The organism is Fibrobacter sp. UWB1 (assembly GCF_002210325.1).
Lineage (GTDB): Bacteria > Fibrobacterota > Fibrobacteria > Fibrobacterales > Fibrobacteraceae > Fibrobacter.
Genome location: NZ_MWQL01000011.1, coordinates 57,672 through 115,342 on the forward strand (window position 1 = coordinate 57,672; position 57,671 = coordinate 115,342).

At 51.0% G+C, this 57,671-nt stretch carries 31 protein-coding genes and 1 tRNA gene (2 of these 32 cut by a window edge); 14 read left to right on the top strand and 18 right to left on the bottom strand.

Features of this window, described 5'->3' with window-relative positions:
* A protein-coding gene (locus tag B7988_RS09665) for an LlaJI family restriction endonuclease (protein ID WP_088657727.1) crosses the window boundary here: on the top strand, positions 1 to 81 show its 3' portion. The gene continues 1,290 nt to the left of window position 1, outside the view; the window shows 81 of its 1,371 coding nt (coding positions 1,291-1,371); the start codon falls outside the window, past its left edge; its stop codon occupies positions 79 to 81.
* A 282-nt stretch (positions 82 to 363) separates the two neighbouring features.
* Here B7988_RS09665 and B7988_RS09670 read toward each other — a convergent pair whose 3' ends face one another.
* From B7988_RS09670 to B7988_RS09690, 5 genes are all read right to left on the bottom strand, one after another.
* Entirely contained in the window at positions 364 to 2,022 is a 1,659-nt protein-coding gene (locus tag B7988_RS09670; protein WP_088657728.1) for a family 43 glycosylhydrolase, read from the bottom strand.
* Positions 2,023 to 2,057: 35 nt separating this feature from the next.
* The gene (locus B7988_RS09675; protein ID WP_088657729.1) at positions 2,058 to 3,638 is read right to left on the bottom strand and encodes a glycoside hydrolase family 43 protein; all 1,581 of its coding nucleotides are present in this window, start codon (positions 3,636 to 3,638) and stop codon (positions 2,058 to 2,060) included.
* A 21-nt stretch (positions 3,639 to 3,659) separates the two neighbouring features.
* On the bottom strand, positions 3,660 to 5,759 hold the full coding sequence (locus tag B7988_RS09680) for a family 43 glycosylhydrolase (RefSeq protein ID WP_249268945.1): 2,100 nt from the start codon (positions 5,757 to 5,759) through the stop codon (positions 3,660 to 3,662).
* A gap of 185 nt (positions 5,760 to 5,944) precedes the next feature.
* Positions 5,945 to 7,294, bottom strand: a complete 1,350-nt coding sequence (locus B7988_RS09685; RefSeq protein ID WP_088657731.1) for a LamG-like jellyroll fold domain-containing protein — start codon at positions 7,292 to 7,294, stop codon at positions 5,945 to 5,947.
* Between the two features lie 10 nt (positions 7,295 to 7,304).
* Entirely contained in the window at positions 7,305 to 8,162 is an 858-nt protein-coding gene (locus B7988_RS09690) for a TIGR02147 family protein (protein ID WP_088627924.1), read from the bottom strand.
* A 313-nt stretch (positions 8,163 to 8,475) separates the two neighbouring features.
* On the opposite strand from B7988_RS09690, the gene B7988_RS09695 reads away from it, so the two are divergent.
* The 3 genes from B7988_RS09695 (at position 8,476) to B7988_RS09705 (ending at position 14,719) form a co-directional block, all read left to right on the top strand.
* Positions 8,476 to 11,058, top strand: coding sequence for a T9SS type A sorting domain-containing protein (locus B7988_RS09695; RefSeq protein WP_088657732.1), 2,583 nt, complete (start codon positions 8,476 to 8,478; stop codon positions 11,056 to 11,058).
* Positions 11,059 to 11,221: 163 nt separating this feature from the next.
* Complete coding sequence (locus B7988_RS09700) at positions 11,222 to 12,889, top strand: SGNH/GDSL hydrolase family protein (RefSeq protein ID WP_249268946.1); 1,668 nt, start codon at positions 11,222 to 11,224, stop codon at positions 12,887 to 12,889.
* A 297-nt stretch (positions 12,890 to 13,186) separates the two neighbouring features.
* Entirely contained in the window at positions 13,187 to 14,719 is a 1,533-nt protein-coding gene (locus tag B7988_RS09705; RefSeq protein WP_088657733.1) for a hypothetical protein, read from the top strand.
* Between the two features lie 91 nt (positions 14,720 to 14,810).
* Here B7988_RS09705 and B7988_RS09710 read toward each other — a convergent pair whose 3' ends face one another.
* Entirely contained in the window at positions 14,811 to 16,292 is a 1,482-nt protein-coding gene (locus B7988_RS09710) for a glycoside hydrolase family 5 protein (protein WP_088657734.1), read from the bottom strand.
* Between the two features lie 150 nt (positions 16,293 to 16,442).
* Positions 16,443 to 18,569, bottom strand: coding sequence for an immune inhibitor A domain-containing protein (locus tag B7988_RS09715; protein WP_088657735.1), 2,127 nt, complete (start codon positions 18,567 to 18,569; stop codon positions 16,443 to 16,445).
* A 236-nt stretch (positions 18,570 to 18,805) separates the two neighbouring features.
* On the opposite strand from B7988_RS09715, the gene B7988_RS09720 reads away from it, so the two are divergent.
* Positions 18,806 to 19,630: a TIGR02147 family protein gene (locus B7988_RS09720; protein ID WP_088657736.1), complete on the top strand. Its 825-nt coding sequence runs from the start codon at positions 18,806 to 18,808 to the stop codon at positions 19,628 to 19,630.
* A gap of 3 nt (positions 19,631 to 19,633) precedes the next feature.
* The gene (locus B7988_RS09725; protein WP_141225623.1) at positions 19,634 to 21,169 is read left to right on the top strand and encodes a LamG domain-containing protein; all 1,536 of its coding nucleotides are present in this window, start codon (positions 19,634 to 19,636) and stop codon (positions 21,167 to 21,169) included.
* 1 nt (position 21,170) lies between these two features.
* Here the strand turns inward: B7988_RS09725 and B7988_RS09730 are convergent, their stop codons facing one another.
* Entirely contained in the window at positions 21,171 to 22,061 is an 891-nt protein-coding gene (locus B7988_RS09730; RefSeq protein ID WP_088657738.1) for an A24 family peptidase, read from the bottom strand.
* Between the two features lie 99 nt (positions 22,062 to 22,160).
* Between B7988_RS09730 and B7988_RS09735 the strand changes: the two genes are divergently transcribed.
* Entirely contained in the window at positions 22,161 to 27,467 is a 5,307-nt protein-coding gene (locus B7988_RS09735) for a hypothetical protein (RefSeq protein ID WP_088657739.1), read from the top strand.
* Positions 27,467 to 27,925 (top strand): hypothetical protein, encoded by a 459-nt coding sequence (locus B7988_RS09740; protein ID WP_073319624.1) that lies wholly within the window; start codon positions 27,467 to 27,469, stop codon positions 27,923 to 27,925. The genes B7988_RS09735 and B7988_RS09740 overlap by 1 nt, the downstream gene beginning before the upstream one ends.
* 29 nt (positions 27,926 to 27,954) lie before the next feature.
* On the opposite strand, the gene B7988_RS09745 is transcribed toward B7988_RS09740, so the two are convergent.
* A complete protein-coding gene (locus B7988_RS09745) occupies positions 27,955 to 28,560 on the bottom strand; it encodes a 4'-phosphopantetheinyl transferase superfamily protein (protein WP_073319621.1) in 606 nt (201 codons plus the stop codon).
* 38 nt (positions 28,561 to 28,598) lie between these two features.
* Between B7988_RS09745 and B7988_RS09750 the strand changes: the two genes are divergently transcribed.
* Both B7988_RS09750 and B7988_RS09755 read left to right on the top strand, forming a co-directional pair.
* On the top strand, positions 28,599 to 29,147 hold the full coding sequence (locus B7988_RS09750; protein ID WP_088657740.1) for a hypothetical protein: 549 nt from the start codon (positions 28,599 to 28,601) through the stop codon (positions 29,145 to 29,147).
* A gap of 121 nt (positions 29,148 to 29,268) precedes the next feature.
* Positions 29,269 to 29,342: transfer RNA gene (locus B7988_RS09755), tRNA-Val, on the top strand.
* A 344-nt stretch (positions 29,343 to 29,686) separates the two neighbouring features.
* Here the strand turns inward: B7988_RS09755 and B7988_RS09760 are convergent.
* From B7988_RS09760 to B7988_RS09770, 3 genes are all read right to left on the bottom strand, one after another.
* Positions 29,687 to 31,345 (bottom strand): SLC13 family permease, encoded by a 1,659-nt coding sequence (locus B7988_RS09760; protein WP_088657741.1) that lies wholly within the window; start codon positions 31,343 to 31,345, stop codon positions 29,687 to 29,689.
* A 41-nt stretch (positions 31,346 to 31,386) separates the two neighbouring features.
* Positions 31,387 to 37,485, bottom strand: a complete 6,099-nt coding sequence (locus B7988_RS09765) for a hypothetical protein (RefSeq protein ID WP_212668309.1) — start codon at positions 37,483 to 37,485, stop codon at positions 31,387 to 31,389.
* A gap of 141 nt (positions 37,486 to 37,626) precedes the next feature.
* Positions 37,627 to 42,663 (bottom strand): InlB B-repeat-containing protein, encoded by a 5,037-nt coding sequence (locus tag B7988_RS09770; RefSeq protein ID WP_088657743.1) that lies wholly within the window; start codon positions 42,661 to 42,663, stop codon positions 37,627 to 37,629.
* A 279-nt stretch (positions 42,664 to 42,942) separates the two neighbouring features.
* On the opposite strand from B7988_RS09770, the gene B7988_RS09775 reads away from it, so the two are divergent.
* A complete protein-coding gene (locus tag B7988_RS09775; RefSeq protein WP_170930605.1) occupies positions 42,943 to 43,716 on the top strand; it encodes a transporter in 774 nt (257 codons plus the stop codon).
* Between the two features lie 119 nt (positions 43,717 to 43,835).
* Positions 43,836 to 44,654, top strand: coding sequence for a hypothetical protein (locus B7988_RS09780; RefSeq protein WP_073319607.1), 819 nt, complete (start codon positions 43,836 to 43,838; stop codon positions 44,652 to 44,654).
* Between the two features lie 203 nt (positions 44,655 to 44,857).
* Here the strand turns inward: B7988_RS09780 and B7988_RS09785 are convergent, their stop codons facing one another.
* Both B7988_RS09785 and B7988_RS09790 read right to left on the bottom strand, forming a co-directional pair.
* Complete coding sequence (locus B7988_RS09785; RefSeq protein ID WP_249268947.1) at positions 44,858 to 46,660, bottom strand: extracellular solute-binding protein; 1,803 nt, start codon at positions 46,658 to 46,660, stop codon at positions 44,858 to 44,860.
* Between the two features lie 92 nt (positions 46,661 to 46,752).
* Positions 46,753 to 47,304, bottom strand: a complete 552-nt coding sequence (locus B7988_RS09790) for a pseudouridine synthase (protein WP_088657745.1) — start codon at positions 47,302 to 47,304, stop codon at positions 46,753 to 46,755.
* Between the two features lie 195 nt (positions 47,305 to 47,499).
* Here B7988_RS09790 and B7988_RS09795 point away from each other — a divergent pair, with 195 nt between their 5' ends.
* Both B7988_RS09795 and B7988_RS09800 read left to right on the top strand, forming a co-directional pair.
* Positions 47,500 to 48,537 carry an NAD-dependent epimerase/dehydratase family protein gene (locus tag B7988_RS09795; protein WP_088657746.1) on the top strand — a complete coding sequence of 346 codons (1,038 nt, stop codon included), beginning with the start codon at positions 47,500 to 47,502 and terminating at the stop codon, positions 48,535 to 48,537.
* 20 nt (positions 48,538 to 48,557) lie between these two features.
* Entirely contained in the window at positions 48,558 to 49,154 is a 597-nt protein-coding gene (locus B7988_RS09800) for a porin family protein (RefSeq protein ID WP_088657747.1), read from the top strand.
* A gap of 39 nt (positions 49,155 to 49,193) precedes the next feature.
* On the opposite strand, the gene B7988_RS09805 is transcribed toward B7988_RS09800, so the two are convergent.
* From B7988_RS09805 to B7988_RS09820, 4 genes are all read right to left on the bottom strand, one after another.
* Positions 49,194 to 49,484 carry a hypothetical protein gene (locus B7988_RS09805; protein WP_073319595.1) on the bottom strand — a complete coding sequence of 97 codons (291 nt, stop codon included), beginning with the start codon at positions 49,482 to 49,484 and terminating at the stop codon, positions 49,194 to 49,196.
* A complete protein-coding gene (locus B7988_RS15175; protein WP_088657748.1) occupies positions 49,474 to 49,746 on the bottom strand; it encodes a hypothetical protein in 273 nt (90 codons plus the stop codon). The genes B7988_RS09805 and B7988_RS15175 overlap by 11 nt, the downstream gene beginning before the upstream one ends.
* A 349-nt stretch (positions 49,747 to 50,095) precedes the next feature.
* Positions 50,096 to 57,604, bottom strand: coding sequence for a pilus assembly PilX N-terminal domain-containing protein (locus B7988_RS09815; protein ID WP_088657749.1), 7,509 nt, complete (start codon positions 57,602 to 57,604; stop codon positions 50,096 to 50,098).
* A gap of 9 nt (positions 57,605 to 57,613) precedes the next feature.
* Positions 57,614 to 57,671 carry the 3' portion of a type II secretion system protein gene (locus tag B7988_RS09820; protein WP_088657750.1) on the bottom strand. The gene runs 1,373 nt beyond the window's last position, so 58 of the gene's 1,431 nt are visible here — the last part of the coding sequence; the start codon falls outside the window, past its right edge; the stop codon is at positions 57,614 to 57,616.

Below are 57,671 nucleotides of genomic sequence, written 5' to 3' on the forward strand. Positions count from 1 at the left end.
CTTGACATGAAATCTGTCATGCGGAACTACGCAAATAATCCTTCCGCGCAAAGAGAACTCACGGGGTTGACAGCATTGTGATTTTGAAATCCAATGCACGCGTCTCGTTATGTAAGATTTTCTCTGTGTTTTCAATTTGACAATCAGTGATTGTCAAATCTCCAATCCCCCAAATTTCACGCTAAGTTGAAATCATTATCAGGTTCTCATGCGCATCAGGAATGCCGGCGAGCGGCGCTTTTACGAAATTGAGGCAACATCCGAGAGCAGCACTCACCCGTAAACAAGCCCTAGCGCGATGGCGAGCAGGCTGAGCACCGCAATCTGCTTGACGATGGCAAAATTTTCACGACTGAACATGCTTTACCTCAGCTCGATTTTCTGGATGCGGCCGCCGAGCCATACCACGTATGCGCCGGGAGCAAAATCACTCACCGAAACTTGCGCGGCGTGCCCGCGGGCAACCACCATGCCGTGCAGGTTCATCAGGGCGTAATCCGCAGCCTGCGAGAACCGCAAACCATCCGCGCGAGAAACGCCGACAACCCGCGCACCGAGATTCCCAGGCGCTGCGACTAGCGACGTAATTTCTGCGGAACTGCTCGACACGTCCTCGGAGCTGGAACTTTCGGGCGCGACCTCTACGCTGGAAGAACTATATGCAGATTCGTCGCCCATGTATTCAAACTTGAACGACTGATTCTGCGTTCCGGTCTGTTTCCACACGACAAGCGGCATTCCCGCCTCCGTAGAGATGTTCAGGACATCGCCCAGGTATTCACTTGCGGTATCCGCGTACAGGCGGTAACCGTCATCCACGTTAAAGTTCTCGATGATAATCCTGTTTTCGGCATTGACGGTCCTTGCGGTATCCAGCAGGTTCCCCTTTCCGAACGAAAGGTACTTTCCCGTCTCGAGGTTCCTGAGCGTGTAGGTGTAACCGTCGATTCTTCTGAGCGCCCACAGCTGCGATTCGCTTTCTTCGGAATCCATCTGGATTACTGCGGAAGCCGCATCTTCGAGACTCAGGCCGCTGTGCCGCGCCTTGATGCGGTAAACGCCATCCCTGATCGGCGCATGGTCAACCTTCTTTACACCCGTATCGGTCATGGTGATGTTCGCGATGGTCGAGTCGTTTTCGTAGTAGGCGTAGTCCACACACAATGCACGGCGAAAACTGCCGCCAATCGCGCCCGTATGGTATATGTAATACCACTGGTTATGGAATTCGACGAACGCCTGATGGCTCGTATTGGAATTCTTGTTGTAACCGACAATAACCTTGGAATTGGATACGGGCCCTGTCGGGCTTTTCATGGTCGCCTGGCCAATGCGTTCTTCCCAGCCGTAGGCATACGTCAAGAAGTAGTAGCCGTTCCTTTTATGAACGTATGGCGCCTCGGTAAAGCTGGGCGGCGTCACGTTGAACATGCTGCCCTGCAGTTCGACCATATTTTCCTTGAGCCTGTAGCCCATCACGGCGCCGTTGCCCCAATAAATATAGGCCTGTCCGTCGTCATCGATAAAGACGGTCGGATCGATATCGTAATTCACGCCGCTATTTGCCGGAGTCATGTCGCTGGTAATGAGCGCCTTGCCGATGGCATCCTTGTACGGACCTGCCGGATGGTCCGCAACCGCGACGCCAACTGCAAAGTCCCTGCCGTCGTGCACAGTCACATACCAGTAGAACTTGCCGTTCCGTTCGATACTCTGGCTCGCCCAGGCACTGCCACGCGCCCAATTGAAAGACCTGATAGAAAGCGCGGCCCCGCGATCCACCCAGGTATCCATATCTCCCGAAGAGAATATGTGCCAGTCGTTCATTATGTAACCTTCGTGACCGACGGGCGCCTCGTCATGCCCCGTGAAGATATACATGGTATCGTTGTAAACGAGCCCTGCGGGGTCTGCCGTGAACATATTCGTGACAATGGGATTGCTTGCGGCAAATGCAGCAACGGCAAGCGACAAGCCGACACCCACAAAGCCGCCCCGTAGGGCGTTTCCCAATCCATACATCCAAACACTCCTGTTTTTAGAATAAGTTAATTCCGCTAGAACATCACCCGATACGGAATCCGCCTGTCAAAACTGCGGCCCTTGAGGTCACGGTAACCCTTGCGAGCAGGCACCTGCATTCCCTGGCGAGCTGCGCGCGGAGCAATCGCGGTAGTTCCGCTGCTAGAACTTTCGGGCGCGACTTCGGAACTCGAAGAATTTTCGGCAACAACGGAGCTGGAAGATTCCTCGATGCTAGAAGACGATTCCGGTTCAACAGACGGCGGGGTCGCCTTCGCGAGTTTCACCTTCTGGTTGTCGGCGCCGGTGCGCACCCAGGTAATCACGGGCATGCCCGCGTCCTTCGAGACATTCAGCACGTCGCCCACAAAGTCGCTGTCGTAATCGCCATACAGGTAGTAGCCCTTCGCGGCAGAGGCATTCTCGATGCGGATTTCGCAGGCAGTCGCCGACGTCTTGACGGTATCGAGCAGCGTCTTGGGCGGGCAATAGTAGCGGCCGGTACCATAATTCTTGAGTGTGTAATGGCGGGCATTTTTCGCACTGCGTTCCACCGTCCAGAACTGATTTGCATCTGTTTCGCTTTCAGGGCGCTGCACCACGATTCCGTTCTCTTCAACAAACGACAGGTTGCTGTGCGAAACGGTCAGGCGGTACGTGCCGTTTTCCACGAGCGCGTTATTTACTTTGTCTACACCCGTGGTGGTACGCTTGATTTTCTGAATATTCGCATTCTCGTCGTAGTACAGGTAATCGATATTCACGGAACGGCGGTAAGTCCAGCCACCTGGCGCGTTTGCGCCGTGATACATGAAATACCAATGCCCGAGATACTTGAAAATCGCCTGGTGGTTCGTCTCGGAATTGTCGAGCTTGTCATTCAGCACGCCCTTCTGCGTCCACGGGCCATTCAGGCTCGTGGCCATAGAATAGTTTGTCGTAGAAGGGTAACCCGAGGCGTAACTGAAGTAGTAGTTGCCGCGGTACTTGTGCATCCAGGGAGCCTCGAAAAAGTCCTTGATCTTGATGTCTTCGGGCGTACTCGCGAGCTCAATCATGTTTTCCTTGAGTTTCACGCGACGACCCGCGTTCCACGAGCCCCAATACATCCAGATGTCGTTCCCATCGTAGAAAATTGCGGGGTCGATATTCAGCGCGACATCGTTCGGGGTGTCGTCGGTCACGAGCGCCTTGCCGATAGCATCCTTCCATGGGCCCGAGGGGTGATCGGCCACCGCGACGCCAATCGCGAAGCCTTCATCACGCACGACAGTCGCATGATGCACGGCCACGTACCAGTAGAACTTGCCATTACGGTATTCGCAATGGCCCGCGAAGGCGTTGCCGCTTGCCCACTTGAAGGTCCGCCACGAAAGTACCGCACCGTAGTCATGGTAGTTTTCCATGTCGTCGGTCACCAGCACATGCCAGTCGTTCATCAAGAAGAACTTGTTGTTCCCCTGAGCGCCCTGCTCGTCGTGGCCCGCAAAAATGAACAGGCTATCGTTGTGCACGAGCGCCGCGGCATCGGCAGAGTAGAATTTTGTAGTGAGGGGGTTTGCAGCCATCGCAACGGCCGCCACCCCCATCAGCATAGATAAAGCACGTTTAAACATACCCAAACATCCCTTTTTCTGTTAGTGATTCATCACCTTGAAGATGTACTTTCCTTTTGGCAGTCCCTGCAGCGACACTTCAGATTCCATGCGCACAGTCTTTCGAGCCATCAGCTGACCCATCGGGTTCATCACGAAGACTTCGTAATTGCCAGGACGATCAAAATGGAGGGTGTAGCCCAAAGCATTTGCAGTCAATTTATAGCCGGTTTTCAAAGACTTTGCCTGAGCGAGAGCCGTCGAAATTTCGCTGGAACTGGAAACTTCAGCGATGCTGGAACTAGATTCTTCCGGAGCCGCGCTAGAACTAGATGCCGGCGGATTCACGCTAGAACTAGATACCGGCGGTTCAGCAATTTTTCCGAAGCGGATGTTGCCCACCAGCACTTCGCCGCTCATGCCGCTACCCGTGAGGTAGAAGTCCTTGACGCCCGAAAGCTTCTTGGTGGCAGAGCAGTTCACTTCGGTCCAGGCGCCGTTTGCGCAGCTCGAAGGAACAGTGCACTTGGAAAGTTCCGTACCCGAAGCAGAACCCTCGCGGATGCTGAGCGTCCCGCCGCTGCACTGCTGCAGTTCGACCTTGACTTCGGTGCTCTTGATAGAATCTGTCACCACGTTTTCGAAGATGGCGTAGCCACCGTTCTTGACGGCAAGCTTGTCGTCCTTGGTGAGACGCACCTTGATTCCGTTATCGAATCCGTTGCCCGGAATGGTATCGCGAATCACGCGCAAGAAGTCGATGCGGTCCAGTTCCGCAAAATTCTGGTCGGGTTCCACCTCGATAAAGTTGCCGCCGCGCTTGAGCTTTGCAGGCACCATCGCCACGGACTTTTCGGGGAAACTGCCCCAGGCGCCCGTCTTCGGGAGTTTCACCGTCTGCGCCTTTCCATTCACCGTTACTTTATGTGTAGCATCATTATCGCCGCCGTTCGCGTAACGGTAACGCATAATGTAGTCGCCCGCCTGCATAATGTTCATCGGCAAGCGAATCTTGGAACCCTTCGTATTGATGTAGCCCACGTATTCGCCGTTCGAGGCTTCCTTCGTGTAATTGAAGGTCAGGTCATCCGTCGCACCGCGTGTCATAATGCCGTGTTCCGCCTCGGCACTCAGGTAGCGCCCGAGGAAGGGCTGCCCCATTTCGGGCCAGTTGTCGTCGGTAAAAACCAGGTCGCGAATGTGGATGTGGTTGTACTTGTCGCCGGTCAGGTCGTAGTAATGATGCACAAAGCGGATGCGGTTCAGGTCCTTGAAGGCCTCGCCGCCGCCCGGGCCCACGTAACGGCTGTAACGCTGCATCAGGATGGTTCCGCCACCCTTGTTGAGTTCCTTGCCGCTGCGGTCCTTGTAGGTTCCGTTCACCTTGTCGGCGCGGCCCATGGCCGTCTTGTAGGTGGTCTGTTCGATTTCGTTACCTTGTTTGCAACATACGTCCCAGGCCGTAAACAAGAAATACTGCCCGCCGTGCTCGATGAGGCTCGGGCCTTCGATACCCGTACCGCCGCGCGTCGCAATCATGTAGTTCGTCTTGTCGTCGCTCGCCTGCTTGCCCGTCTTGGGGTCCAGCTTGATCAAGCGGATACCGCCCGCATTCCAGGAGCCGTAAGTCATCCAGTACTGGCCATCGGGAGTCACCACCACGTCGGCATCAATCGCGTTGTAGTTGTTGCTGTTCGTGGTGCGCGTCACCTCACCCTGGTCCGTCCAACCCTTTGCCGGATCCGAGAAGTTCAGGTTCGCGTTCGTCGCGACACCGATTGCAGAAGTGCGCTGACCAAAAACGGAGCCGCAGTAGAACACGCCGTACTGGTTATTGAAATGGAACAGGTCAGGAGCCCAGATGCCGTCAGTCCTTCCGCCCACGGCATTCTTGAGCCACTGCGGGCTGTCGTTGAAGATTTGCCCCTTCGCGCTCCACTTGACCATGTCCGTCGAGGTCCACATCGCCAGGTTGTTATTCGTGGACATAAGGATGTAGCCATTCTCGTCCCTGTACATGGAAGGGTCATGGCCCCCTTGGCGCACGTCAGTTGCATACCACGACTGAGCGAACGCACCTTGGCCCGCCAAGGCGAGCGTGAAAATTGCCGCGGACACCACTCCGCGAGAATTCAATCCCATCACACCAAACATTTTATCTCCCTTTTTACTATAAGGTTTGCTACTTTAAATATACGCTCGTTTTTATTAAAAGTCAATAGTTTTTACGCAATTTCAAACTAAACGATGTAATTTTTACAATAATTTAATTAAAAAAAGTCCACATTTTGCAAAAATACACCCCGAAGGGCGCCTTAAGCACCCGTTTATTCCTTTATAACCGCATATTGCAGGGCGTAGAAGAGCCGCATCCAGTTGTTGGACTGCGTACCGTCGAAGAAGAACACCTCGTCAATACCGCCGCGAAGCCCGCCGTAGCCGATTGAGGGGTTGAATGCAGCCGCAAAGCCCTCGCCCGAATCGAACTGCCTGGATTCCAGCAGCGTTCCGTCGATGAACGTGGTCACGCTATCGCCATGAATCTTGAACGAGTAGTTATGCCAGGTTCCGTCGAGCACCCCGTTCGCACGCCCCACGACCGTGTTGTAGACACCCGTGCGCGTATCGAGCCTGAGGTTCACCGCACCCGATGTTCCGCGCTTCTGCAGGGTGAAACCCACGCTGTCTTTCTTGGCCGAAATAATTTGTGCGTACTCGTCCACCTGCATAGAATCAATATTGAACCAGATGGAGAGTCCCATGTAGTAGCCGTCTTCGGAGAAGGGCTTGAAATCGGGAATGTAAAACCAGTTGTCGGTAGAATCCACCCAGCGGGAATTGCCGAGCACAGACGCAAGCTCGTTGCCGGTAGCGAGCGCCGCTTCGGACGGCACAACCGAATCAAAATGCTCCACATAGCGGGCCAGAGCCAAGTCAATGCGGTCGCTGGACTGGCACGATTCCACCACGTCGAGAGACACGGCATTGTTCTCATCGAAGGCAACCTGCGGCAGCACGCCCCAATAAACAGCGGAATCAGAAGCCCTTGCCGTAGGGGCGTCCGCAAGTTCGGCACGACTGAGGCGCACCATGTTGCCGTCAGCATCCAACAGGCAGGGGTTCTTTACTTCCGGGAGCCGGACCGCGAAGGGCATGCTTTCGAACACCTCGTCCGAACTGGCCAAATCTTCGAACCCCTCGGGAAGCACAAGCGCGACAGCGCCCTTGAATTCCGCATCCAGCGCACGGTCGATATTCGTGGAATTTTCCTCGACGTTCCAGGAAACAGCCACCGTACGCACGTTACCCTCCAGAGGGTGCACCGAAACGGATTCGTAATCGCCCACGGGCAGGCTATCGAGCGACATCACGCCCGACGCACACTCAATCGAGGTCGCCACATGCCTGTAGTCCACCGTATCTACATACAAAGTGTCACCCACGGTATCGGCACTCGCCTTGAACACCACGACAGTATCGCCCGCGACAACATCCAGATTCTCGGCAGAAACAAGAATCCGCGCAAGCCCCTTGTTGCCCGTATTCGTCTCGATGAGGATTCCTGCGGAATCCGTAGAAGACGTATTGCTGCAGCCCGCAAAGAAGGCGAGCACGCACACCGCGACAAAAGCGAACGCAAGACGCTCCGCATCAAAGATATTCCTAAAGCATCCCATAAACACCTCCCTACGCCTCGCCCGTTCCGGACGGTTTATTGTTTTCGCGGATGTTGCTGAACACGTGCAGGTTCACATGCTCCACGACGGTTGGAGTCTCGTTGTCGGCCATCACGATCTGGCGCACCTGCGCCTTGAATTTTTCGGCAGCCTTTTCGACCTTCGCCTGCGCGGATTTCGACACCGCGAACGTGAACGTGGTCATGTCGCGGGACTCGCTCCCTTCGGACTCCAGCGCCTGCTTCGAGAGTTCCAGGCACTGCTTCTGGAACTGGAGCACCATCTGGCTCTTGCTCTGCTGCACCGTGGCAAGGCTATCCTTCGTCGGCTTCCAGAATCCGCGTTCGTCCTTGCGCACGAGCGACATCTTTTTCATAAGTTCAAGACTCGCCTTCAGGCGCTTCTCGGATACGGGCGGGAAAATCTTCGCCGCGAGTTCCGACACGTCGTCGCCCACATCCATCACCTCGAGAATCGCATAGACCGTGCTGTTGTACCAGTTGCCAAAGAACTCGTAGCTGTCCGGGTCCACAATCGCCTGCGGGTTCTTGTTCAGGCGCATCATGGCATCGAACGCCGCCTCGCGTACCTGAGCAGTCTTCCCCTGATCAAAATCGACCATCGCCTCGAAATACCTCGCCTCGTTCCCCTTGAGCCCGATGACGTTTATAAAACGCTCGCGCATGTTGTCGGTCACGCGTTTGCCCTGCACCACGTCATTGAAATAGCTGCGGGTATTGGGGAGTCCCAGCAAGTTGCAGAACTCGGTACGCGAAAACGAAGGCTCCGCCGCCTGACGGCGCTCCTGGTATTCCGCCAGGAACTTGCGGAACTTGGTAAACTCGAAAATGTTTACGAAGGTATTCATGATATTAAATATACATAAAAATGTAGTACATAGTATAGTAAAAGTTAAAAATTTTCCCGGTACGGGACGCGTTCAAGCCCCGCCTCGGGGTGTTGACATTCGAAACAGGCGCAAAAAACGGCGAAAACGGAACTTTTTTCAGCAATTTTTCCAAAAAATGTAGACATTTTACAACAACAAACAACTAACAATCTTTGTAAATTAAGGTAAATTATTGAGAAAATGTAGACTTTTAATAAAATTTAGATTATATTAAAAATCGGTACGATAAGTACCTGTTTGGTATAACTTCGACCCTTTTGGGGAGGAAAATATGGTGTATTGTGGAAAGAAAACGCCGCTTGCGGCGTGTGTAGCGTTGTCCTTTGGACTCGCCATCCCGTCTTTCGCGGCCCCGCGTCAGATGGAAAACCTGAGCCGCGGTCTCGTGGCTTCTAACGTCGGGAAAGGCATACTGGTCAGCTGGCGCCTGCTCGGGAGCGACGCCCCGAATACCGAGTTCAATCTTTACCGTGACGGGACAAAAATTGCGACCATCGCAGGGAACGGCGCGACAAACTACCTCGACGCTTCGGGCAAGGCGACCTCCAAGTATACGGTCGCCGCAGTCGTGGGTGGCAAGGAAGGTGCGCAGTCCGGACTCTCGTTTGTGTTCGACAAGTCAGCCAATTCCGATGGTAAGAACATCCCGTATGCGACTCTCAAGCTTGACCGCCCGGGCGACCTCAAGATGCCCGACGGTTCCAGCTGCAGCTACACCTCGAACGACATGAGCGTGGGCGACCTGGACGGCGACGGGGAACTCGAGCTTGTCGTAAAGTGGGACCCGAGCAACCAGAAGGACAACTCGCAGAGCGGCTACACGGGCAACGTGTATATTGACGGCTACAAGATGAACGGCAAAAAGCTGTGGCGCATTGACCTGGGCAAGAACATCCGCGCGGGCGCCCATTACACGCAGTTCATGGTCTACGACCTAGACGGTGACGGCATCGCCGAAGTTGCCATGAAGACAAGCGACGGCACCATTGACGGTACAGGCAAGGCCATCGGCGACAAGAGCAAGGATTACCGCACAAAGACCGGCACCATCATGAGCGGGAACGAGTTCCTGACCGTGTTCAACGGCAAGACGGGTGCAGCCATCACGACCATCGACTACGTGCCGGGCCGTAATGTCACCAAGAACTGGGGCGACAACTACGGCAACCGCAGCGAACGCATGCTCGCGGCCATCGCCTACCTCGACGGTGTACACCCGAGCCTCGTGATGATGCGCGGCTACTACACCTACGCCTACGCGGTCGCCTACGACTTCGACGGCAAGCAGCTCAAGCAGCGCTGGTACCACAAGTCCGAAACGAGGGGCCAGGGCATCTTTGGCGAAGGCAACCACAACGTTTCCGTAGGCGACATCAACGGCGACGGCAAGGACGAAATCGTGTTCGGTTCTGCGGCGCTCAAGTCCGACGGCACGCTCCTTTACCGCACAGGGCTCGGACACGGCGATGCACTCCACCTCTCTGACATGGACCCCGACCGTCCGGGCCTTGAATCGTGGGACGTTCACGAAGAAAAGTCCGCCGCCTATACCGACGACTTCCGCGGCCCCGACGGCAAGATCATCTGGGGCACCAAGCAGCCGAACCCGGGCGTCGACAACGGCCGAGGCCTCGCCGCAGACATTGACGCGGACCACCGCGGATTCGAGATGTGGAGCAGCGCGGGCGACGGCGTGAAGAACGTGAAGGGCCAGAAGATTTCGGGCAGCAAGCCCTCGGTGAACTTCCGCATCTATTTTGACGGAGACCTGCAAGACGAACTGCTTGACGGCGCAATAGACAAGTGGAGCACCAAGGACAAGAAGGCGAACCGCTACTTTACCTACGGCAACGTGAACAAGTCCACTACGAACAACGGAACAAAGAAGAACCCGAGCCTCGTGGCCGATTTGTTCGGCGACTGGCGCGAAGAACTTATCCTGCGTTCGGGCAGCGACGCCTCCATGATTACGATTTTCGGCACTCCGGTCACGACGGATTACCGCGTGTACACCCTGATGCATGACCCGCATTACCGCGTGAGCATTGCCTGGCAGAACGTGGCCTACAACCAGCCGCCGCACCTGGGCTACTATCTGCCCGACGCGGTAAAGAACCTGAAGCAGCCTTCCATTTATCTCGCAGGTGACGGTACTACCCCTGTGGTTATTGACCCGGTGATTGTCGACCCCGTCATTCCCGAAATCAAGCACGACATGACAAAGGAATCGTTTGTAGATGCATCCGCCCCGGCAGAAGGTAAAGGCACCTTCGAAGACACGAACGAAGGCTGGAAAGAGAAGGGCTACTACAACTTCGACAACGATGCGGCGAGCTTTGCCACCTGGAAAGTGACCGCAAAGGAAGACGCGAAGACGACCGTCTCCATCGTGTTTGCAAACGGCGGGAACGATGCCCGCGACATGAACCTGTCCGTAAACGGCGGCGATGCGGTCAGCGTAAGCCTACCTTCTACCGGCAGCTGGACCACCTGGCAAGAAGTCCAGGTTCCCGTGAACATCGTGAAGGGTGAGAATACGCTCAAGCTCTCCTCCACCACGGAGAACGGCGGCCCGAACGTGGACGGTTTCTACTTCGGGGTACCGGGTGTGACGCTTTCCTCTGCAGAAGGGACGACCGCCCTTGCGACAGGCGTGCAGAATTTTGCCCGCGGCGGCTACGCCGAAATCGAGATTTACAACATGAGTGGCCGCATCGTGGGGACCATCGCGAAGTTTGTCGCCGCGGGCGAGAGCGCCGTGGACCTTTCGCAGGAACCGCTCCCGAAGGGGAGTTACCTTGTGCGCATAAAAATCGACGGCAAGTATATCTCCAAGGGAATCTTTAAGAAATAGAACCCCCATAAACTCCCCGTCTAGCGCCCTTTCTCAGAGGGGGGCTAGGCGGCTTTTTACCGTTAACGGATTTAAAAAAAAATTGAAATTTTTCTTGCTTTTTTGAAAATTTTATAGTACATTTTGTAGTACAAACACAAACGTGTGTAAAAGGGATGTTATTATGGATTACAAAACTGAAATCAAGGGCTACGACACCCTTGTCAAAACCGCCACGATGGTGACTATCGCAGCGCTTCTGGCCGCATTCTCCATGGCCGAAGCCGCCGAAAACTACAAGTTCGACTTCGGCGAGGGCCCGGTTGCCGCGGGCTACACGCAGGTCAAGGCCAACACCAAGTACAGCGACTCGCAGGGCTACGGCTTCGAAAGCGGGACGGTTTCTTCGGTAGACCGCCTGTGGGACGACGACCTCACCACGGATTTCTTGACGGCGAAGGGCGACATGGTTTTCTCGGTAGCTCTCCCGCAAGGCAATTACGAAGTGACGTTCATTCTCGGTGACGGCGAAAACGAAAGCGAAACCACCGTATGGGCCGAAAACCGCAAGCTCATGCTCGACCGCATCACCCTCGCCGGCGGCGTGTTCAGCAGGCAGACCGTTTCGCTCAGGCGCATGGAAACAAGAAGCATGGACGGCTCGGTGACCATGAGCATCAAGGACCGCGAAAAGGATTACCGCACCTGGGACAAGAAGCTCACCTTCGTCATCAGCGGCAAGGCGCCCGCCGTCGCAGGAATCGAAATCAAGCGTAACGACAACGTGACCACACTCTGGCTCTGCGGGAATTCCACCGTGGTCGACCAAATAACGGCTCCTTGGGCGGGTTGGGGCCAGATGGCCCCGGGATTTTTCAAATCCAGCCTTGCCATCGCGAACTACGCCGAATCGGGCCTTACCGCCAGCGGGTTCTACAGCATGAAGCGCCTCGCAAAGATTCTCGCCGAAGTCAAGAAGGGCGACTTCGTGACCGTGCAGTTCGCGCATAACGACCAGAAGAATCAAAACGACGTGAACAACTACGAAGCAACTCTCACCAAATACGCAAACGAAATCAAGGCGAAGGGGGCCACTCCGCTGTTCGTGACATCTACCGCGCGGCAAAACGAAACCGACCCGAAAACAGCTGTGGGCGGGCTTCCCGAACGTATGCGCGCCATCGGCAAAAAACTCGGCGTCACCGTACTCGACCTGAACCAGCACAGCATCACGCTCGGCAAGGCCCTCGGTGGCAACAAGGAAAAAATGTACATGTACACCGCGAGCGACAAGACGCACTTCTGCGAATACGGCGCCTACGAACTCGCCCGCGCGAACATCGAAGAAATCAAGGCGAAGGTACCCGAACTCGCCAAGCACCTGCGCGACGATCATGAAGCGTTCGATTCCAGCAAGCCCGACCCGCTCGACATCCTCACACGGGCAAAGACGCCCATCACCGATGGTGGCTTGATTCAGGTGGAGCCGGAATCCAGCAGTTCCGAAGAACCGGAATCCTCGTCAAGTGCAGAAATCGCCGGTCCGGAATCGTCCAGCGCAACAGAAGGCGCATCCTCCAGCACAGAAGATACCGAAGGCGTCACCGCCGCCGAATCCATAACTCCGCACAACGCAATCAGCGGGCGAATCAACGGTAGCAAGCTCCGTCTCGAGGGCATCGACGGCGGCGCGCACGACATCAGCGTCTTCGACATGCAAGGCCACCGCATCGCGGAATTCCGCGCCATGCAGGGGAACGAACTCCACATCACCCTGCGTCAAGGCGCCTACCTAGTCAAGGTCGCGCAAGGCAACAGGACCCTCGGGATTTTCAAGGCCACAAGGCGCTAACTCTCTCGCAACAACACACCTCCAAAAAATCCCCGGCCATCTCGGCTGGGGATTTTTCTTAAAGTTCAATTCAGTTGCGACGTAATCAGTCTTTTCGGACCAGCTTATTTATTACGGTTACCTTGGAAATCCCATAAAAAATATCCTTTTACTGAAAGATGTGGACATACTTGTCCACAGTAAAAAGAATTTGAACACCATATCTATGCTATTCAAGCATATATTTAAAGTACCCATTATAACTATGATTGTTTAACACAATGGGTTTGGGTTTCTGTTTGGCGAAAGGAGTGAAACATGAAAAAGGGCCTCCACACGGCGCTTCTTTTTGGTTTATGTTCCATGGTATTTGCAGAAATACCGCTCAATTTCGACCTCGAAAACCGCGGCAAGGATCTTGGCGCCAAGGCGGGCGAACTTAAGAGCAATAGAAAACTCCCCAACCCATTCGAATTCCACGACGGTTCCAAAGTCACCAAGTATGGCGACTGGAGCAAGCGTCGTAACGAAATCAAGGCCGATATCGAAAAGTACGAAATCGGCGACAAGCCGATTCCTTCCGACGTGAGCGCCACTTACAGCGGCGGCACCCTCACGGTCACCGTCAAGGAAGGCGGCAAGACAATGACGATTACGTCGAAGTTCAGCATTCCTTCTGGCAACGGCCCGCACCCGATTATCATCGGCATGAACAGCGGCACGGGTTCGCTTTCCTCTAGCCTGTTCAGCGGCTTTGTGCAGGTACCCTTCAATCACGACCAGGTCGCGAAATACTCCATGAACGGCCAAAAGGACACGAACGTGGGTTTCTACAAGTTCTACGGCAACAAGAACCAGAACGGTGACTATTCCGCATGGTCTTGGGGTGTGAGCCGCCTGATTGACGGTCTTGCGCAAATTGCCGACCAGTACCACCTGGACATGAGCAAAATTGCCGTCACAGGCTGCTCCTATGCAGGCAAGATGGCTCTATTCGCAGGCGCCTTCGACGAACGCGTGACGCTCACCATCGCCCAGGAATCGGGTGGCGGCGGCATCAACTCGTGGCGCACATCCGCAGACTTCGCGAGCCGCGGCACGAACATCGAAAAAATTGACAACACGAACTACAGCTGGTTCATGCAGAGCTTGCAGCGCCAGGACCCGTACAAGCTCCCGCACGACCATCACGAACTCATCGCCATGATCGCCCCGCGCGCAGTGATTGCACTCGGCAACCCGCCCTACGAATGGCTTGGCGACGAATCGGGCTACAAGTCCATCATGGCAGCGACCGAGGTGTGGAAGGCCATGGGCATCGAAGACCGTATCGGTTTCGACTTTACCGGCGGCCACGAGCATTGCCAGGCAGCGCCGAACCAGAACAATTCCGTGACAGCGTTCGTGGACAAGTTCATGCGCGGCAAGAACGCCAATACCGATATCCACGTCAAGCCTACGAACGGCAAGGGTTTCAAGATTGATAACTATGCCGACTGGATTGACTGGGAAACGCCTTCGCTCCCGTACGAAGAACCCAAGCCGGACACTTCTAAGCAGGACACGACCGTGCAGGATACTTCCAAACAGGACACTTCGAAGACCTCCCTGAAGATGGCACACCTCGCTCCGTCAATGAACATGTTCGTATCAAACGGCTTCTTGCATGTACAAGGCGCACCCGAGGGCACCAAAGTCCGCTTGTTCGACTTGCAGGGTAACCTCGTCCGTGAATTTGGCGAAAAAGGCGGAAATCTTGCAGGCATTCGCGTCGGTAAGTTGACCGCTGTATTTGTCAGTAGTTGTGGCCAAAAGCTCGGCCATAAATCGTTCAGCTACACTGGACTCTAGTAGCCAACCAGAGCTTATTCCAAATTATTCCTTATTGATTCGAAAAAACTCCCCGACGAACGCCGGGGAGTTTTCGTTGCAACAAAGAGCCTTAGCGCAGATTCACTTTCAACTGACGATTACCGCTTTTGGCGATATAGACGCCTTGGCGCAAGCCCTGCAACGAAAGCTCGGAAATTCCTCTGCGGAGCATGTTGCCATTCATATCGAACAGCTTGATGGCTCCACTAGCATAAAGCATCGCTCCTTCGCGGCGGAGATTAACGCGACCAAAAGAACTCGTAACGCCGCCATTCCGCACGGCAATCGTTCCGGCACCGCCTTCCACAAAGTTTTCGTCATGAGTAATTCCCGTATTCACGTAGTCACCAAGACCATACGCTTTCCGCATAATGTCTAGCACATCTTTGTCAAAAATGGAGCCATCGGGCTCACTCTGCCTGCGGATAATGGTCATGTTGTTTTCACCTTCGTGACCCGTATCCCAAGCAATCGGCACCACCTGATTCGCCTTGCAGGAACTCATGAACGCCTGGTAATATTCAAGGCGACCTTTGCGGTGCTTGTCATAGTTGCTACCCGTAAGCACGCCTACGCGGTCGTTTGCGCCAAATTCACCGATAATCACCGGCACGCCTTTATCCACGTAGTTTTTCTTCATCTTGCCAAGCGATGCATCCATTTGGCTCTTGGTGCAGGGATCACCCATGCCACCGCCCCAGGCATTGTAGCCGCAATTATGGACGATATCGTCACCCGTAGCAAGATTGTCGCCCGTACCCCAATAATACTGCGGTTCCACAATGGCGCCCCAGTTGGCAGGTTCATTCATCAGCGTATAGGTGTACGGATCGTAGTAGTGAACCTCAAACATCAAACGGTTCTCGATCACGTCTTTCGGGAGCTTGTCCACCGTATAGACTTCAACCGAGCGGTCAATACTCGTAGAAGGCCCTTGAATCACAAGCGTACGGCTTGCGTTGTTACCACCCGTGGCACGCACGGCGTCCACGAAAGTCTGGTGGTATGTTGCCAAGATTTCAGTTTCATGCTTGTAATTATCGTCAGTCGTAGCAGGCTCGTTTGCGCTCGCGAAAAGCAGGCGTTCGTTGTAGTTCTTGAAGCGTGTGGCAATCTGGGTCCAGTACGCCTTTTGCTTGGCGTTCACCTCGTCCTTCTTGTCGTCACTCAAGTTCCCTTCGAGCCAGCCGCCATCCCAATGAATGTTGAGAACCGTCACTAACCCTGCGCGCATGCACATGTCCACCACCGTCTGCACGGAATCCATCCAACTTTCGTTAATGACTCCGTCTTTGGCGTGGCTATCCCAGGCGCAAGGAATGCGAATCGTGCTGAATCCGGCCGCCTTCACCGAATCGATGTAGGCCTCTGTCGGGAACTTGTTGCCCCAACCGGTCGGATTGCCCGGCACTTCCATCGTGTTACCGATGTTGATGCCGAAGCCCATTTTATTGAAAATTTCGGTCGCAGTCGGAAGCGTAGCGCCCCACGACATCGAAACCAAAGACACGGAAGCAGCCATTGCCGCAGTCCTGAGGATGCGTCTTTTCATAACAACCCTTTAGCGCCTCTAACTCCAGAGGCACTTATTTAAACAACCTTGCCCTAAATATAATATCAAAAGGGGACGCTCACGGCATCCCCAAAATATTCTTTTTTTTGACAAAAAATCCACACCGGCAAGCGCGTTGCCGAATGGGGTTTAAGGGCAAGACAACTTGCGTTGCGAAGTAAAGTTCCCCGCCGTCAGGCGCACCACGAATGCGCCGTGGCTCATGCCCGCAAGATCAAGCGCCAGCGCACTGCCAGAGAACTTCTCCGAATAGAGCAGGTGACCTTGCATATCGAACAGGCGCACTTCCTTAAGGCCCGGTACATCGGCAAGCACATGGAGCATACGGCCTTCCAGCGAATAATGCACCTGCGGCATTACGGCGCCGGCATCCGCGATACCCATAAACGCAGACGAGCTGGAACGCTGCCAGATATTGAAGCTAGACGAAGACACAATCTTTACGCTGGAGCTAGAAGCGACACTGCTTGACGAATTCCGTTCACTGCTAGAGCTGCGTACGCTGCTAGAACTTCTGGCCAAACTACTGGAACTTCTCGCAATACTACTGGAGCTTCTGGCGATACTGCTAGAACTAGCAATGCTGCTGGAACTGGCGACAGATGAACTCGATTCTTCGGGGCAAGCCGAAAGCGACATTCCCTGCGATGTGGTAAAGCAAGCCCTGTCGTTACCGTCTAGCACAATATTGTAAACGCCCGGCACAGAGGCTTTGCCATTCTTGTTTACGTAAGTGAAATTGGCGTAATAGCCCTTAGCGCCCTGCACGGCCACAATCGCCACTCGCTGGTGGTTAATGTCACCGTTTGCATTATTGTTCGTCACGCAAATTTTCTGGTCAAAGTCAATATACCACACGTACACGCCATTGGCACTGGAACGCGCACCCCAGCCCAGAGAATTCTTGATATACGAATCATATGATTCCGCAGGGCGATATTCAACAACAAAGTATTCGTCGTTTTGGTTCGGGTTCGTAACGGAATACGCCTCCATCTTGCTCAACTTCTTGAGCGAGTATGTTTTATCGGCTTCCAGTTCTTTCAGCTTCAGCCAGCCCATGATTTCTTTTTCGTAGGCGGAATAGCCCATGGGTGCATTGCCCTCGTTCATCGTAGAGCCGTTATACATACCCAACGACATAATGTCGTAGACACTCGGACCGTCGACCTGGTTATTGTTTGCGTCCTTGCCGTAATGGTCATTCAAGCCCATCACATGACTGAACTCATGGGCAAACGTACCCATCTTGTTGATTTTCGAATTCCTGGAACCGTCCGCATACTGGGCGATAAACAAGTACTTGTCAAAAGTGTAGCCGCCTGTTTTATACGCCGAAGGGAACCAACCCGAAGAAGATCCGTTCGACTGCATCCAGAACTGGTGTCCCCAGAACAGACCGCTCTGCTTAAGGGCATCTTCTTCCATGCCCGGGAACAAGAAGATAAAGCCATCGACATTGGTTCCGCTGAAACAATACTTGGCCGCATTAGCCTGGAAATCGGCACGTTTTGCCAACTCCGTAAGGCCCTCGGCAGTAAACTGGCCTTCCTTAAAATTGTCGCCGGTGCCATAGTCCGTCAACGCCTTGTTGAGCTTGATCGGGTACACGTCGAAATGCGGCGAGAACATGCTGTCGGACACATACAAGAAGTAGTCACGCAAGCTTCCGATATTGTTGTTGACGTTGTAGCCCGGCTTGTTCAAGAAATCATAGAACGCAGCCGAATCGCCATGATTTTTATCGGACGTGCCAATCAGAAGTACCGGGAACCAGCGCTCTCCCTTCGTCCACTTTTCAGAAACCGCACGGCGAAGCATCAAGGCAGATACGCCATCTTGGTTGTACGCCATTACAGGCGTATGGGTAAACTTCTGTTCGCTGTTCAGTCCTTCTTCATCGGGAAATCGGTCACCATTCAGTTCTTGGTGCTTTTGATGAACCGCCTCCTGATTTAAACCGTTCAAAAAGGATTTTTCTTCAGCGGTGCGATCCACCGGATTCTTTGCAATAAACTTGCTCGGAGTGCCGTCTTCACCCACATACACGTAACTACCGTTGCCATCACCCGCTACAAGGAAACCGTCAGAAGTTTCTGTAAAGAAGTAATGTTCATCACCGAAATGACGAATCGAAACGGAGCTACCGTCTTTGTTGGAAACAGTCTGGAAACCCGGAGCAGCCGGACGCGCACTCACTTGCGAAACCAGAGTGCATACCGCCGCCATCATGTATACAAATAACACCTTTTTCATTTCCCAAAATCCTCATCTATAAAATAACCCCTTTTTTCCGAAATATTCCAACTTGTTGTAGTAAAAATGTGTTAGCATCGTGTAATAAAAGCTTAAAAACAGCTCATTTTGACGAATTCGGTGTAAAAATTCCCATTTCTTAGCCGTTTCCCGCCATTTTGTGACCTGCGTAACATGTTCTCAAAAATTTCAAAAAAAATTATACAATATCCGCATAAAAAATCTATATTAAGACTGTGAATCGTTTTTTAGACATATACCAGTTTACTCACTTCCGCAAGTTCTTGGAAGAATACCAGGTTGCCCGTGCCAAAGAGGAACCCAGTTTTACCCGTACTGAAATTTGCAACCTGCTCGGCCTCGAAAAAAGCCGCAGTTACTTTGCAGATGTTGTCAGGGGCAAAAAGGTTAGCCCCCGCATGGTGCAAAAATTTATTGAAATCCTGGAACTCGACAAAAAAGAAGCCAAATACTTCGAAACCCTGGTCGAACTGGACCAGGCCAAAAACGAATCTATTCGTAACGCCGCGATGCAGGAGCTCTTGAAGCTGCACCCGAATCCGCAACACATTTTAAACGAAGACGCCTACGACTACTACAGCCACTGGTACAACAGCGCCCTTTTCGCAATCCTCGACGCCATGGACGTGGACGACGACATGACTCCGGTGCAAAAGCGTATATTCCCCAAGGTTCCGCTCGGAAAGCTCAAGGACTCGCTTGCACTCCTGGAGCGCCTCGGACTTGCACGCAAGAACGAAAACGGCTTCTGGAAGCCCACCAAAGAAAGTATCAGCAGCGGCCCCTACAACAACGCCGAACTGATCAAACAATACCAGCTGCAGTGCTTCGAACTTTCGAAACAGGCCCTGATGACGCCGCCCAAGCAGCCGACCGTCATGAGCACGCTCACCTTCAGTATTTCGAGCGAGGCATACAAGAAACTCGAAGCCGAGCTACAGGAATTCAAGGCGAAGGCAAGGCGCATTATTGGCGAAGACAAGGAACAAGCCGACGGCGTGTACCAAATGAATATTCACCTGTTCTCAAATTTGGAGTAAACCATGACAAGACGAGAAATGACAAAATTTGCAACGCTCGCCTTCTCCATGGCGACACTTTTCAGCGCATGCGCAATGCCCGAAGACAACGGGACCTCTACCGCAGGCGTACTCACCGAGACAGAATCCGGGCACACCGTGGCTTTTACCCTCCACTCCTACGTCGACGAATACAACCCCAAACAATCGGCCAAGGTCAATTTCGCACTGACCAAAATCGAAGACGGCAAGACAAAATTGTTGGATTCCGCCACCGTCAAATACGGGGACTACGCCGTATTCGAAGACATAACGGGCGCTTACAGCGTCGTTGCGACCGCAACAGGACTAAACGGCGAAAAAGACACGCTCTACGGCGTCGATGTCTTGAAGCGGAACGATGTGGACACGGTATACGTCCGCGTGCAGGAACCTGCCACCCTGAAAATTTCAACCTCTTACACCGAGATTGTCAAGACAGACGACGGCAATGAAGCGCAAGAAGTTTTCTCTGAAGGTTCTATTCTCTGCATTACGGGAACCCTCACTTGCAAGAAAATTTCCGAGGACGACATCAAGCGCGGCTACGCCATTGTCGAAAACATTCCGCTTTTCGGCAACGACGATTACGTCAAACAAATAGAAATCCAAAGTGGCAAGGACCTCCGCACGCTGGGCGTCGAATGGAACTTCAGCGCCGGCGACACCCTGTACGCAAGCGAAACCGCAATCGTAGAAAAGAAATTACTCGAGTTCAACTTCAAGCTCCCGGAATCGGACATGTACGACACAATTGGCGGCGCCGTACTAGATTCGCTGATTGTCCCGATCAAGATTTCCGACAACGACTACCGCTACGATAGCCGATACACCAGCAAGTTCTTCTTGGACCAGCTCGGTAACGTCATCCACACTTCTTCGAAGGGAAAAATTCTATCCGAAGATACAACCCTATACTGGATTGTAGTCCCCAAGATCGATTCGACCGCAACGTTATCGTTTGTAAGCGGGAAATACAAGGACTACACCGCTTACAACCGCATTCGTGAATTCATTTCCGCCCCCTTGACGGACACTCTCCTTACGACTCGAAATATATTTACCGACAGCAGCTTCGCACTTTCGTTCTGGTTCGAACTGGATAGTCTTGAAAAAGACGGTCGTCTGTTCTACTCGGGCACAGACAGCCTGGGCTTTGAAATCCGCCGCTGTGAAAAGGATTCCACCGCGCTCTGCACTCGAATCTACAACGGCATCGACACGGTATCGACCGACTCTATCGAATACGGCAAGGCAAGCGTCATTGACGGCAAACGCCACCACTATTCATTCGTCATTCACAAAAAGCACCTGACGATTGCCATAGACGGCGAAACCGTTCGCGACACCGACCTCAAGCTTTCAACGGAATTCTTCAAACTCGAAGAAATCTACACCGGCAGCGCACCAGCGCAAGACGTAATGCTCTACTCTTTCGGCGATTTCATCAAGTACAAGAGCGACAAGAACTGGACCCGCCTCAAGGCTTGGCTCTACGCCTTCTACGAAATGCAGAAATAGATTACTCGCCGACAACGAGCTTCAAGTAAAGTTCCTTGAGGGCGTCACCCCAGAGGTACATGAAAGGGGCGGCCACCGCAAGGAACGGGCCAAAGGGAATCTGGCCGGCGCCTTCATCTTCGGCATCGTCATTGTTTTGCGAAGCCTTGTTTTGAGCAGCCTTTTTAGCGGCCCTGCGTTCAGCAACCTTTGCATACGGCACCATAATGAGAATGCCAAGAATCGAAGCGATCACCAAGACTTCGACCGCGCGGGTCACACCCATAATCGCGCCAAAACCGGCCAGCAACTTGACATCGCCAAAGCCCATGGCAGCCTTGTTCAGCACCTTGGTCGCCACCCAGCCGAGCAGGTAAAGTCCACCGCCCGCGGCAACAGCGCCCACAATACTTTCAACCGGAGTCATGCCGCCCGGAATAAAAGAAATCACAAGGCCTGCGACAATGCCACCCACCGAAATGGAATCAGGAATTAATTTGTACTTAAAATCAACAGCGCTGACCGGGTAAATGCCAAGCAAGAGCCAGAAAAGCGCCAAGGCATCGGCCCACACTTCGAGGCTTTGCACCGGGGCGGTAAAATCCGTAGTAAAACCGGTAGCCGCATAAAGGGCTAGCGCCCCCAGAAGACCGCACAGGGATTCCCCAATCGGGTAAATAACGCTAATAGGCTGCTTGCAGCAGGCACTTTTCCCTCTTAGAATAATCCAACCAACAATAGGCAAGTTGTAATACAGCGGAATATGCTTCTTGCAAAGCGGGCAGTGCGAAGGCGGGTTAATCAGCGAAATTCCGCGGGGCATGCGGTACACAATTACGTTATAAAAACTGCCAACGCAGGCGCCCAGCACAAAAAATACGGCCAGGCTGTACCAAAGGGGGATTTCTTCCATAAACTTGCTCCATCAGTGTAAATTTTCACTCACGCTTTTCAAATAAAAAAGATAGATTTAAAGTGTAAAAATTGTTTAGTATTTAATTGAGGATGTGCTATGCGTGTACCCCATTTTTTATTGTTCACCCTCGGCCTTAGCGCTACGCTAGCCCTTTTCGGATGTTCTAGGGAGTCGTCCGTCAAGGAAAACGTAAATCTGAAGAATAACCACTCTCGCGTATTCGCCTTCGACAAGCCGATCGAAGATGCGCAGGCATTCGCCGACTCCATGGCAAACGTCGCCGCAAGCGAAGCGGACACCATTCCGGACACCCTGACCGTGACCGTGAACGACTCCGTGTACCTGATCGGTCTCTTGCCCTACAACGTGGACAAGATATACAGGTTCCAGTGGACGCTTACCAAAAAGAACGGCAAGGACACCATTATTATTGGTGACAACGCCAAACCGCAAGCATGGGCTTACGCAAAACCGGGTCTCTACGAACCCAAGTTCGTCGCCTTTGACGGCAACAACGCAACCGATACCGCCGGTACCGCCACCCGCAAGTCTTGGATTCGCGTCATCGACACCAAGCCGATCCTGGTCCTCCCCAAGGACACCCTCTGGACCAAGCACGACGGCGACATCACCTTCCCGATTCTCGCAACCGATTCCTTCGGAACGATTGTCGACGTCATGATCGACCTGGACGCAAGCGGCAAAAAGGAATCCGCCAAGACCGTCAAGTACAAGAGATACGAAGACAACGACTCGCTCTACCTGACCATCAAGAACAAAGACGCCAAGATGGATTCGCTCGGCAACCAGAAAATTTATGTAATCGTAAAAGACGACGATGGCAACGAAACCAAGGACAGCGTGAACTTGCACTTCAACCGCATCCCAAGGCTCAAGGTCATTTATCCGCAAGACGGCGCACGCCACAACATTAACGATCGATTCTACTTCTACTACGAAGGCGAAGACGACGACAACCCGCAAGACCTGCAGTACTTTATTTACGCCCAGGTTTCCAAGAACGGACAGCCTCCGCAAAAGGCATTTACCGACGAGGACTTGATCGCAAAGGCATTCACCTCGAACATCTTTGAACCGATCGACGCCAACGGCAAGAACAACATCACCCTGATTAGCGACCCCGGCAAGACCATGACGGGCCGCATTTACTGGGACATGTACGCCACCGACGGTTACGACATCGTAAGACTCACCCGTATTTCTACTGGCGAAGAGACAAGCCGTCCGTGGAACTTCTATATCGGCGACTTGAGCTCGACACAAGGTTCGTTCACCGGTGTCGTCAAATACCAGGGCCGTACGGTTCATTCCGGCATTCACGTGGAATTCAACAACGGCAACAAGACCTTCGACGCTTACACCGACAGCAAGGGTAACTACACCGTCAAGGCCGATGCCGGCAACTACACCGCAACCATTACTTCCGATTCGCTCAAGGAATACCAGAGCGCAACGGTCAAGGATCTCTTTATCGAATCGGGCAGCCTGCTACGCATGGACGAAATCGAATTGAAAGATTCCGTCAAGCCTGTCCTGCTCGTAAAGAACATCGACACGCTCAGGACCCGCAACTACAATCAGACCATCTACGTCCGCGACTTGGGTGCAGGCATCGAATCGGTCAGTGCAAGCATTGACGGCGAGGCAAAGTCCTTGACATGCAGTGTCAGCGAAGACAGCGCCGTTTTCAACTGCGCCCTGGACCTGAAAAACCTGCTCGACGGCGACCACAAACTCGTTTACAACGCCAAGGATAAAGCCGGCAATGTCGAAAAGTTGGAACAGACTATTACTATCATGGCGACTAAGATTGCTCTCAATGTCAACGGAGACAAGAACGCTCGTATTGGCGAAGGCGAATCGCTCGTATTTACGGCGACCATCAGCGAAGCGGTTCCTGTTCCCAAGAAAGTTGAATGGTCCTGGGACTTGAACGACACCAAGAAAACAGGCGATGTCGACGAAGACGGGAAGGCCACAATCACATACACTTACGACCAGCTCAAGGATTTAGCTGTCGCAGGCAGCGAATACCTGATGACGGTATCTTACACCGAAAACGGAGCAAACGTAAAGGCCCAGGTCAAGTTCGGTATCCGCGGAGACGACCCCACAATCATCTTTGCGGAGCCCGCTTTCGACGATACCGTAAGCCTTAACGACCCAATCGCATTCAAGATTAAAACCTATCCGGGCAAGGCCAGCACAAGCATGGTTATCAAGTGGAACTGTTCCAACAGCGATAAGCTAGCTACCGGTTACAGCTGCCCTGCAGACGATACCAAGGAGGCAAACCTGGCTTACAAGGCTGTAGGCACATACACGGTTACCGTAACCGTTACAGACCAGGACAACAAATCCGGTACAGCCTCTACCAAGGTAATCGTGATAAGCGACCCGCCAACGATTGATGTCACTACCGACAGCAAGACGAACGAATACAAGATCAACAGCGTTGTCACCGTAAAGGCGTCTGCAAGCGACAAGTTCGGCACCATCAACAAGATTGAATGGGGCTGCAGCAACGGAATGGTCAGCTACGACTACAAGAAAGACATTGACCCGCCCGCAGCATCGGTCAGCGATATCGCCCTCCAGTTGACACTTCCGGGCGCCGAAGTCAATAACCACCGCTGCATCTTTAGGGCAACCGACGACGACGGCGAACAAGGCTTCGACACACTCACCTTCAAGACTTTGCTCGACCCGCCCACCGTGCGCCTGAACACCAAGAGAGACACGGTCAAGATCAACAGCAACCAGACTATTAAGGCAAACGCTACCGACAAGCTCGGTTACATTGCCAAGTACGAAAACGCCTGTAGCGAAAACTTGAACGAACTCAAGAACCCGACGTGGGAAGAATCGACCTCGTCCCAGTTCACCGTGCGCATGCCGCAGACTGCAACGGATGCCTACTACTGCGTGGTTCAGGTCACCGATGATGACGGCAACACCGCCCGCGACACGGCAATTTACAAGGTCATTGTCGGCATGCCGTCTGTCACAGCCTACGTCAACCACAACAAGGTCACCATCAAGGACGTCGTCGAACTGAACGCGCACGCCCAAGATTCCTTGGGCAGCATCGCCAAGTACGAATGGGGCTGCGGTTCCGCCTCGGCCGAAAACATCGGCTTTACCTATTCGTCGTCCACGACGCCGCGCACGACCATGACCATGCCTTCTACCGCCCAGAACGGCTACAAGTGCATTGCCCGCGTCACCGATGACGACGGCAACATTGCCAAGGACACTGTCGAAATCGATATCGTCCTTGCACCGCCGAGCATCGAAGTGACCAAGAAGAACTTGACCGTTCGCGAAGGCTACAATATCACCTTGAACGCCGACGCCTACGACAACAACAACCTGCCTTCGGACCCGGGCAGCATTGCCAAGCGCGAATGGAGCTGCGGCACGCCCGAACAGATTGCAGGCAAGTGGAGAACCGTCAGCGACTTTGACACCGTCTGGAAAGCGCCTGCCGCCGAAACGCAGTTCTACTGCGTTGCCCGCGCCACCGACAACGACGGCAACATGGTTTCCGACACCATGAAGATTACCTTCTCCACGGACATTCCGCTGATTCGCGTCAAGGAAGAACTCATCTATATTAACGAAGGCGACGGATTCACTCTCGACGCCACCGTAAACGACGTATGGCAAGGCATTGACTGGTTCACCTGGGAATGTAAGGACAAGGCCACCGGCAAGACTTTGGAATCCAAGGTCAGCAAATACGACTACGCCGCCAACGGCAAATCGTTCCGGATCAGCAAGGATTCGACTTACTCCGAAAAGGGTAAAGACATGAATTGTATTGTGTCCGCTCAGGAAACCAGCACCAAGGCAACCTTCAGCGATACGACCGCAGTCCTCTTGATGAAACACCATCCGGTAGGCGTGATTTCGGCAGCGGACACCGTTTACCTATGGAGTGGCGACGAAGCGGTCGATGATGAAGCCATCTACTTCTACACGCCGGAATGGAACGCGAAGAAATCCATCATGGGAGACCTCGGTAACGAAAGCATGCAGGATTACTGGTGGAAATTCAGCAATGTCGACGGCAACTTCTATCAGGGCAAGAAAGACGGTACCCTTGATACAAGCATCGCCGAATTCAACACGGCCTTCATCCGTAAAACGACCGAAGGCTCCATGACCATTACTCTGGACTATCGCGACAGCACGTCTACAGCCCCGACGCATTCCTTCTACAACAGGCACCGCGCCGAAGAAGTCAGCCGCAAGGTGTACTTCCGCAAGGCATGGCAGAACCAGGGCAAGGACACCGTCTTCGCTCAGACGAGCGTCAATACGGCACCGGCAATGGCCCTTGTAAACAACAAGCCTGTCGTTGCTTATCTTGAAAGCAAGAACGTCCTTGCGGCGGCACGCTTTGACGGAAGCGTATGGAAATCGCTCGGAACGGTTTCGCTAACCGATTCCATTTCACAGATCTACGTAAACGCCCATGGAGGAAACTTCTACGTCGGCGCTCTGGAAAGCAGCAAGAAACTCTCCGTCTACAAGTCGACAGGCGGAACGTCGGCTCTTTCGACCGTCGGCTCAGCATTCACCAAGGCGCTCGCCGCAAAAATCGTGAGCAAGGAGTCCGAATCGTCCCCGCATGTCGTGCTGCTGAACAGCGATGACCAGAAGATCTACCTGTACGACTTCAATGGCAGCACCTGGAGCAAGAACACAAAGTTCGGCACATTCGACGGCAACCAGAACTACCGCGAAGTCGAAGCCACCTACGATGGCAACGGCAAGCTGATCGTGATGGGCATTACGACCGGTTACACCGCCTACTACGGACTATACAAGACCGACTACTCGCTGATCAAATGGAACGGTTTCAGCGCAGCGGATGCAAGCCAGCCCAAGCTCGTTTGCGACGGATCCACCATCTACATGGGCTTCCTGAGTCGCGACGTAAACACCTACGGTCCGCGCATGGGTAAGGGAACGATTAAGGAGGGCGAAATCTCCTGGATCAAGCAGAACTCCAAGTTCGCAAGTTCCCCGATTTCCGAAGGCATCATCGCCTACCACATGAGTTTAGTCATCCATAACGGAATCATCTACGCCGCCGTCGACGACAACGGCAAGGCAGCCTACTCGCAGGTGCATGTCTACAGGTACGAAAACAACAAGTGGCACCTGCACGGCGAAAACCAACTGCCCTACTTCAACACGGTCTTCTACAAAAGCAAGGGATACTTCCTGCGCGGCTGGGGTCCGATGCTCGACATCGATGGTTCCGGCAAAGTTTACTTATCCATGCTCGCCCGCGAAAACGTGGGCGGGGCAAGCCGCAACAACGGCCCGCTCGTCATGAAGTACGTGGCCGACAACTGGGAGATTAAATAATGAATATTGAAATTGCCTCTATTTGTGATGCTGCAACCGCCAACGGCGCTGGCGGACGCTTGAATATCCTTGGAGCTTTCGACCGTATATATGCAAACTTTCCGCTGGTGATTCCGCAGTGCTCTACGGCTTTTAGAATCCGTTACATGCGCAGCGAAGCGGGCCTGCACGACTTGACTCTTGTATTCGAAGACGTTTGCGGCAAGCCAATCGTGCCGCCCATGCAGTCCAAGATTCCGCTGGAACCTGTGGCCCAGGGCTTTGACACCGCCGCGGTGAACATGGTCCTGAACTTGCAGCGTTTCCAGATCAAGCGCCCAGACAAGTACATCATCCGCTTGCTGGTCGACGGCGAAGAATTGGTCAGCTTGCCGCTGTATGCACTCGAAGCACCGCAGCAGGGCGGTCAGGCTCCCGACGCCCCGATTGCCCAGGGCGAGCAGGACTTGCCGAATTAGACGAGAGACGAAAGGACGCCGCTAAGCGGCTACAGACGAGAGACTGCGACGCAGAATGCGGCGCGCATCGGGGCCCCGACTGCAGCCGCTTCCAAGTCCACAAAATGAACCGCTACAGGTTCAACAGAATCCGGCCGCTCCACAAGCACCGGATTTTTTTGCATATCACGCCTAAGGGTGCCTTCAAAGAATTCACCGCCCACACACTTGTAAAACGCCTCCTTGCGGCACCAGAGCTTAAAGAATTCCTGCATGGCGCACGCTTCATCGAGGCCCGCAAGCCACGTAGATTCCTCTTTGCTAAAGAACCGTTCGGCCAGGTGCAGGCGTTTCGGCGAAAATTTCTCCAAATCCACCCCAATCTTCAAGCGACCACGGGAGCCGCGCTCACCATAGGCACACACGCAGTAGCCCTGGGAATGCGTCCAGTTCACATCAAAGTCTAGCTTCGGGAACTCGGGGCGAGGATTCACCTTGGACTCACACAGGTCGGCCGCACTCACGGGGCAGCCCGAATACTCCGACAGAAGGCCAAAAATCACCGAACGGTGATCCGGCTTTTGGGCAAACCCAGCCAGGTGGATTACCCCCAAAGGAGTTTCGGCATCGAGCCTATGGATTTTATTTTCACTCATAATACGTTCAAACCAAAGATAATTTCTACTTTAGGGGCATGAATTTGACTTTCCACAAAAAAGCAGGTTTGGCCCTAGGTACAATCGCGCTTGCGCTCGCTGCATGCGGCGACATCAACAACAGCTGGGAAGTCAAAGGCGGCGGCTACCTCAAGTACACGCTCAACGGCGACGGCCCTTACACCATCGAGCTCGACAAAAACGACGTAGAGCCCCCGTTTTACGTAAACAACAGCCATCACTACTTTTACTTTTGCACACGAATCGAAGAAAGCAAGGAAGGCGACCAGCTTTCGCTCATGGTCAACAGCCCCCAGACCGGCAAAGATCTCACTCCGGTGGGCCGAGCAAGCTTGAACGGCAGAATGCAGACCGTTTCATGGTTCCGCGCCAATTTCGCGACAGAGGCCCCCCTTATCGTCGACAGCAGCACCATCAAGTTCGACGAAATCATCAAGGATTCCCTGTGGACAGCCGATTTGGACCTGTATTTCATGGATTGCCGTTCCGGAAGTTGCAGCGACAGCCTTCCACCGCTCCATTTGACCGGCCGATTCCGCTACTGGGTACCCGATTCAGAGAGATAAGTTGGCAGAACTTAGACCGCTGCGCTCTTAGAACTTAGAAAAAAACATCTAATCACTAAGATCTAAGTTCTAATAGCCCCTTGACAACCTAATTTATATTTTCTATAATTGGTCTCACCTCGGTCGATTAGCTCAGTTGGTTAGAGCGCTACCTTGACATGGTAGAGGTCACAGATTCGAGTTCTGTATCGACCACTGAAAGAACCTCGCTTCTAGCGAGGTTTCTTTGTTTTCTAGACTTTTTTATTCATCTCTTTAAATTTAAAAGGGAGAAGGCTCTCCCTAATTACAGCCCCTGCTCGAGCCTGCTCCGCACACGAACATGGATTCGGCCTTCGGCCTCTAATGTTCGCTTAGCGGCCAGTCTCTCACCGGGTCTTCCATTACCCTTTCGCCTAAGGGCTCTGCCCTTAAGAACCCGAATTTCAGAAAACAAATCTTGTTCCGTGAGCAAAAAAGCCCTCGGGTGTTAACCGAGGGCGTTTGCGAGAGCGAGGCGATATCACATTTTCATTTATGCGATAAAGCCGAGCGGTCTGTTACTTTGCTGCAGTGGAGTCGACAACTTCCACCTTAGCAGCAGCTGCGCTATCCACGGCAACAGCGGCGGTGCTGTCAGCAGCGACGGCGGCAGCGCTGTCGGCGACGGCTTCAGCAACCGGAGCGGCCGGGGCCTCAACCTTTTCAACTGCAGCGGGAGCAGCAGGAGCAGCGTCGGCGGCCTTCGGAACGGGCGTTCCGAAGAAGTTCACCTTGGCAAGGAAAATCATCATCACCCAGGAGAGGGCAAGGCCGGAAATACCCATCACGATACCGGTCTTAGCCATACCGTTAGTGTCAGTGTAACCCGTAGCATGGGCAAGCGCGTTAGGCGGAGTAGAAATCGGGAGGCTCATACCGAGAGAGCTTGCAAAGGCGACAGAAACGAGCAGGGCGGTCACGCCACCGAGGCCAACGAGGTTGTCCTGGCAAGCAATGCCCACGGCGCAAAGAATCGGAACCAAGAGCGTAGCCGTAGAAGTATGGCTCATGAAGTTAGCCATGAACAAGCAGATGACACCGCAACCGATCATGAGGGCGAGCGGAGACCAGCTTGCAAACGGGATCGTCTTGATCAAGTGAGCGGCAAGGCCAGTAGCGTTGAGGCCAACACCGAGAGCGAAACCGCCTGCTACGAGCCAGAGCACGTCCCAGCTCATTGCGTTCAGGTCTTTCTTGGTAATCACGCCAGTGAGTGCAAACACGGCCATCGGAATCATGGCAATCGCGTTGTCGTTAATACCGTGGACACCCTTACCGGTCACCCACAGGAGCACGCACACGACAAAGGTAATGTAAACGATAATGGCCTTGGGACTCGTGTCGAACTTGCCGGCACCTTCAATGTTCAGGACCATTTCCTTCATCTTGATCGGGTAAATCTTGAGGAGCAAGAGCCAAGCAATCACCATCAAAACAATCACGTACGGAATACCGAAGGCCATCCACTGACCGAAGCTCACCGGGTTAGCAACGAGGTCGCCACGGGCAATAGCGTCGTTCAAGGCACCAAGGGCGATAGCGTTCGGGGGAGTACCGATCGGGGTGCCCATACCACCGATGTTGGCACCCAGCGGAATAGCGAGGGCAAAGGCTGCTTTACCGCGGTCATCTTCGTCGAAGAGTTTGAGCACCGGGGCGAGAATGGCAAGCATCATGGCGGCGGTTGCGGTGTTGCTCATGAACATGGAGAACACGGCCGTAATGAGCATGAGTCCGAGGAGCACGAACTTCGGGTTCTTTCCGAAGGGCTTCAGGAGCACACGGGCGAGGTTCAAGTCCATCTTGTACTTGGTAGCGGCTGCAGCGAGGAAGAAGCCGCCCAAGAAGAGCATGATAATCGGGTTTGCAAACGTTGCCATAATGGACTTATGGCTGATCATGGTCACGCCGTCCACGCGGAAAGGCGTCAGGGACGAATCGGACATCGTCACGATCATGAGCACAATGACGAGCATCGAGGTCGACCAGATCGGGAACGGTTGCAGAATCCAGAACAAAGCCGCCATCACGAAAACGCCAATGACGCGAATTTCGAGCGGATTCAGGATTCCCATGGGGCTTGCGGCATCGAATCCGAGGGATTCGTAGGGCAAGAAGAGGGCGACGATGGCGAGCACCGACGCGATGATGAACTTGATGAATTTAGCCTTTGTCATAGTGCGGCCAAATTTAGAAAAATGCCGCACTTATGGCAAGATTAGCGGGAAATTGCCACCTTGCGGACAGCATGGTGGCGGCCGAGGGTCACGCGGAGCAGGTACAGGCCCGGTTTCGGGGCTGTAAGTGCGAGCGTGTTGTGGCCTGCGGTCGATTTGCCGCTATAGGTGGCGGCAACCCGGCCCTTAAAGTCCACCAGCTGCACACGGTAGCCGGCACCGGCCAAGTCGCTGGGCACGTCGAATCCGACCTGGAGGGCGCCCGGGACGCGCTCAAAGCGCAGATTTTCGATCTTCGAGGCGACGGTCGTGACTGCAGACGAGGTTACCTGGACGGTCGCCGTAGAGCCAGCGGCCTTAAGCAACACCTTCAAGGAGTCCCCGGCACCCATTTCGGTCGTCTTGCCGTCAATCGTCACATAGACCTTCAGACCAATCTCGTTCAGAGCCTTTACGCCCTCGAACTTGAGGTAGCCCACGCGGTCGGTCGTCGCGCTCAAGGCCAAATTCCATTCATGTCGGTCGTCTTCGGCACTCTTGATAGACTTGAGCAAAGCCTTCTTGCCTTCGACCACCGACAGATTCACAAAGTCGCCCATGCCTGCAGGCGGTTCCAGGCGTTCCTCGGCCGCGCCCACGCCAAGCACGTTCCAGGAATCGCCGTGGCCGCGTGTATCGCGAAGCTCGGCCTGCAAAGTCCATTTTTCGCGAGTAGCCTTCGCCAAGGTGGCCTTCTGCAAAGCGCCAGTATTCACAGGATTATCGAACAAAGGTTCCGCCGCAAAGTCAATCGGGGTCTTGGTATCGGAATGCAGCCACACGGCCTCGTAAGGTTCCAGTTCAGTCACCGGAGCAAATCCAGACCCGGCAGACCACTTACAAATTTCAAAAGTATTCAAAATATTCTCGGGCAGTTTCACTCTCCAGCCGTAGGGGTTTGCCACCATGTTCCAGCCAGCATTCACTTCCCAAACGATTTGAGGAGCGCCCTGCACATTGCTGCCTGTTGCCACATCACGACGCAACGGGAGCGCCCTACCTTCCTGTGAATTGTACCAAATGCCCTGCTGCGCCTTCACAGCGCCGCCATTATACCTCTGGTACTTCCAGACAACGCCATATTCGGCAGACTCGTCCCAGTAATAGAATACCGGGTCGCCGTCCCACACAATCGCACTTTCGTCTACATCCGAAAGCGAAACCATGCGCCAGGTATTCGGAGCAACGGCAATTTCGGGCAAAACCGTAAACACCTCCGTTACATACGATACTGAATCAACACCGCCGCTCTTCATTTTCACGTTGACACGATAGACACCCGGCAACAGCGGGTACACATCCCAGTTGAGAGAGCCATTGCCAGCAACACTATCCACCAACGGTTTAACCTCTACACCCAAAGCATCTAGAAGCGTCGCACGCAATTCTGCAACGGCACCTTGTTCCACATGCCATTCAATAGGCAGACGCATTGCATTTCCATTTCTAGTCCCAGACAACACCACCTGACGAGGAGTTAACGAAACAACACCATTAGGACTGACCACCGGCTCCCTGTATTCCGAGAAGTAGGCCTTCATCGGCAAATAGCCCGTAATGGAATCCGCCAAGACATCGCCATCGGCAAGCTTAATACGGCCGTCGATTACAACGGAATCGAGCTTATAGCCTTCCTGAGGAACGCCATGAATCACCCACTTGGAGTGAGCAAATTCTAGCGGCAAAAGCATCGTGGAATCGGCCGCAAAAGAATGCATCTTTACGGAGCCATCATCCACTTCGCCAATTTCCACAGTCCCATGGTCCGATTCCAGTTTCAGGCGACGGTAATCTGCATTTGCCACGCAAGCATCCGCATTGCCCCATACCCCATACAAAGTTTTTTCGCTCGTCACCTTGGCACTCAAAACATCACTCGAGACCGAGCCATGATCATAATCTGCACCATCAGGCGTTACAGACCATCCAAGCACGCATTCCGTCGGGGTATAGACCCACATAGGCAAATCAGTGGTTCCACCATCCACCAAGTGAAGCGTCTCCTTGTAAGAATCATAGCCATAAAAGACATTGTTTCGACCGACTTTAACATCAACATCAATGTAACCACCAAACATGGCATACAGCGTATCCGTCACACCCGCCGCAGGCGCAATCTTGAACGAAGTATCTTGAGAACCAAGCGGAATCGACAATTCAGTTCCATCAGCCTTTTTCAACGTGAGTTTTGCAAGATCGTAATCCTTATTGGTCTGGGTAGATGTCACATGCAGAGTCATCGGTTCGGCAGAGGTCGGAACTTCAAGTCTTCCATCGACAAAGTCGTGTTTTAAAATCACCTTTTCTTTTCCTGGGTTACGGTAAGACTGGCTCAACATAACCGTACCAAAATTACCTTCGGCACCTGTTTTGTCAACCACCTTCAAAAGCACTTCGGCTTTTTCAACCATACAGCCAGCATCCCAGGCTCCATACAGGTCGAACGCTCCTACATCTTTCGGGTTTGCGACTTCAAGTAGCGTGCCATCCATTTTTAGCGACGGCGTCAACACTGGATTTTCAGCATTTTCAATCCAGCCGACAAAGCAAGCATCCGTTGCAAGCAGACCTTCGGGGAGTTTTGCCGTTTCGTCATTTTTGCGGGAATAAGAATCCTTAATCTCAAATTCATCCGTCAGGAATACGTTCTTGCCATCCGCGTTTATATCGAACGCAACCTTATACGGGATTCCCGTCAGATGCGGTTCCACGGCCATGAACATTGGCGCCTTCGCAGCCATTTGGGGAACAACTATAGACATGGCCTGGGCCATCGAATCCAAGTTCAACATTTCATCGGCGTCAAGCTTCGTCGACCACTTCATCAACCGAGACTTGCCGCTGGTTACCATTGCATTCAACTGATTTTCTATGTCTGATTCACTATTGAAATAGTTCTTGGAAAGATCTCCATACATATTAGTTTCTGCGCACTTCGCCGTTTTGCTTCCTTCATTATAACATTCTTTAATCACGTCTGTAGATGTTTCGTTCAATCCGAGCCAAAAATCAACTATTAAAGAATCCAGCTTAAAGCCACGTTCTGCCAGGTTGAACCCATACTTCGAAGCCATGTCTACATCGGATCGCAAAGGCTGGGTGATTCCTAGCTCATACGAATCAATCTCATCAAGTGCATCATTTTTATTATAGCCGTATGTGGTAACATTGATTTTAGCTTTGCTATTGAACAATCCTATATCCAGCTGCGGCATGTAGCTAATGCCCTCGCTTAAATCAACCAGCTTATAGTATAACTGTATTTCATCTCCATTGTTATTGTTTATATGCGCTCTCACTTCCTTAAGAACAGCCTCAATATTATTCATTTGCTTTTGCGCCAACGAAATTCCACTTGCAAAAACATTTTTGCAACCGGCAAAGAACGCGGCGCCCGCCGGGCACGTATACGCTTGATATAAAACCAATTCATATTTGGCATTGTTATAATCTAAAAGAGCCGTCGGAACGATATCCTTACTAGACAACAGGCGAACTTTTTCCACCTTCGGCCATGCAAAAGTCACATCATCCACATAATCGTCCATTGACACAGGCATAGGAGTTCCCCCGCTTAACTGAGCCGGATTTTCTAGATAGTAAGTCACCTTTATTTCGCGGTCCGTTAAGCCTTTCGCTTTATCATCTTTGGAAAATTTTTGACTAAAAGCATAAGCGCTGCCGTCATCATCAACAATCATTAAACCGGCGTTCAAAAATTCAGAATTCAAGCCCGATTTTAACATTTTATCTTTTTCTGTATAGACATACAAGGAACATTTTCCGGCTTCACATTTTGCCGGCAAATAATCTTTTAAAGCAACCTTATCTTCATCCTTCAATTCTTTATAATCCGCATCTGTCAAGCTAATCGCTAGTTTATATGCAGTTCTTTCTTTCGACGAAATCACAGGCAAACTTGACGGTTCACTTTCCCAAGTAACAGTGGATCCACTAGGTTGCGTTGCATTCATCACGTAAGTAAACAAGCGAGACTTCATGACATCGGCATCAATAACGCCGTTATACCAAAATGCACCAGTTTCCGCATCCACAATAATATCACCGGAGCCATCCTTTTTCAGCGAGCCATCGGCGGCCAACGCCGAATCGCCTTTCAATGCATTTCGGTAATTGTAACGCACATCTACCGACGACGAATACGTTTTATTCCAAGTCGAAACAGGAATTTCCTTATTATCGACCTCCACGACGCCAACTGCAAGGTAAGTTCCCATATCAATCGAACCATAATGAAAATTATTTCTTACATTGATTTTTGATTCAGAATTGTTACCCTGAAGCTTTCCAGCAACATACCCTCGACAAATCTTTGAACCCGCAGCTCCTACAGCTTTTTTAACAAGCAAATCACCCACAGAGGTATTGTTGTATATCTTCGCTCCGTAAGACCACGTTAAACCTACTTCGGCACCAACACCCCCCGGAGCAGTCAAAAGATCGTTAGCGATGTAGACAATTCCTTCGGCATGATTTTGTTCAATTTCAACATTTCCACCCAGACTCACTGCATTACCCACCAAATAGCTGGCATTGACCAATATGCATTCTTTTGCAGTAGTCGTAATTAAATTCGATTTTTTAGCTTTAACGTTTGATTTTAAAATACGAAGAGAGCCGCTACCGATGATATCATCTTTTTCAAGATTCACTCTTCCCAAAATTCCGCCTGCATAGACATTTCTCGAAGATGTCAACATTTCAGCCGTTACCGTATTGTTTTCTGCCAAAACATCAACAAGGGAAACGCCGTCTTCTTTACCTGTAATAAATCCTGCAAGTCCTCCCATATAGGCCGTTCCTGCAAAATCCTTATCCCCACGCCAATCCGCCGAGACATCGACTGTATCATTCGACAAAACAACTTTTCCCCTTAGCCAAATCCATTCGCCAACAAGTCCACCAAAATAACGATTCCTGTTATCGCCAGTATTTCCCAAATATACAGGCGAGTTCAACGTCACCTTCGCGTTCGTTACATTAAAATTAGACGAACCTAAAAGATTATCATTATCAATAGAAACCCTTCCAAACAAACCGCCTACCCAAAGGCCGCTCAAATCAGCAGATACTTCTATACTATCCAAAGTAAAATCAGTATCCTCTGCCGAAGGGGTAAAACGCCCCGCAATGCCACCGACATAGCGATTCCCAATATATTCAGTCCCCGAAACATCCTTATAAATTTTCGAAATCGAATCCGGAACACTCAAATTCAGCACTTTGATGCTATCTTCCATTGAAACATGTCCGCCGACATCAGCAATAATGCCTCCACTAGCCGATGGAGCACTTTCAATAAGGTCTAGCATCGGGTGTTCTGCAATGACATCGGGTGTCATGCCCAAAGTCACATGATCAATTTTAATCTTTTTAAGAGAAACCGCCGGTGTATTCTTGTCCGTGTTCCCAGTTCCAGCAGTTATAGCCAGCGTCGAGGTTTGCCAACCATAAACCACGGCACCTCGTACCACCACATTTTCAAAGTTGACATTTTGCACAGTGTTTGCCACAACCGATGCATTACAAGCCCCACCACAAAGATGTGCCCCAGACACCGTTTTCGCCTTGACATAAGCATCGGAGAATGTAATATTCTTAACAGTTGTACTACTCAGATTTGAAAAGAACGCAGCATTTACATCTTCGGCAATATAGCAGAAATTCTTTATCGTCTTACCATTACCATCAATCGTCGGCTGGAACGCAAGCGGTCCAAAATTCATGGGAGCAAAAGTATTATCCCTACAAGTGACAACACCATTTGTTTTTTGGTACCCACCGAGGTCGATATCGGACTCAAAAATTATTTCAAACCCATTATATTCAGTTTTTGCAGACGGATTGCCCAAGTCCATTTCGATTCTATTCTGGAAAACCTGTAAAAATTCTCCCCATTTCTTATACTGAGGCTGCAATGTCGATTTTGTGGATTCGAGCTGTCTAATATTGCAGACATAGACACCATCATCTGTCCTCTTTCCGCAACTAAAATAAAGCGGACGCGTTAAATCTGCAAAAGACTCCCCTACCAAAAGCAGGGTGCAAATCAAAAAAAGCTTCGCTATTTTTCCCATCATAGCCTCCAACAACGTTTATCCCAAACGCCACAAGTTAATAATAATTTTTTATGCAACAAAAAAGTAAGAACGAGTGCAAAAAAGGCGGGCACCAGGCCCGCCTTTTGAGTAGCGTCACATTTCTGCTTATATTTCCGTGAGTTATCTCACAAGTACCTTGCCCGAGAGCTGCTGGCTACCGACCTTGATTCTCACAAAGTACACGCCAGACTTCGGAGCGTTCAGGCTAAACCGGTTCGTACCGGCGGTCGTCTTGAACTGGCCCGCGGCCACCTTCTTGCCGTCGACACCGACCACGGCGTAGCTTGCGCGTGCCCCGGCCAAAGCTTCAGGAGCCGTAAAGCCAAGCTGCAGCGTGCCACCCGCAAGGGTAGAGCCAAAACCGCTGATTTTGGAAGAGGCCATCACCGCATTGCTTGCAGCCACGCGGACTTCCACCTGCTTGGCGGACTTGGCGAGCGCCACATTCATAGCCTTTTCGTCCGTAACTTCCGTCGTCACGCCCTCTGCGGTCACAAACAGCTTGAGTCCCTGGCAGTTCAATTCCTTGACGCCTTCGAACTTGAGCTTGCCATCGCGGGCAGTGTTTGCACTCACATCGAGAACCCAGCGGTATTCGTTTGCCACAGCCTTGATGCTCTTTGCAAGCTTAGCGCCCTTTTCGCTATTGCGGATGGCAAGCGACACACGGTTACCCATGCCTGCAGGCGGTTCATCGAGGCTTTCTTCGGCGCCGGCACCAATCACGTTCCAGGAATCCTGTTTGCCGTAATCGTCGGCAAGCGAAACCATCAGGCTCCAGGCTCCCTTGATACCAGCGGCATCCTTATGCATCGCTTTCTTCGTTTCGGCATCGGAGGGCACAACATCAAACGTGAAATCTGGAGCGGCAGGCATGCGCCAGGTGGTAGACTTGGAAACCTTAGCCCACACGGCTTCGTAGGGCCCAATCACATCGTGCACCAATTCGTAACCGCCCTTAGACGGGATCCAGCGCCAGAATGCAACCTTGGTTCCATTATCGGAAGAACCCTTCTTGATGTTCACATTCCAGCCATACGGGTTAGCCACCAGGTTCCAGCCGCTGTACAGGCTATCGAGTTCCCACACGATTTCAGAATCCTTGGAGCCGGTAGATTCGCGAATCACCAGCGGATTGCCTTCGGTCGTACCATACCAGAAGCCGCGAGTGGCATCGGTATTTTCGCCGTTAAAGGCGCGGTACTGCCAGTAGTCACCCACCGGGTTCTTTTCATCCCACCAGTAGAACGCGGCATCGCTAGTCTTTACCTTCTTCTTGTCGAAGGCGGACAGCGAAACCATCTGCCAGCTACCCGGAGTGGCCTTGATTTCAGAGGCGACTTCGAAGTATTCCTCAGTTTTGGCATGTCTCGTGCCGTCGTCCACCATCAAGACCACTTTGTACTTGCCGATCGGAGCAGGAGCCAGTTCCCACTGGCTACCGCCAACAATCGGATTCTTAAGGGTATCAATCCAAATGGTATCTTTTCCGCCAATCACAAGGACACGTGCGACTGCAGATTCACTGACGTTTTCGGTACCGAAGGTCAAGCGGATTGCATTGTTGCCGGACTTTTTAATGGTCGGCTGCACAATCTCGATTTTATCGGTGAAGCTAGAGCTAGAGGCCGGAACGCTGCTAGAGCTTTCGGGTTCACTGGAGCTAGAAACTTCGACAGAGCTAGACGAGACTTCTGCAGAACTCGAAGATTCTTCGGCACTGCTGGAACTTTCGGGCTCGCTCGAGCTAGAAACTTCGACAGAACTCGAGGATTCCGGAAGTTTTTCGTAGGTGGCCTTTACTTCGACACTCTTGGTAATCACATCGAATTTACGGTCCCAGCCCACAAAAGTGTAGCCTTCACGCACCGGGTCAGCAGGCGCCACGGCCGCAGAGCCGTATTCCACCCAAACTGTATCACCAATCGGGGTGTCATCATAGTCCACAAAGTTCACCGCATACACCCGCTTGGTAGAATCGTAGACCGCCGTATACACCGCATCGCCATTCACCTTGACTACTTCAGGATTCCAGCCCTTAAATTCATAAGTGTATTCTTCAGTCGATGCACGCGACAAATCAATCGGCTGCGGCACAACAGCACCATACTGAATAGAATCGGGAGGAGTGACGTCAGAACCATCATAATCCCTGAACACAATCCAGTATTTTTTCGGTACATAGACCGCATGTACATCAAGATTCTTAGTCACGCTGACATAAGTCGAATCATCCCAACCGGCAAAGATATAGCCCACACGTTCCGGAGAATCTGGAGCCGAAGCGGATGCCTGATACAATATCGTTTGATCCGTTCCGAATTGCGTATTGTCATAGTCAAAGAATCGGACCGTATACGAATTCGTGGTATAAATAGCCTTTACCGTCAGATCACTTAAAACAATGTCAAAATCTTTATCCCATGTATTCGTAAAGGTGTAACCTTCGATTACAGGCACATTGGCCGGTGCTGTTGCGGCTCCACCATGCGCAACTACCTGTTGAGCAATAAGGCTGTCGTTATTATCGACAAAGCTTACGAGGTGTTTGACTTCGCTTGGAGAAGGTTCTACAGCTTTGTACGCTCCATACTTCAAGAACGGGAGGCTGCCGTTGTTATCCTTTACAAAAGCCCATTCGTAATCGTCTGAATCGGCATAAGCGGCATTCAAGAAGCCCGCAAACTGAGAAGATTTCATGTTCTTCGTCGTTTCGGTACCGTTCTTTTGCGGGTCCGAATACTGCGTTGCAGAACCGTTTCTCACCACATGAGATATGGAGTCGCTGTTAAGCCAACCATTTGTCAGCAGTTCCGTATTCAAGACACCCATCGGCAATGTTACGGTTTCATCGTCATCTTCACCAAAATGGTAACTAGACTTTATTTCATAGCCCTTGTTCAATTGGGCCCTACCAATCAGATAACCAACCTTTTTCTCGTAACCGGCGGACGCATTATTGGCCGTGACCGAAATATCGCCCACACTGAAGGTATTCCGAACAACGGTCTTGACTTCGTTTGCTTCTGTATTGCCAACCAAGCCACCCACATAAAGGTAGTTGCCCGCATGCTTTCCGACAACACTGATATTGCCCTGCACAGAGACTCGGTTCATGTCGCTAATTTCGTTACATACACCGCACAAACCACCAATATTTGCAATTTGAATATTCGTGGTCGATACGGATCCTGCTTCTTTTGCAGTATACTTGATCAGGACATTGGCACTACGAGCATACACATTATCAAATACCAATGACTTTCCACCCTCGGTCTTGGTAAAGCCACCGAGAACGCCACCCACAAACACGTTGTTAAGGCTATCCTCAACCACAATCGAACCGTCGTAATACAATTGAGACATGGTTGCAGCCTCATTCGCAATCATCATACTTGCAAAACCGATTATGCCGCCCACATACACGCTGTCACGAGCATAGGCTCCATTGAAAGGCTTACCTGCGTCAACAGAAGTTTTCACCTTCGAAGTAATCTGGACAAGCGACGTATCGTTGGTAAGTCCAAAATCCTTAGACTGTGCAAGGCACGCAGCACCCACGACACCGCCTAAGTAAGCGTCACTATGGAGTCCGGCAACCTCGGCCCCCGATGCCGAAAGAGCAATCGAGCCCGTGGTCTTTACATCCGAAACGCTCAAGAAATCTTCGCTATTTGCACCACCTTGGATACAGGTTGCTCCGTAACCCACAATACCACCGGCGTAATATTGGTAAGAACCGGGCACCTTCAAGGAATCTTTAACATCTATACTAGACACGCTATTCTTCACATGAACCGACGTACCCGATTCCGTAGAATCAAGCCCGAGAATGCCACCCACCGCAATCATGTTCGGAGATGCAGCGTCGTAGATTTTACCGTTGAACTTGTTGTCCGTAGCAACAAAATGGCCCGCAGTCGGCACATTGTAATCACGCGGTACATACAAAACACCAAACAAGCCACCCATGGAGGCGCCACCAGAAATTTTTGTGGGAATAACCTCACCACCATCCTTACGCTTGGTATAGACATTCAGCTTTTCTGCCGTACCACCAATGGTTTGGTAAAGTCCTACAATACCGCCCAAAGTAGACTTGTGCCCAGTTGCATAGTCATGAACATCGACCTTAATGGAATCGCTGACAAAGGTGGCATCTTCTTCGCTTTGAGAACGGATTGCAACACCCGCAATACCGCCCAAGAACACGTTATGACCAGCCGACTGCAAAATTTCCTTGGAACCGGCATGCCCTGTAGTAATAGATACAATGTTCGAAATGTTGATATCGTCGTCACCCGTAATGTTTGAAATCGTAGAGTTCCTGACAAGTCCCACAAGGCCGCCTGCAAAAGGCGCCTGGATTGAATCATTCACAAGAGTCACGCTATCGATAGTCACCAAATTCACGACACCCGCAAAAGCGCCCACCGGGTAATAATCGCTACCGTCAGTACTTTCGCCATCAATATAAATGCGAACGCCATTCAACTTGACATTCATTAGCATTACATTCTCTGCCGTCTTGAAAAACCCTACCGGCGATTCCATCGGATTTTCGCTAGTAACGCTTGCCGCATAGCAGAGGTGGCTGATGGTAAAACCATTTCCGTTAAACGAGGTGCTATCCATCATCGGAAGCGGGACGTGGTTTACAGCGCATTTGCCTACACCCGTATTGGCGGCAAATTCCTTAAGATCGATATCGGACCACAATTCGAGCGGCACCTTTCTCATAGATGCGCCACCATTGATCCATTTTTGTTCAAGCATGGTGGCCAAATTTGCCGGAGTATCTTCGACAGAGGCTATACATTCACCTTCGTTTGAAAACATCGTCACGCCGCCGCCAGGCATCCCCGGGAACGCAGAGCCACTGGTATAGTAATGGCCGATATTCTTACCATTACTCTTATATTCAGTGCCATTATAAGACAAAGACCAGTCCGTACTTGTACACGGCACAGGACCCTGGCTCAATACCAAGGTCGTTGTTCCCCCTCCCATGCCATAACCCCATCCTCCCGACTGAACAACATGGGTAATCAAGTTATAATAGGACTTCGGCGTATCTGCCACCGCCCCAGGAGCGGCAAAACCCATGCCGGTCCACGCCAGCATGGCAAACAAAAACAAACCGATTTTTGCTTTCATAAAACCCTCAACTATCTTCTTCTATATGTAAAAATACCTTAAAATTTTCAAAAAAGATAGGGGGGCGCCTCCAAAAACCCCGTGTCTGTGACATGGAACAAAAACCGCTCACATATCACACTCCACTAAAAAAAAAGCGATTTTCGTAACTCATTGTCTGACAAGCACATATTTTACACACTTTGTTGTGAAAATTATCACACTTTACGCAAAAGCCATTGACGCAGGCGCACGTTTATGTTACATTTAGGTTACAAACATTTTATAAGGAGACACTCAATGCTTAAGAAGATCGCACTCGTCGCAGCCATGGCTGCAAGCGCATCCTTTGCAACCTACAACTTCTTCCCGGTTGGCGACGCCAACAAGGGTGAAGTCGAAATCAGCGATAATTACACCTGGCATGACCACTGGTCCATGAACCGCATCAACCTGGCCGCCAAGTACAATATCATCCAGAACTTGGAAATTTCTCTCCAGGACGTTGGTTACCAGCTCTGGAACGAAGACGACCGCTGCGAAGACACCAATCCTGAAACCTGCCCGGATAACGACGGCATCTACGCCATGACCCTCGGCGCCCGTTACCAGTTCATGCCCATCTTGATCGGCGCCTTGGACATCAAGCTCCCGCTGACCTCCGATGACGTTGTCGGCGACTACGACCCGTTCGGTCTGTATGCCGCCATCCAGTTCACCAAGGAATTCATTCCTAACTTGTGGTTCGGCTCCGAACTCGGTTTCGACTGGATGTTTGAAGACGAAAAGTACGAAGAAGGCGTCACGATGACCCTCCAGGCCGAATTGGACTACACCATTGCAAGCATTGGCCTTACCCCGTGGATCGGCTTCGCTTTCAACAAGCAGCTCTCCAAGGACAAGGCTGACGGCCATGACGTTGACGGCACTGACGAAAGCCAGCTCACCTTCTGGGTCGGCGCTCAGTACGACATCAACCAGATGTTCGCTGTCAAGGCCAACTTCGCCATCTCTAACGGCGACCTCTATGGCGACAGCAACACCCTCAAGGGCGCTCTCCTCATCCGCTTCTAATCGGTTGTAAACAGCTATTTACTACCCCGGACAACAGTCCGGGGTATCTTTTTTTTACACCCCTAGCCCTAATGCATTTACTAAATTGTAACACAAAAACTTTTTCCAAGGAGTCTGGAATGTTCAAAAAAATCGCACTCGCAGCGGCCCTCGTTTCTAGCGCCGCTTTCGCAACTTGGGACTACTACCCCGTTCTCGAAGCCGGCAAGGGTTCTGTAAAGGGCAACCTCTATTACAACTGGGACCACGATTGGTCTAATGCCGGCCTTGGCATCGGCGTTCGCTACAGCGTAATCCAAAACCTCGAAATTTCCTTGCAGGATTGGGGTTACCAGTTCTGGGGCGAATCGGACTGCAGCGGCTGCGTGAACGGCGGTAGCGGCCTGCGCGACCTGACTATCGGCGCACGTTATCAGTTCGACCCCTCGTTCAACGGCTTTGTGGACCTTATTCTGCCCGTCGGTAACGACGAAATAGAATACGGTGCAAACGGCAGTAGGACTACGCCTCCTTCTAGCGAAGAAATCGCCCTCTATTTGGGCGGCCAGTTCAGCATGCCGATTAAGGAGGCTCCGGGTCTCAAATTCGGAACCGAAGCCGGTTTGTTCTGGGGCTTTGAACACGACAACAGAGAACGCGGTTTGGAATTGCACATGGGTGGCGAAATCGCCTATACCGTTCCGAACACCGAAATTACACCGCTCTTTGGCATGCAGCTCAAGTTCCGCCTTACCGAAAGCACTTGGGAAGAAGGCGATGTCGAAGTGGGTGGCGACGACGATGGCGACCACCAGATTACCATCTGGCTCGGATGCGGAATCTACGTAATCCCGAAGCAGTTGGAAGTCACCGGCAAGCTCTTTGTTCGTAGCGGCGACCATGATAACATGGGCGGCGACGCAACCGGCCTGTACGTCGGTGCCGAATTCTTCTTCTAAAGAGGTATCAGGTCGCCTTGCGTAAGCAAGGCTTTGAGGTCGCGCAGAGCGCTCTGAGCATTGAGCAGAGAATTCTCAGATGAGACCGTAAATGTTTACAAGAATGGCGTGCTGATTTTCAGCACGCTCTTTTTTACTCAAAGCAACGCGACCTCAAAGGGACTTTGTCCCGCGCTCACACCTCAAAGGCGCATTGCGCCGACCTACTTCACATCGTATTCCAGCACGGGCAGGCTCTCTCCGGCCTTCATGGCCTTGTCGAGGGCGGCAGACTTCGTGGGGTCCAGCCACCAGTATACCGGTATGGCGTCTTCGCGGTTAAAGCGATCAAAGACTTTTTCGGGAGTGCCGTAGCGGTTCCAGTAAAGAATGCGGTGATGGTCGCATTGCCACATGAGCACATACGGCACGATTTCGGCCAGACGGTTGTCGAGCGCCTTCAGGATTTCGTTGCGTTTGGCGAGGTCGAATTCAGTCTTCTGCAAGTTGATTAAGCTGTCGACGACTTTATCCTGTACACCGGCAAGGTTGTTCGTGCCCTTCTGCAGTGCGGTTGTGGAATACCAGCTGGCTTCCGGATCGCGGAGGCGGCCTGCACCCCAGTTCACCCAGTAAAGGTCAAAGTCTGCATCGTCCAAGCGCTTGCGTAAGGTACTCTGCGACATCTGTTCGATGGTCGCCACGACGCCCACCTTCTTCAGGTCTTCCTGGAAGAGCGTGAGGTGGCGCAAGTCTTCTTGGCTGGTGATAAAGTTGATAGCGAAAGGCTTGCCGTCTTTTTCCAGCACGCCCTGAGCATTCACCTTGTAACCCGCTTCGGCAAAGAGGGCGCGGGCGCTATCCGGATTGAACTTGTAGAGCGGTGCCGTGGGATTCTGGTTACCTTCCCACAAGTCGGGGTAGTAGCTGTTGAGCAAGAAGTACTGGTTGTACATGTACTTTTCGTTCATGGCTTCGCGGTTCAGGAGCATGTTGAGGGCGCGGCGTACGCGCACGTCCTGGAACTGCGGCTTGCGCAGGTTGATGGCCATCCCCTGGAAACCGATAGGTTCCTTGTTGAAAATGCGCTGCTTCACGGCCCAGCCTTTTTGAATGGCGTCAAAGTCAGTCTGTTTCATCCAGATGCTGCTGGTGTAAATCGCGTAGGCGTTGATGTCCTGTTTCTTGAAAGCTTCCAGCGCTTTAGTCTGGTCGTTCATAAAACGGTAGCGGATTTTTTCGAAGTTATACTTGCCGCGGTTCCAGTTCTTCTTGAACCCCCACCAGTCGGCGCGGCGAGCAAGTTCTACGTAGCGGTCTTCGCGGAAGGTCTTGATCTTGTACGGACCCGAGACCACCGGGAATTCGTAGCGGATCTGGTTGAAGTCCTTCCCTGCCCAGGCGTGCTTCGGGAAAGCGAGCATTCCCGCCGCTTCCCAGAAGTTACCCCAGTGGCTTTCCTTCGCGGTCATCTTGATCGTAAGGCTATCCACGACCTCGGGGCGGTCGAAGCGGCTAAGCCCCACCTTAAAAATCGGCGTGAGGTTCTTTTCGTCCATGATGACGTCGTAGTAGAACTGCACATCTTCGGCAGTCACGGCCTTGCCATCGCTCCACTTGGCGCGGCTGTCCACGTGGAAAGTGAACGTCTTGCCGTCTTCACTCACATTCCAGCTGTCGGCAAGGATTCCCACTTCACGGTCTTCGGTAGAATGCAGGCTCACGAGTGGTTCGAACATCATGCCCATGAGTTCGGCAGAGAAACTGTTGTAGTCTTCCCACATGTTAAAAGACTTCGGCATCGCGGAGCCCCACAAGGTAATCGTTCCGCAGGGGCGGGCATCCTTCGAGGCAATCGGGTCGAACTCGCCCGTGGCTGTAGAATCAAGCGGCAGTTCGGGGCAGTTGAGTTCGGCAGATTTCGCAGACTTTGCACCCTTGGAACCGGATTCGTTGCAAGCGGTAAACGACAGCGTCGAGGCCATCAAAGCCGCAGAAATAAACGCAGCACCATAAAACTTTTTCATATTTTCAATCTTCATTTTTCACTATGGATTGCTTCGGGGCTACACCCCTCGCAATGACGTTTTTCACAAAATAGTTTATTTGGGATAAAGCATCAAATCACTTTATCGGTAACGACACGCCACTCGCCCGGTTTTAAATCACCCAAGGGAATATTACCGATTTGTACACGAATCAGGCGAAGTGTCGGGAACCCCACCGCCGCCGTCATGTGACGCACTTGGCGGTTTTTGCCCTCGATGAGCGTGAGTCGCACCCAGCTCGTGGGGATATTCGCCCTAAAACGCACCGGCGGATTGCGGGACCAAAGCCAATCCGGCTCTTCCGCCATTTCTGCCTTGCAGGGCTTGGTGTGATAACCCTTGATATCGACACCCCTGGCAAGCTTGCGCACCGCCTCTTCGGTAATCTGGCCCTCCACCTGGGCCAAGTAGGTTCGCGGGTGCTCAAACTTCGGGTCCAGCAGTTTCTTAATCAGCTTGCCATTATCCGTCAGCAAGAGTGCGCCCTCGCTGTCGTGATCCAAGCGTCCTGCTGCATACACCCCCGGCGGGAACCCGAACGTATCGAGCGCCGCATGGCCCGACTCCGGCGTGAACTGGCTTAAAACGCCGAAAGGCTTGTTGAACAAGATAACTGTGGACATCAACCTAAAAGTAGCAAAACCTACCCGCATGTCTTCCCGGCCTTGAGCCGGGATCTCCCTTTACGACTTTCCAAAGCACTTGTAATTCTTACTGCAGGCGTTCTTTTCAGGCAACTAGAGGAGGTCCCGCATCTACGTGCGGGAAGACATTAAGGAGGCAAGAAGACAAAGAAAGAAAATATTATATTTCCCCACATGAAAATTCTTGTTACTGGTGCAGCAGGTTTTATTGGTTCCAAGCTCATGTTCATGCTAGCGGAACGCGGCGACGAAGTGGTAGGCCTCGACAATATTAATGACTATTACGATGTACGCCTCAAGTACGGTCGACTCCGCGAAGGCGGCATCGAACAGCCCGGCGACAACTTCGCCTACGGCGCCATGGTGCAAAGCACCAAGTACAGGAACTGCCGATTTGTAAAGATGGGCATCGACGACAAGGAGCCGCTGGACAAACTCTTTGCCGAAGAAAAATTCGACAAGGTCGTGAACCTCGCCGCCCAAGCAGGCGTGCGCTACTCTATCACGAACCCGTATGCCTACTTGCAAAGCAACCTGGTCGGATTCCTGAACATTCTGGAAGCCTGCCGCCACAACCAAGTCAAGTACCTGGTATTCGCCTCGTCCAGCTCCGTGTACGGTCTCAACAGCAAGGTGCCCTACAGCGAAGACGACAAGGTGGACAATCCGGTGAGCCTGTACGCCGCCAGCAAAAAGAGCAACGAACTTATGGCCCACAGCTACAGCAAGCTTTACAACCTGCCCGTCGCGGGTCTACGGTTCTTTACCGTTTACGGGCCGTGGGGACGTCCCGACATGTCGCCCATGCTCTTTGCCCGCGCGATATCGAAGGGCGAACCCATCAAGGTGTTCAACAACGGCGACATGATCCGCGACTTCACCTACATCGACGACATCGCCGAAGGCACCATCCACACGCTGGATCATGTGCCCGATGCCGCCAAGTGCCCCAACAACGTGCCCTACAAGATTTACAACATCGGCTGCAGCCACCCCGTAAAGCTTATGGACTTTATTGCGGAAATCGAAAACGCTTACGGCGAGCCCGCCAAGAAAAACTTCTTGCCCATGCAGCCCGGCGACGTGTACCAGACCAACGCCGACACCACCAAGCTCGAAACCGAGTGCGGCTACAAGCCCCACTGGAGCCTGCACGACGGCATCGCCGAATTCATGAAGTGGTACAAGAGCGACAAGAACCCGTTGAGGTAAACATTTTCGGAGGAAACAACATGAAAGCTATCTCCCGCACTATTGCAGGCGCACTGTTCGCAACCGGTCTAGCCTCTGCTCAAGTCCAAATGGGCGGACACGCCGCAGTCAACTTCAGCACGCTCTGGGGCGACGGGGCTTCTGAAAAGGAAATCCCCTGGAGTCTCGGCCTTACAGCCGGCGCCGCCGCCAAAGTCGCCGTAAACGAAAAAGTCAGCGTTGTACCCGAGCTCGACGTGGACTGGCGCCGCCAAAAAGACGACGAATTCACATGGAACACGTGGGCACTTGAATTACCCGTTCTCGCCCGTTACAACGTGCTGCCTCAAATGTACTTTGAAGCAGGCCCGCGATTCGCGCTGCTCCTGTCCTCTGAAATGGAGCAAGACTTAGGCAGCGTTGTCGAAACAACCAACTTCGGCAAAAATGACGCACTCAACGTTTTTGAATTCGGCATCGACGTCGGCATAGGCTGCTCGGTCACGCCCAATTTGGACCTGGGCATTCGCTACGGTGTGGGCCTGACCTCTATCATTGACGGCAAAAAATTCGAAAGCGACGACCAAGCCTTCAAGAACATGCAAATCCAAGTCGGCGGAATTTACTGGTTTATGTAAGAGAACATGGCGTTCTAAAAAACGCCTTTTGTCCCTTGGTTAATCTGAAAAATCTGCCGGAGCGGCTGTCAAAATCGTCAGTATACGCTGACGATCTGATTTTGTGAATTTGCCTTTCAGCGAATTACGAATTGCTAATTGACGAGATGCCACATCGACTCCCGTAAACATCGGAGAATTGACCAAGCCCCGTATATAGCCATCCTCAGACTCAGTCACCTTTATCCGAGCGCCCTTAACGTTGCCATAAGCAGAGGTTTTCAAAACCATGCGTACACGTTCTTTCAGCGGTACATCTTTCGCTACTGTTTTAATCTTTCTATTCTCCATAATACAAGTCATACCCTCTCGCAACAATTGCATTTGCAGCATCATTACATTGGTCCGCAAACTGCCTTAGCACGTTAACTTTCTTTGAATCTCTCTCAATAAAAACCCTTAAAATACTTTCTACTGCGACTCCCGCAAAATAAATTGATGCCGAAAAACGTTTCTTCTCAAAAAGGATGTTTGACGTTTCAATACGAGCGAGCGCCGCATCTATACGATTTTGCGGACGAAACAGCTCTTTGTGATTTCCCTTTTTCTGCATATAATTAAAATAGATTAATGTATTCTAAAATGCAAGACAAACAACCTTCTCTCATTCATGTTGCAAACAATAGTTTGCAAGAACCACGCATTTTCTTGCTGTAAATAAAAAAATATTCGCACGGAATAAAGCTAAAAAAAATACGAAGGCTAGGTCGGATTCGCCGAGTTGGTGGAAATCGCGGCGGCCACTGGGAGATTGTAGAGTATCATTGACGGCAAAAAGTTTGAAAATTTGCCCTGCTTACGCAGGGCGATTTTTTTACAACCGAGTTTTTAAATTGAAAACGCCAGTCCCTAATGGGACCGGCATATTTTGAAGAAATTCTTCCACAAGGCAAAAACAAATTTTAGTTTTTCCAGGAACAATCGGCAATAGTCATCGGCGCGTCTGATTTCAAATAAATTCTACATGCACCAATATCGATTGTTTCATACCAATGGTTGTTATATTGGAATGTATACGTCTGAGTCGTTCCAGAACAATCTTTATACATCATCTTTGTACCGGCAGCTGGCGCAGAGAAATTCCAAACACCTGTATTCGCACCATCAGTACCAAAATAGCATCTAAATGAATAACATGTATTGGCAGAAACACTATGATTGCCACTTCCCGTAAGGTCTACGGAATTTGTTTCGTCGCAATCAAATGTTATCGCTTGCGTAGGAACTTTGCATCTATCCCATCCAATTCGAGTAGTCGCATTATCTCCAGCCGAAGCACATACTGTTATATAGCCATCTTCTCCTGCGGAATATTCCTTTGTCAACAAATTTGTTTCATCCGAGTTCAGCTCGGCTTCTTCGCCATTAACACAGAACGACCTACCTGTAGCGTTACTCGATTGAATATAAGCTTTAGCTGCATGGATTTTTACACATTTTGCACCTGTTCCCCAACTGTCCACACCGCCCTGACCATCGTTAGATTCGCATTCCCATTCATACGGGTTTGCATCGGTAGGACAAGTAAACGGTTCTTCAGCATCCACCACCGTTATTGTTTCAGAACATGTAGCACTGAAATTATTATCACAAGCACAATTCATAGACAAATTCTTTTCTCCGCTAGTCACAGCTTTTCGTGTAATCTGAAGAGTATTTCCGTTTCCAGGGAAATACACACTGCCAGACGTGTTGGAGGCGTCCATAAACATGCAATTTGAGCAATTCACACCTTTAGTAGCCGTAAACGTATAGAACGCCTTTTTATTCAATTCTGTCGGCGTAACACTGCATGTAAGAACAGAACCAATATTCAAAGTTCCGCTGCACACAGGATAATCTAAATACGTAACGGAATATGCGTAACTACCCGCCTCCTGCGGAGCTGTCATCGTATTATTCCAGCAACTACCAGAATTACAGCTAATCATTGTCGAATCATCATCACCTATTTTCCACTTAAGTTGATCCGAGCCATCTATTTTAAAGCCAGGAATGCTTACAGACAATTCCTGTCCTTGATATAGAGCTCCCGTTATGGAACAGTTCAATGACGATGGGGCAGAAACCGTTAGTGTTGCTTTACAAGACACGCCACCATTAACAACTAAGATATATTCCAATTCACCCGTTTTAGTCGGCCTAATATTCCACACATCGTAGTTTCCGCCAGTCCAGAACGAGCCATTGGAAGCAACTTCGTTTCCATCCGGGTCCAACAATCTTACAGTCGCATTTTGAGCCGTTCCTGTAAAATTAGAAGACTTAAACGTCGTGCTTTGACCAAGCGTAATCGAAGCTTTATCGAAGCTACAGGTACTCTGAATTTCAGATTGTTGCTGATTCACATTCGTCACGGTAAACTGGCCACAAGTTTCCTCGTTAAACGGACGTTTAGTATCTTTCGACCTCATTTTAACAGTATACGTAGACAATTCAAGAGGACTGGTCGCAGCATTCAACACATTTGGCGACGAATTCAAGGTTGTAAAATCGCCTGTCTGAGCATTTTGAGCAATAGTACCTTGTCCATCAACATAAATTTCATAAGAGCACTTGTTATCAGGGCACCCGAACAAGCTGTATTCTACAATAGGAATACCTTCGCCAGCCACAACAGAATTTTTCTTCAGCGAGCACTCTGCTCTAATTGATGAAATTTCATACGGATCCGTAGTACACGAAACAACCGTATTCTTATCATCATTAGCTTTCACAGAAATATCAAAGGTATAGTTCTTGCCCATATTATTAGCAAACGGGTCATCCAACCATTCAAATACAACAGGCTGTTTTTTGCCCGAACCAGACAAATTGCAAGGATTGTCTTTTGACGAACCACAAACTAGCGGAGAAGCCGGATCCAAGCCACTCATGCTCGCAGAACCTCCTGCCGTCACACGAATTTCGCCAGCTCGCGCTGCATTGTTTATCATCCCCTGAATGCGCCACTTGCCAGACGAAGTATTGTATTCTGCGTGGCATGCATCAATGCCCAACACATTGGGACAAGCACTCATGACACTCGTTACACTTGCAATGCTTCCCGTTGTCAGATTGCGGATGTACACACCCTTCACATGTTCCGGATCAAAGCCCTCGGCATCCGAGAGAGTACTTACCTCAATAGAAATTTCTCCATTGCCATTCGTCTTAAAGGTTTGACTATACTTAGCATCATCGCCATAGTAGTAACTGCCAAAATCGTATTGGCTATACATAGAAATTTCAATTTCATCCTTAGCGGCATTGTTCAAATTTATCTTGAGAGTCGCATCACGCAAGTTTGCCAAGCCCGCATCACCAATATTCCAATATCCACCACCAGCATCATTCTGCGCAACAAATTCAAACTCATACGCATGGGTACAAGTGTTGAATTGTCCCACCCAGAAGGGGCCACAATCAGCATTTGCACTCGCCCACTGACTCTGCTGGTAAGTCAAGCCACAGCCAGAGACTCCTGCCTTGGCAATTCTGTTATCAGAGCCATGCGAGCCAGTCGTACCGAACCTGTATGCTGTACCGCAATCATGGAAAGACTCATCATCCGTAAGCGCCGCTCCTGAGCAAATCAAGTCTGCAGAAACCGTACCATTATAGTAATAGCGCGGATTACAGCTGCCATAGCCCTGATCAAACCATGCGGACATACCCACCCATGGAGCCACCGCAGAATCCTTAGGTACAATGCCACCCATATAATTTGCCTTAAACGAGCATTTCACCGTCGGATAAGTATCCCAGCATTCCGAATTATAGTCTTCGCTATACCAACCAATGCCATAAAGTTCAACATTCGGATCACTCAAGCGGAATCCAACCGATTCATGCGTTCCGTAAGTTTTCAAATTTTCAACACCAGGCAAATTGCTGTTGTTCAAAATAAACGTGGTCGTATACGTAGTCGAGCTCCAAGGACTCGGAATAACCGAGACAACCAATGTATCTTCGGCCCCACCAAGCCCCTTCAGAGTTGCCGATGCAAGCACAATAGAGCCATCGTTTGCATAGGCTGTTGCATAGTCCTTATACAGCGGAGATTCCCTGCAAACATCGCTATCCTTTATGCAAAGGCGTGCATTAACATTGTTGTTGTCATCCAAATAAATATTCAGCATCAAATAATCCGACAAATCTGTCGTGCTGCGCAACACGAATCCCGTGTTTTTCACCACAGCCATGGCAGCTCCGCTATTATTCTTTTTTTGTTTCGAAATCTTGAACTGGGCCTTCAACGTTCCATAAAGACCAGCAACCGCATTACTGAGAAGCGTCACTCGGGAAATCTCAGATTCCTTTTTATGGCGATTCACCGATTCCTTTATTTTGATTTTTTTGTCATACGTGTCCAAATACAAATCTGTCAGATTACCTTCAAGAAGTCTCCATTTAGCCTCAGTATTACACGTAGCACCGTCAGCACACGAAACAACGCAATACTCATTTTTCGATATAGTAGCCCCACATCCAAGAGTACTTCTAGTAAATTCATCAAAGAAGCAGTGCTTATCTTTTTCATTGAAGTGTGCATAAACCTTATTTACGCCAGTAATGTTGAACGACACGACACCTTGGTTAAGATTTGTCAATCCTGCACAATCCGTGCCGGCCTCACACTTCCAACGGTTAAAGTCACTCGGATTGTCCGGCAACGAAAGCGTCACCTTCGAGCCCCTATACACATCAATAGCGCAGTTATTTTCATTGTTCTTGAAATTCGCATATGTGCAATTCAATTCTCTCAAATTGCCATTATTGTCCAAGACTTCAACATGTATAGTTTTTTGAGCGCCCTCATCAATATCACCAGCAAAGCCTGCATAGAACTTCATCGCCGTCGCTTTAAGTCCCGCATACAAATAATGGGTTTGTCCGGCTGCAAGGGGGGATGTATAGCTGTTATTCGTTGTAGGAATAACCACTTGACAGCCCGAAGGCGCGGTTCCTGCCACAAGATTGATTCCTCCATCAATATTACACAGCCAACGATGGTTCGTCACCAACGTTTTACAAGGAGTCGCGCTTGTCGAATTCACACTCACCCATGTCCCGGATTCCGGACAATCGGGCCATTCTGAAGTATTCGCCTGTTTTGCAAGATCGCTTCCAGCAGGGCAGTTACCGGCCGCAGCAGCACAATATTCAGTCAAATTATGCAGCTCTACATCTGCCGACGCAGCAACGAAAATCGTTTCTACCTTTTGAGTTCCCGGGTGGCAAGCATCACATTCAGTAATCGTCAGGGTAACGGATCCAGAGGTCGCGCTACTATTGGTCACCGTAAGAACAGCCAACTCCTTCTGCGTTGTCGGGATCGTCGCTTCGCAAACTCCGTTCACGCAAGTCGTCACCCCATCAATCGGAGAAACATCCCATCCAGTATTAAGAGAGGTTGGAATTGTAAATTTCACCTTATAAGGCTGAGCAGCTTCTGCATCCAATACAAGCTTCGGTGTCGTAGAATTTCCTTGGGCCAATTCAACCACAGGTTCTTTAAAGTTAACCTCAGGAGCGCCATTCAAAGTACCCTTAACCACTAGGTAGAACGGCACGGTGCTTGTATTCCCGCCCACAGTCGCAGTCACATTACAAATGAAATAACCTTCAGGAAGCATCGTGTCTGTAGAAGGATCATACAACTTACTGCTGTTTGCTCTTGCAGAAATGGTTGCATCATTACAAGCAATAGTCTTTCCTGTCGCAGCAGATTTACTATTCAACGGGACCACACCATAATAATCATTAAGAGCCCCCTTAGGATCTTTGGACATATACACCACTCTCGGAAGCACAATAAACGAGCCGCCCAAAGCCTCGGCATCAGCCAAAGCAGATTCCGATTCGGAATTCTTATACTGAGACTCAACAGATATTCTAAGTTGCGGAGCACTCGAAATGTAATACGTATCCGTTGTACCAAAAACCTCTGTAGTTGTACTATGAGTAATTTCAGTTGTCTCGGGATCCCCGATAGTAACAACAGCTCCACAATCCGACTGATCAGTTGCACACAGAACTCCATTCGACACAAGATCATTGAGCAATTCCTGGTTCATAACCATATTATCAATGGTCATATCCTTAACCTTAGCACAGTTTTCTGCCTTAGCGTAAATAGAGCCACTCAAGGTTGCCGTATTATTAAACAAGAATTTTGAAACATCCTTGTCCGTAAAGATAAAGTAGTTGTATAAGCCAGCCCCCGTAGGCTGCAGTTCTTCAGAGCCTCCATTACGTAAATAGAGGAACACATAGGAGCCCTCTTCTGTTGGCGGGAAAGCATTCTGTCTAGGATCGTTTTCAAAGATGATGATAAATTTGCCTTTAAGCGTTCCCGGCGGGTCCACCTTATTATTCGCTTTGACGCTAACTACCAAATACCCGTTGAAAAGATTATCTGAGCCCTTGAGGGTTTCATAGCAGCTGTTCATATCTTTAACAACATCGTTATCCCAATCCTTAATATCAGCCGCGCAAGGTTTGGAAGCGTAATCCTTGAACACGTCATAGGAATTTTTCAAGACATCATCAACTTTATATGCAGAACCATCGCAACCATTTCCTTTACGCCAAATAGAGTCGCAGCTCGTTTTAATAGATTCTCCACAATCCAAATTCGTCGGATCAGCCGTGCTAAGGGTTCCATTTTTCACGCTAAACCAAGACGGCACCGAACAGAATGGTCTAAATCCTTCAGTGGAAACCTTTTTACAATAAGGCGAGCCAGCAATAGAACCATCTTCACAACTGTTATTTTTATCATTATGCAGACAATCAAAATGATAGCCTCTGTAATGCGGCGTCAAGGAATAGCTAATCGGAGCCATCCAGCCACCACCTGTAGTAACCAAATCCTGATAGTAGAAATACTCCCCACCTACATAATATGCACCCACTTCGGAATTCTTGAATGTATGACCAGCGGGGCCAATAGGACCTGGGCCAATATGACCTGGGCCAGCATGACCCGTTCGCACTTGTCTCAAGTCTTTGCGGTCATATCTTTTAAAGTCAACATCCTTCTTGCCCGCTTCAGTATAATAGATGTAATATTTATCATCCGCCTCGGCTCGTTCCCATGCATAAGGCTGATAATTAGCGTCACTCCAATAACTCCATTGATCAGACCAATTACCACCAAAGCCGACGGCATCCCACTGGGCACAAACCGCTTGGTAGTAATTTGCATTCACCTTATCACAATTTTTAGCCCATTTCTTATTTTCTTTGAAGGATTTATCATGCAAGGTATGGTAATCCCGAGAAGGCTTGCCATACTTGATATAGGCCGTTCCAGCACTATCAACAAAAACAATCCTATCATACAAAGCGTCAATACCATTGTTATCTTCAATAGTCGTTGCTCCTGTAGACCAATTAAAATTACCAAAGGCAACATTAAACGGGCCCGGCAACCACACATTCTTTTTTACAACAAACTGATTATTTGTTCCAGACGACAGCAAAATAGCGTTTTCATCCAAACACAAATTGCCATGAATTATCGGAGAAAATTCATTTTGGCTAGTACGCATCGAGCCCTTCAAGAATACATTTCCATCAATGTTAAATCCAGGATTTGCCTGAGTGCCCATTACGACAGAGCCATCAAAATAAGCATTTCCCTGAAGCCGGGCCGTAAAGCTGTTTGCGTTTTTACCCACATACAAATCACGACCAGTAAAGCCGTTATTTGAGCTCAGGTCACCACCAATACAAGCTGTTTCACCAATATGCAGATTATTACCCGAAAGTTCCGCATTTCCCGTCACAACGAACGTGGTTTGTACCGTATTCGGGTTACCTTTCCAGTTTCCATTCACAAGAATGGAGGTAGAATTCATATTACCATGGTTTTCCATGGAGGCGCCAAAGTAGTTATAATTGAAATTGAAATTGCCGGATGTCTTTTTTGCAGGAATCTTTACCTTATACAAACCATCAACTTTCAAAATAGCTGCTTCGGTATAAGAAGCAACCCCATTACGGGACTTACCTTTAGAAACAATTTTCAACTTATATGTCGTAGCATCCGTATTGACACCAGTAAGCCACACATCGTAACTTTGCCCGCCTCTTTTAAACTCAGCCATCTGTCCATCAATTTTGATAGGCTGATTATTACCATCCATGTACTTCTTAATCAACGCACCAACATCATTTCCATGGAATGTCATCCATGCACGGGTTGCTTCAATGCCGGCTTCGGCAGACTGGAAAGCTTCGCGCTGAATCATTCTTGCACCAGAAGATCTAGATTCAGACGTAATCCACTTATATGTAGCGGTAGCGGCAATGGTCGCTATCAACATAAACAACAGAACCACAATTAGAGAAACACCCGATTTCAAACGCATCGAGTTTCCCTCCATGAAATCCATTTTTTTATTTTCAATTCCACTTAACATAATGCCCTCCTAGTCTCTTGGGCCATTACTTGGCGCAGGGATAACCAAGGTGACTTCGCCGGTTTCT

Bases quoted from the DNA above. Each gene is read 5' to 3' on its own strand.
- B7988_RS09670 (WP_088657728.1), bottom strand. From the start codon at position 2,022: ATGTATGGATTGGGAAACGCCCTACGGGGCGGCTTTGTGGGTGTCGGC.
- B7988_RS09675 (WP_088657729.1), bottom strand. From the start codon at position 3,638: ATGTTTAAACGTGCTTTATCTATGCTGATGGGGGTGGCGGCCGTTGCG.
- B7988_RS09680 (WP_249268945.1), bottom strand. From the start codon at position 5,759: ATGGGATTGAATTCTCGCGGAGTGGTGTCCGCGGCAATTTTCACGCTC.
- B7988_RS09685 (WP_088657731.1), bottom strand. From the start codon at position 7,294: ATGGGATGCTTTAGGAATATCTTTGATGCGGAGCGTCTTGCGTTCGCT.
- B7988_RS09690 (WP_088627924.1), bottom strand. From the start codon at position 8,162: ATGAATACCTTCGTAAACATTTTCGAGTTTACCAAGTTCCGCAAGTTC.
- B7988_RS09695 (WP_088657732.1), top strand. From the start codon at position 8,476: ATGGTGTATTGTGGAAAGAAAACGCCGCTTGCGGCGTGTGTAGCGTTG.
- B7988_RS09700 (WP_249268946.1), top strand. From the start codon at position 11,222: ATGGATTACAAAACTGAAATCAAGGGCTACGACACCCTTGTCAAAACC.
- B7988_RS09705 (WP_088657733.1), top strand. From the start codon at position 13,187: ATGAAAAAGGGCCTCCACACGGCGCTTCTTTTTGGTTTATGTTCCATG.
- B7988_RS09710 (WP_088657734.1), bottom strand. From the start codon at position 16,292: ATGAAAAGACGCATCCTCAGGACTGCGGCAATGGCTGCTTCCGTGTCT.
- B7988_RS09715 (WP_088657735.1), bottom strand. From the start codon at position 18,569: ATGAAAAAGGTGTTATTTGTATACATGATGGCGGCGGTATGCACTCTG.
- B7988_RS09725 (WP_141225623.1), top strand. From the start codon at position 19,634: ATGACAAGACGAGAAATGACAAAATTTGCAACGCTCGCCTTCTCCATG.
- B7988_RS09730 (WP_088657738.1), bottom strand. From the start codon at position 22,061: ATGGAAGAAATCCCCCTTTGGTACAGCCTGGCCGTATTTTTTGTGCTG.
- B7988_RS09735 (WP_088657739.1), top strand. From the start codon at position 22,161: ATGCGTGTACCCCATTTTTTATTGTTCACCCTCGGCCTTAGCGCTACG.
- B7988_RS09740 (WP_073319624.1), top strand. From the start codon at position 27,467: ATGAATATTGAAATTGCCTCTATTTGTGATGCTGCAACCGCCAACGGC.
- B7988_RS09745 (WP_073319621.1), bottom strand. From the start codon at position 28,560: ATGAGTGAAAATAAAATCCATAGGCTCGATGCCGAAACTCCTTTGGGG.
- B7988_RS09750 (WP_088657740.1), top strand. From the start codon at position 28,599: ATGAATTTGACTTTCCACAAAAAAGCAGGTTTGGCCCTAGGTACAATC.
- B7988_RS09760 (WP_088657741.1), bottom strand. From the start codon at position 31,345: ATGACAAAGGCTAAATTCATCAAGTTCATCATCGCGTCGGTGCTCGCC.
- B7988_RS09765 (WP_212668309.1), bottom strand. From the start codon at position 37,485: ATGATGGGAAAAATAGCGAAGCTTTTTTTGATTTGCACCCTGCTTTTG.
- B7988_RS09770 (WP_088657743.1), bottom strand. From the start codon at position 42,663: ATGAAAGCAAAAATCGGTTTGTTTTTGTTTGCCATGCTGGCGTGGACC.
- B7988_RS09775 (WP_170930605.1), top strand. From the start codon at position 42,943: ATGCTTAAGAAGATCGCACTCGTCGCAGCCATGGCTGCAAGCGCATCC.
- B7988_RS09780 (WP_073319607.1), top strand. From the start codon at position 43,836: ATGTTCAAAAAAATCGCACTCGCAGCGGCCCTCGTTTCTAGCGCCGCT.
- B7988_RS09785 (WP_249268947.1), bottom strand. From the start codon at position 46,660: ATGAAAAAGTTTTATGGTGCTGCGTTTATTTCTGCGGCTTTGATGGCC.
- B7988_RS09790 (WP_088657745.1), bottom strand. From the start codon at position 47,304: ATGTCCACAGTTATCTTGTTCAACAAGCCTTTCGGCGTTTTAAGCCAG.
- B7988_RS09795 (WP_088657746.1), top strand. From the start codon at position 47,500: ATGAAAATTCTTGTTACTGGTGCAGCAGGTTTTATTGGTTCCAAGCTC.
- B7988_RS09800 (WP_088657747.1), top strand. From the start codon at position 48,558: ATGAAAGCTATCTCCCGCACTATTGCAGGCGCACTGTTCGCAACCGGT.
- B7988_RS09805 (WP_073319595.1), bottom strand. From the start codon at position 49,484: ATGGAGAATAGAAAGATTAAAACAGTAGCGAAAGATGTACCGCTGAAA.
- B7988_RS15175 (WP_088657748.1), bottom strand. From the start codon at position 49,746: ATGCAGAAAAAGGGAAATCACAAAGAGCTGTTTCGTCCGCAAAATCGT.
- B7988_RS09815 (WP_088657749.1), bottom strand. From the start codon at position 57,604: ATGTTAAGTGGAATTGAAAATAAAAAAATGGATTTCATGGAGGGAAAC.